General features: G+C 45.7%; 25 protein-coding genes. 16 read left to right on the plus strand and 9 right to left on the minus strand.

Annotation, left to right across the window (positions count from 1 at the left end):
- The first annotated feature begins 164 nt into the window (after positions 1-164).
- The 8 genes from NG821_RS07830 to NG821_RS07865 all read left to right on the plus strand — a co-directional run bounded on the left by NG821_RS07830 (position 165) and on the right by NG821_RS07865 (position 15,937).
- Positions 165-1,511, plus strand: a complete 1,347-nt coding sequence (locus tag NG821_RS07830; protein WP_252761106.1) for a glycoside hydrolase family 3 C-terminal domain-containing protein — start codon at positions 165-167, stop codon at positions 1,509-1,511.
- Positions 1,512-1,581: 70 nt separating this feature from the next.
- On the plus strand, positions 1,582-3,876 hold the full coding sequence (locus NG821_RS07835; RefSeq protein ID WP_252761107.1) for a TonB-dependent receptor: 2,295 nt from the start codon (positions 1,582-1,584) through the stop codon (positions 3,874-3,876).
- Positions 3,877-4,172: 296 nt separating this feature from the next.
- Positions 4,173-5,186: a nucleoside hydrolase gene (locus NG821_RS07840; RefSeq protein WP_252761108.1), complete on the plus strand. Its 1,014-nt coding sequence runs from the start codon at positions 4,173-4,175 to the stop codon at positions 5,184-5,186.
- Between the two features lie 30 nt (positions 5,187-5,216).
- Positions 5,217-7,535: a glycoside hydrolase family 3 protein gene (locus NG821_RS07845; protein ID WP_252761109.1), complete on the plus strand. Its 2,319-nt coding sequence runs from the start codon at positions 5,217-5,219 to the stop codon at positions 7,533-7,535.
- A gap of 2 nt (positions 7,536-7,537) precedes the next feature.
- Complete coding sequence (locus tag NG821_RS07850; protein ID WP_252761110.1) at positions 7,538-11,101, plus strand: alpha-L-rhamnosidase; 3,564 nt, start codon at positions 7,538-7,540, stop codon at positions 11,099-11,101.
- 33 nt (positions 11,102-11,134) lie between these two features.
- Positions 11,135-12,355 carry an anaerobic sulfatase-maturation protein gene (locus NG821_RS07855; RefSeq protein ID WP_252761111.1) on the plus strand — a complete coding sequence of 407 codons (1,221 nt, stop codon included), beginning with the start codon at positions 11,135-11,137 and terminating at the stop codon, positions 12,353-12,355.
- A gap of 16 nt (positions 12,356-12,371) precedes the next feature.
- Entirely contained in the window at positions 12,372-13,979 is a 1,608-nt protein-coding gene (locus NG821_RS07860; RefSeq protein WP_252761112.1) for a carboxylesterase/lipase family protein, read from the plus strand.
- 380 nt (positions 13,980-14,359) lie between these two features.
- Entirely contained in the window at positions 14,360-15,937 is a 1,578-nt protein-coding gene (locus tag NG821_RS07865; protein WP_252761113.1) for a DUF6377 domain-containing protein, read from the plus strand.
- A 120-nt stretch (positions 15,938-16,057) separates the two neighbouring features.
- On the opposite strand, the gene NG821_RS07870 is transcribed toward NG821_RS07865, so the two are convergent.
- From NG821_RS07870 to NG821_RS07880, 3 genes are all read right to left on the minus strand, one after another.
- Complete coding sequence (locus NG821_RS07870; RefSeq protein ID WP_252761114.1) at positions 16,058-17,053, minus strand: YqiA/YcfP family alpha/beta fold hydrolase; 996 nt, start codon at positions 17,051-17,053, stop codon at positions 16,058-16,060.
- Between the two features lie 209 nt (positions 17,054-17,262).
- Positions 17,263-19,080: a sulfatase-like hydrolase/transferase gene (locus NG821_RS07875; protein WP_252761115.1), complete on the minus strand. Its 1,818-nt coding sequence runs from the start codon at positions 19,078-19,080 to the stop codon at positions 17,263-17,265.
- Between the two features lie 181 nt (positions 19,081-19,261).
- Positions 19,262-21,250: a helix-hairpin-helix domain-containing protein gene (locus tag NG821_RS07880; RefSeq protein ID WP_252761116.1), complete on the minus strand. Its 1,989-nt coding sequence runs from the start codon at positions 21,248-21,250 to the stop codon at positions 19,262-19,264.
- 139 nt (positions 21,251-21,389) lie between these two features.
- Here NG821_RS07880 and NG821_RS07885 point away from each other — a divergent pair, with 139 nt between their 5' ends.
- Positions 21,390-22,031, plus strand: a complete 642-nt coding sequence (locus NG821_RS07885; protein WP_394802072.1) for a DUF4294 domain-containing protein — start codon at positions 21,390-21,392, stop codon at positions 22,029-22,031.
- Position 22,032: 1 nt separating this feature from the next.
- Here the strand turns inward: NG821_RS07885 and NG821_RS07890 are convergent, their stop codons facing one another.
- The 6 genes from NG821_RS07890 to NG821_RS07915 all read right to left on the minus strand — a co-directional run bounded on the left by NG821_RS07890 (position 22,033) and on the right by NG821_RS07915 (position 28,453).
- On the minus strand, positions 22,033-23,100 hold the full coding sequence (locus NG821_RS07890; protein WP_252761117.1) for a M28 family peptidase: 1,068 nt from the start codon (positions 23,098-23,100) through the stop codon (positions 22,033-22,035).
- 18 nt (positions 23,101-23,118) lie between these two features.
- Positions 23,119-24,969, minus strand: a complete 1,851-nt coding sequence (locus tag NG821_RS07895; protein ID WP_252761118.1) for a membrane dipeptidase — start codon at positions 24,967-24,969, stop codon at positions 23,119-23,121.
- Between the two features lie 219 nt (positions 24,970-25,188).
- Entirely contained in the window at positions 25,189-25,665 is a 477-nt protein-coding gene (locus NG821_RS07900) for an Lrp/AsnC family transcriptional regulator (protein ID WP_252761119.1), read from the minus strand.
- Positions 25,666-25,871: 206 nt separating this feature from the next.
- The gene (locus NG821_RS07905) at positions 25,872-26,810 is read right to left on the minus strand and encodes an FKBP-type peptidyl-prolyl cis-trans isomerase (protein WP_252761120.1); all 939 of its coding nucleotides are present in this window, start codon (positions 26,808-26,810) and stop codon (positions 25,872-25,874) included.
- Positions 26,811-26,934: 124 nt separating this feature from the next.
- Positions 26,935-27,813 (minus strand): FKBP-type peptidyl-prolyl cis-trans isomerase, encoded by an 879-nt coding sequence (locus NG821_RS07910; RefSeq protein ID WP_252761121.1) that lies wholly within the window; start codon positions 27,811-27,813, stop codon positions 26,935-26,937.
- A gap of 55 nt (positions 27,814-27,868) precedes the next feature.
- Entirely contained in the window at positions 27,869-28,453 is a 585-nt protein-coding gene (locus NG821_RS07915; protein ID WP_252761122.1) for an FKBP-type peptidyl-prolyl cis-trans isomerase, read from the minus strand.
- A gap of 161 nt (positions 28,454-28,614) precedes the next feature.
- Between NG821_RS07915 and NG821_RS07920 the strand changes: the two genes are divergently transcribed.
- From NG821_RS07920 to NG821_RS07950, 7 genes are all read left to right on the plus strand, one after another.
- A complete protein-coding gene (locus tag NG821_RS07920; protein ID WP_252761123.1) occupies positions 28,615-29,331 on the plus strand; it encodes an SIR2 family NAD-dependent protein deacylase in 717 nt (238 codons plus the stop codon).
- A 22-nt stretch (positions 29,332-29,353) separates the two neighbouring features.
- The gene (locus tag NG821_RS07925; protein ID WP_252761124.1) at positions 29,354-31,018 is read left to right on the plus strand and encodes a nucleoside kinase; all 1,665 of its coding nucleotides are present in this window, start codon (positions 29,354-29,356) and stop codon (positions 31,016-31,018) included.
- Between the two features lie 722 nt (positions 31,019-31,740).
- On the plus strand, positions 31,741-34,998 hold the full coding sequence (locus NG821_RS07930) for a SusC/RagA family TonB-linked outer membrane protein (RefSeq protein ID WP_252761125.1): 3,258 nt from the start codon (positions 31,741-31,743) through the stop codon (positions 34,996-34,998).
- Positions 34,999-35,010: 12 nt separating this feature from the next.
- Positions 35,011-36,768 (plus strand): RagB/SusD family nutrient uptake outer membrane protein, encoded by a 1,758-nt coding sequence (locus tag NG821_RS07935; protein WP_252761126.1) that lies wholly within the window; start codon positions 35,011-35,013, stop codon positions 36,766-36,768.
- 11 nt (positions 36,769-36,779) lie between these two features.
- A complete protein-coding gene (locus NG821_RS07940; RefSeq protein ID WP_252761127.1) occupies positions 36,780-38,144 on the plus strand; it encodes a glycan-binding surface protein in 1,365 nt (454 codons plus the stop codon).
- Between the two features lie 37 nt (positions 38,145-38,181).
- Positions 38,182-40,164, plus strand: a complete 1,983-nt coding sequence (locus NG821_RS07945) for an IPT/TIG domain-containing protein (RefSeq protein WP_252761128.1) — start codon at positions 38,182-38,184, stop codon at positions 40,162-40,164.
- Positions 40,165-40,183: 19 nt separating this feature from the next.
- The gene (locus tag NG821_RS07950) at positions 40,184-41,899 is read left to right on the plus strand and encodes a glycosyl hydrolase (RefSeq protein WP_252761129.1); all 1,716 of its coding nucleotides are present in this window, start codon (positions 40,184-40,186) and stop codon (positions 41,897-41,899) included.
- Positions 41,900-42,224 lie beyond the last annotated feature (325 nt).

Genomic DNA, 42,224 nt, shown 5'->3' on the forward strand with positions numbered 1-42,224 from the left:
ATGAGTTTGAGCGTTTTGTCTGTTTATTTTATCAATACAAATATACAAAATTTCCCTGTAACAAGGGCACTCAAACTCACTTTTATTTGTTAAATAAATCAATTCTTTTTACTTCCGAAACTTGAGTTAAATATCTGAATGAGAACGTTAAGCGTATTCTTCAGATGATAGTCAAGACTCCCCGTTTCAAGGATTATAAATATACGAACAAACCTGACTTGAACGCTCATGCTCAGATTACACGTAATTCAGCAGCTGAAGGAACGGTATTGTTGGAAAACAAAGGTGCTTTACCATTTGCAAGTAATGTGAAGAATATTGCACTTTACGGAGTTGGCAGTTATGATCCGATTCCCGGTGGTACCGGCTCTGGAAATGTCAATAGTTCCTATACTGTTTCTATTGTGGAAGGTCTCCGCAACAACAACTATCAGGTAGATAACCGGATTCTGAATACCTATAACTCTTATGTTAAGCCGGCTAAAGCTGAAATAGCCAAACAGCCTCATGAATGGTGGCAGACGCTCCCATTGCCTAAAGAGATCGTGCCTGCTGACAGTGATCTGACTAGAGCTGCCAAAGATGATGACATCGCTGTCATTACGTTGGAACGGTTGTCAGGTGAAGGTTCTGACCGTTCGATCGCTGATTTTAATCTCTCGAAAGAAGAGTTGGAGTTGATTAATAAGGTAACAGATGCTTTTCATAAAGAAGGCAAGAAAGCTGTTGTCGTCCTTAATATCGGTGGTGTCATAGAGTCGGCTTCTTGGAAGAATATTCCGGATGCTATCTTGCTGCCGTGGCAATGTGGCCAGGAGATCGGTAATTCTGTTGCAGATATCTTGTCAGGGAAGTTGTTCCCTTCAGGCAAATTACCTATGACATGGCCTGTTTCTGTCGATGATGTTCCTTCTACCAAGAATTTCCCTGCTACAGGAATGGAAGTCAATAGTTTCGCCAAAGGACAGACAAAGTACCAGAAGATGAAGAATGTCGGCTACACCAATTATGAAGAAGGTATTTATGTCGGCTACCGTTACTTTGACAGTTTTAAGAAAAATGTCTCTTATCCTTTCGGTTACGGCCTGTCTTATACCAAATTTACTTACAGTAATCCGACTGTCGTAAATGACGGTAATCTTATTCAGGTCAGTGTTACGGTCACCAATGACGGTCCTTGTGCCGGCAAAGAAGTTGCTGAAGTTTATGTCACTGCTCCAAAAGGACACGAAGATAAACCTGCACAGGAATTGAAGGCTTTTGCTAAGACCCGTACTTTGCAACCTCATGAGAGCCAGACTTTGAAGATGACAGTAGCCAAGAGCGACCTCGCCTCTTTTGATGAGAAAGCCAGTGCTTGGGTTGTAGATCCCGGAACTTATGTCTTTAAAGTAGGGGCTTCAAGCCGAGATCTCAAAGGTACTGCTTCTATCAAAGTGAGTGGTATGAAAACTAAGGTACATGATGTCTTGAAACCTGTTGTCAAGTTGAATGTCTTGGCCCAGAAATAAATAACCTAAACAGTTCTCTATCATATCAATTAAGACTATCGTTCAATACAACCATTTAAACTAAAAACTTATGAAGATATCTAATTTGGTGTTCCTGACTCTATCAGGAATACTGCTACCTATGCCTTCCCTGGCTCTCAACAATAAGGAAGTGAGCAAGGATAGTGTCCAGAACACGAAGGAGGTAACAAACCGAAATATGTTGTTGAACGCCTCAAGTGCTGACCAACCACGTCAGATCAACGTCGGTCTGCCTGCCAGTTTGAGCGCTACAATTTTTGAAGACGGTCTGCCTGTCTCTTATTCAGCATGGCCGGATATGCCTTATTTCTCATGGTTCGGCGGGACGAGTTATGGAAAAGTTTCAGGCTTGAGTCTGAGTGAAGGCGCCTTACAGTATGGGGCTGTCGGTTATATAGTGGACAGCTATCATAAACAGTCAGGGGATCATTTCAACGGGACAGTGAATTACCAGTTGAACAACTATGGCCGCCAGGTCTTTGATGCGACTCTGACAGGTCCTATTGCCAAAGGCTGGGGCTATATGATCAGTTCTCACCAGATTTGGGATCCGGGCTATGCAAAACTCCAGGCCGCTGACCTTCAGACACGTATGCAGAATTATAAGGTCATGATCGACAAGCATTTTGCCAGTGGAAGAGGCTATGCAAGTTTGCTCTATCAATATTGCCGGTATATCAATACAGGCTCATCTTATGCTCCTTTCATTTATGTCGGTGACGGTAGCGTGAAGAAATACAATGGATTCGACTATGCTACTGATGCTTATTATGGCAATGAGGCTTCTTCTTTCTCTTATTTGGACGTCATGGACGGTAAGGTCAAGTCTAAAACTTGGAAAGATGCCGGAACGACTGATAACCATCAGGTGACGTTTCATCTGAACTATAATTTTAAGAACGGGACTAATCTGGATGTTTCCAGTAAAGCTAAATTCGGTGACGTGAGTATGGCCTTGAATGGCGTCTCGGGGATAGTCTCCAATGCAGGCGGCTATTATTATGCCAACGGCAGTGCCTTTACAGGTGACTATATTCAGAATCGCTGGATGATGTATGTCCCGGGTTTTGAACGTGACTGGTTGACTACCGCCATACTGAAAGGTACGAGCAAAAACAATCGTCATAGTTGGCGCGTAGGTGCGAATATCTGGTACAATCGTGGTGGAAATATGCAGATGAACACTGTTATGGCACATGAAGTGAAAGAAGATCCTGCAGAACTTTATGTCAAGAACAGTGATGGTACACTGACTAGTGGCGTCTCTTATAATCCCGGTAGTGGAGAGTACTACGACGGTCATGAAAATAAGTATGCGGTTTTCGCCAGTGATGACTGGACGATTTCCAAGAGATTGTGGATGAGTCTCGGTGCTCGTTTTGAATATCTTGGTTATAGCGGCAAGGCTGCCTTGGATGAAGGTGACTATGACAATACACGTACTCAAGGATGGTGGATCGGCGCTAATAAGAAAGGTGGAATAGACCGCTTCACAGGTGATTTCATCAACCCTTCAGTCGCTTATAATATCCACTATACGATTGCTCCGGGATTCGGACTTTTAGGTGAATACGTCTATGTTCGCCAACGTCCTAATCTTCAGGATTATGCCGGTGAATTCCTCCCGACAACTGCTCCTGTAAACATCAATATGGGCCGTGCCGGAATCTTCTGGAACAACAGTTGGATCCAGTTGGTTTCTCAGGTGTCCATGATTACTCAGACAAACTATAAGGCACGTACAACCTTCTATCATGTAATGCAGAACAATGCTACTGATGGAAGTGCCTATACTAAAGGTGAAGAGGTGAGCGTGACACAGCCTATTACTTATAATGTACGGACTGTAGGTTGGACGACTGACTTTGTGCTGTCACCGTTTAAAGGTTTTACTTTTCACGGATTGTTGACTTTACAAGACCCAGTGTATAAGAAATTCAGTATCTTTGCAACATTCCCCGATGGGGTGACTGATGGCGCAAATGTTTCAGGCAACACCGTGACGGCAATGTCTAAAGTTCTGGTAGAACTGGATCCTTCTTACAGCTGGGGCAAATGGAATGTCGGATTGAATTTCCGTTATTTCAGCAAGCAGTATATCAACAAGACAAATACACTGTATTTTAATGGCCATTGGGAGTCTTTCGGACATCTCAACTATATGTTGAACAAGACGGTATTCTTCTCTCTGAATGTTGTCAACTTCCTGAATGAGACAGGTGCAACGGGTAGTATAGGTGCAGCAGATCTGGTTACGGATATCTCCAAGTACAAGAACTATCTGATGTCAGGTTCTTACCTTCGCCCATTTGAAGTTTCACTCTCTACGACAATTAACTTTTAATTGGTTTTAATGATGTACAAGGGAAAGGCACCTCCTGCAAAAGGGCAGGTGCCTTTCTTCATTAGAAGAACGAAATACTATGAAGAAATATCATTTGATCTTACAGTTTCCTGATTTTATCCCTTTGATGACCAATAACTATTTAGGTCAGAAAGAAGAGCAGATTTAAGCAATGCTCACGAAGAGTTACGGGATATATATAGAAGAACCACGTTAAGGACTTCCATGGGATTTATCCGGTACTCAGTATCTTGACGACAGAGATTATACGTAACAATCTTAAAAATAATCAGACAATGAGAAAAATATTACTTGGTATCTTATTTTTATTGGGATTTGCAACCGGTTATGCTGCGAGTCCTCAGAAAACCTTTGTAATGCCACCCATGAAAGTCATTATTGATAATGATTTCTGTGGAGATCCTGACGGACTTTTCCAACTCACTCATCAATTGCTTTGCAAATCGTGTGATATACGTGCTATTGTGGGTGGACATATAGATCCTCAGACAGGGGCTAAGGCAAATGTCGATCAGGCAATGGAGTCTTGTGAAAAGGCTAATAAAGTTTTAGAACTTCTAGGTATGAAAGGAAAAGTAAAAGTTGTTCCCGGAGCTAAGTCGGGACTGACTTCTACAGACACGCCGATAGAATCAGAAGGTGCACGTGTCATCGTGGAAGAGGCTAGAAAATGTTCCCCTCAAAGACCTCTATATGTGTTATGTGGTGCAAGTCTGACGGATATAGCTAGTGCTCACCTGATGGATCCTTCAATAGATGACAAGGTTATTGTCGTCTGGATTGGTGGACAGGAATATCCGGGAATAGGCAGCTATCCTCCTCCAGGTTATTCTAAGGTTGAGTACAACCTTGGTCTTTCTATTCCAGCAGGACAAGTGATTTTCAATAAGAGTACGATGTGTATTTGGCAGGTCCCTCGTGATGCTTACCGACAGTGTCTCTATAGTTTTGATGAAGTGAAGGTCAAGATAGCTCCTTATGGTAAGATAGGCAAATACCTCTCGGATCAGTTGGACGAAACCGTGTCGATGTGTGCAAAGTTAGGTTTCTTAATGGATGAAAGTTATGTTCTCGGTGATAGTCCATTGGTATTATTGTCAGCGCTTCAAAGTGGTTATAACGCAGATCCGTCATCTTCTCAATACCAGTATGTGTCTTGTCCGACGATTAATGATGACGGTTCATACGGTTTCAATCATGAAGGGCGGAAAATCAGAGTCTACACATATATCGACAATCGTCTGATGTTCGGTGATCTGGAGGCTAAAATGCAATTGCTTGGTAAATAGAAGAATTTGAACCTTTAAAGATTTATTCTTATGAAGAATAAGAAAACGAATTTTATCCCCGTTATCGGGTTGTTGCTCCTTGTGTCATGGGCACCCGGTAAGCAAAAGAATATAGGAGTCAACAAAGGGCAGTATAATCTGGTCGAACAGTCAGGTGGTGCTACGCTTGGCTATTCTCCAAAGTCAGGTGTTCAATTGATAAAATCCGGTAAGTACTATTTCAAGGATTTGAACCGTAACGGTAAATTGGACAAGTATGAAGACTGGCGCCTTCCTTTTGAGGAGCGGGCCCGTGATCTTGCCTCCCGACTCTCTTATGACGAGATTGCAGGATTGATGCTGTATAGCGCTCATCAGCAGATCCCTGCTCCGGCACAAGGATACGGTGCTTCTACTTACAATGGAAAATCTTTTGCGGAAAGTGGAGCACAGGCATCTGATCTGAGTGATGTCCAGAAGCAGTTTCTGAAAAATGACCATCTGCGTGCCGTTCTCGTGACAAAAGTGAAAAGTCCTGAAACAGCCGCTATATGGAGCAACAACCTCCAGGCGTATGTGGAAGGTCTGGATCATGGTATTCCGGCTAACAATAGTTCGGATCCTCGTCATGAGACCACTGCCAACGCCGAATACAATTATGGTGCAGGAGGAGAAATCTCCCAGTGGCCTTCTTCTTTGGGGATGGCAGCCACCTTTGATCCCTCTCTCGTAAAAGAGTTTGGCAGAATCGGGGCGAAGGAATACCGTGCTTTGGGCATTACGACAGCACTGTCTCCTCAAGTGGATATAGCTTCTGAACCGAGATGGGCTCGCTTTTCAGGGACTTTCGGAGAAGGCTACAAACTGTCTATTGCTATGGCGAAAGCGTATATTGACGGCTTCCAGACTTCTGAAGGCAAGGATGAGATTGCTGACGGATGGGGTCGGGCAAGTGTTGTCGCCATGGTCAAACACTGGCCAGGTTGCGGTCCGGAGGAAGCCGGTCGCGACTCACACTATGCCTATGGTAAATATGCCGTTTATCCAGGGAACAACCTGAAGGGGATGCTGAAACCCTTTGTAGAAGGAGCCTTCCAACTAGATGGCCCTACCCGGTGCGCAGGAGCGATCATGCCTTCTTATCCGATTGCATTCAATCAGAATACTGGCGGGGTGGCAAGCAGTTACAGCAAGGTGCTCATTACAGATATGCTTCGTCATCAATACCATTTCGATGGCGTAGTATGTACAGACTGGATGATCACTGCTGACAATGCCGATGTCCCTGCTTTTGATGGAAAATGCTGGGGAGTGGAGCATCTGTCTGTTCCTGAACGGCATTATATGATTTTGAAAGCCGGCGTGGATCAGTTTGGTGGTAACAATGACAAGGGTCCTGTCCTGGAAGCCTTCCAGATGGGTATCAGGGAGTATGGCAAGGCCGTATGGGACAAGAGAATCCGCGAGTCTGCCCGCCGTCTGCTTCTGCCTATGTTCAGGACCGGACTGTTCGAAAATCCTTATCTTGATCCGGCAGAGACAAAAGCCGTTGTAGGCAATAAAGATTTCATGAAAGCAGGCTATGATGCGCAGGTCAAGTCTATCGTCATGCTGAAAAACCATAATCATGTTCTTCCTCTAAAGGGCAACAGATTAAAGGTCTATATCCCACAGCGGCATTTCCCGTCAGTAGTCGATTTCTTCGGGAACGTGATGAAAGATTACTGGGCTGATCCTGTAGAGAAGAGTCTCGTATCCAAATATTATGATATTGTCTCCAACCCGGAAGAAGCTGATTTTGCCATTGTGTTCATGCAGGAACCTGTCAGTGGCACTGGCTATGATGTCAAGGATCGGGACAAAGGCTCAAACGGTTATGTACCTATCAGCCTGCAGTATAATGACTATACGGCTGTATATGGCCGTGCGACCAGCATCTCAGGCGGTGATCCTCATGAGTCTTTCACGAACCGCAGTTATAAAGGCAAGACGGTGAAGACTGCCAATAAGGATGATCTGTTGTCTGTTCTGGAGACTAAGAGAAAGATGGGTAGCAAACCTGTCATTGTCGCCTTGGCTGCAACGAGACCCGTGATTGTATCGGAATTTGAAAAGTCAGCCGATGCCGTACTTGTCAGTTTCGGTACGAGCAATCAGCCTTTCCTCGATCTGATTAGCGGGCGGAATGAACCCTCCGGACTGTTGCCTTGCCAGTTTCCGGTCGACATGAAAACTGTGGAGGAACAGAAGGAAGACGTCCCTCGGGACATGATTCCTTATATTGATTCGGATGGTCATACTTACGATTATGCTTTCGGTATGAATTGGAGTGGGGTCATCAATGATAGTCGTGTACAAAAATATAAATGAAAATGGTCAGATTGAAAAGTCATATTTTGATTAAGGCATTATGCTTTGGAGTTATAATGCTCTATTGTGCAACTATGGCGATGGCCCATGCTTCATTTGATCTTAAAGCTTTGAGGGTAGAGTACACTGATATGCCCTTGGGCATTGACGTGGCACAACCTCGGTTCAGTTGGCAGATGGTCTCTCCTGAACGAGGTGCAGCCCAGTCGGCTTATAGGATTACCGTGAAGGATGAAAATGGTAAAGAGGTCTGGAACTCCGGAAAAGTCAATGATCCTTCTGCTCTGAATATTCTTTATCAAGGGCAGTCTCTTCAACCTTCGACGCGTTACCTTTGGACAGTGACTGTATGGAATAACAAGGGTGAGCAGAATTCCGATACTTCCTGGTTTGAAACGGGTCTGATGTGCAATTCTGACAAGAGTCCGGCATGGAGCGGTGCAAAATGGATCGGGGGAGATGATTCTGACGGACTGACTTTCTACAGTCAGTACCTGCCGGTATTTCGACTTCGTTTCGGAATTACCCTTGACAAGCGTACGCATAGTACGGCAGCAGGGTTTATCTATGGCGCTAACGATATCCGGTTGATGAACCGCAACAAGAATATCCTCAATGTGGAAAATTCCAGGAATGCCTCTTATGTTAAAGTGGCATTGAACACTCATGGACTGGCTATAGGTGACAGTGCTTCTGTTGAGGTCTATCGCGTTGGCTACACCGTAAAAGATCGTGCAGATGTACCGTTTGCCGTTTTCAAAATCCCTACAGATCTGGTCAATAAAACCAATCAATACAGCAAGCATCTCTTTGAAATTTCTTCCATGCATGGCACGACTTGCATTGATGTGGATGGAAAAGAAGTGGGAGAGGTCAACCTGAATCCTATGGGGAAGGGAGGGGACTATATTTCTTTTCCGGTCGTAGGAGATATCGGTTATAGTGTTGCGGAACGTCAGAAAGCGACATTCAGTGATATAGCCATCCTCAACTTCCGTCTGCCCCGCCATGCCTTGTCAACGGTGAGCGGTGCGGTGACTGTGAGTGGCAAGACACAGATATTTACTCCGCAAGAGACTGGAGCACCAATGCTCAGAACTGCCTTTCAACTTTGGAACAAACCTGTTGAGAGTGCCCGCATCTATGCCACCTCAAGAGGTATTTATGAATTGTATTTGAATGGAAAGAGAATAGGCAATGATTTCCTTGATCCGGGACTGACCCAGTATAACAAGACGCAGTTTTATCAGACCTTCGATGTGACTTCTCAGATCGAGAATGGTGCCAATGCTTTGGGCGCTGTGATGAATGAGGGCTGGTGGAGCGGTGCGATCTCGTTCTCAGGAGAAAACTGGAATTTCTTCGGAGATAAACAGTCACTTTTGGCTAAACTTGTCGTCACTTATCAGGATCATACACAACAGGTGATCGTGACGGATCCTTCGACATGGCAATTTTATAACAATGGTCCTGTCCGTATCGGCAGCCTCTTTCAGGGCGAAGTGTATGATGCTACAAGAGAAGCGGCAGTAAAGGATTGGAGTACAGTAGGATATAATGCGTCTGAGTGGTCCCGTGCCAAAGAAGTGCCTTTGGAGGGGACAATCAGCCACGAGCAGATCAAGAACTTCCTCAACTGGCCTTGTCCGGATGATTACTCTCATTTTACCCTGACGGCACAGTTGGGCAAACCTGTACGTTTGAACCGGATGTTGACAGCCAAGATCGTCAAGGAAGTTCGTCCAGGTGTCTATGTCTATGACATGGGACAGAATATGGCGGGTGTTCCCCATATTGACTTTGCGGGTCTGCAACCTGGAACGAAGGTGATGATGCGCTATGCGGAAATGACCTACCCTGACCTGCCGGAATACAAAGACCATGTCGGCATGGTCATGCTGGAGAATATGCGCGGGGCAATGGATCAGGATATCTACGTGGCTAAAGGCGGCAATGAGACCTTTGAACCTCGTTATACTTATCACGGCTATCGTTATGTCGAGATCACCGGTATCCCTTCAGCACTTCCTACAACTTGTGTCAAGGGACTCGTCTTGAGTACGGTCGACCAACTTTCATCTGAGTATGAGACGGATAACAAGGAACTCAACCGGTTCTTCCTCAATACACAATGGTCTTCCCTGGCAAATATCTTCTCTATCCCGACCGATTGTCCTCAGCGGAATGAGCGTATGGGATGGAGCGGTGACCTTTCTGTCTTCTCGCCTACGATGTCGTACATGTTCAATGGTGCAGAGTTTCTCCGTCGCCACCTCATCGCACTTCGGGATGTGCAGGAATCTGACGGGGCTTTTACGCCTATAGCTCCCATAGGCGGAGGTTTTGGCGGTCCGTTATGGCAGAGTGTAGGAATCACGATGCCTTGGCAGAGTTATCTGCAATATGACGATATCAATGCGCTCAAGGAGCATTATCCTTCGATGTGCCGGTATATCAATCTCGTCCTCAACAAGTATATCGATTCTGAAGCACATTATTATCGTGGTACGGGAGGTATGGCAGACTTGGGTGACTGGTTGGGATTCGAAGTCAACAAGAATGACAATTCTCTCATTTTCGACTGTTATCTGACTTACGAACTCCAGATCATGAGTCGTATCGCCAGAGTTCTGGGTCAACCGGAGGATGCTGAGCGATTTGAGAAAGAACGTCAGATACGCATCAATTTCATCAATGCCCATTACATCGATCCGGTTACGTGCAAGACTGTGGGCACGGGCTTCGGAGAGATCAAACAGTCACCTTTGGGTCCCTATGGTCCTAAGCGGAAGGGCGTGTTGATCGATACGCAGACTTCTTATGCCCTGCCTTTGGCTTTTGGTATCGTCGATGAGAAATATAAGCAGAAGTTTATTGAGAACTTCCTGAATACGATCTCCCGGCAGAGTGTGGGGGATGACGGGAAAACTTATCCACAGTATTCCCTGATGACCGGGTTTATCGGGACGGCATGGATCAGTATGGCTCTTTCTGAGGTTGGTCATACGGATGATGCTTACAAGATGCTTCTCAATACACATTTTCCTTCTTGGTTGTATCCTGTGGAACAGGGCGCCACCACTATATGGGAACGTCTCAACTCTTATACCAAGACGGATGGCTTTGGCGGGAACAACAGTATGAACTCCTTTAACCACTATGCTTTCGGATCTGTGACCAACTGGATCATACAGCGTTCTTTGGGGATTTCCCGCGATGAAAACGCACCCGGATTCAAGCATTTCATCCTTCGACCGGAAGTGGATCCTACCGGTTCACTGAATGAGGCTCATGGTTATTACGATTCGATGTACGGTCGTATCGAGAGCAGTTGGAAGAAGACCGGTGACCGTATTGCCTATCAGTTTGTGATACCTGCCAATACTTCTGCTACCCTTTACCTGCCTTTGACTAAGATAAATGGGGTTACGGTCAATGGTATGAAACTCAAAAAGGCTGAGGGCGTAACACTAAAATCTGCCCGGAAAGACAAGTTGGCTATGGAACTTGTTTCTGGAATGTATAAAATTGAATTAAAAACGTCTTTTCTCGAAAAAAATTATTAATATTGCCTATAGACAACCTTCAACACGAGTAAGATGACATCCACCGCTGTTCCTTTTGGAAAACCCATATATGTTATGTTGAAACCTGCCGGATCATTGTGTAATCTGGCATGCAAGTACTGCTATTATCTGGAGAAAGGAAATTTGTACAAGAAGTACAAGGATCGTGTGATTTCTGATGAACTCCTCGAAAAGTTCGTACAGGAGTATATCGAATCACAAACGCTTCCCCAAGTTCTTTTCACCTGGCATGGCGGTGAGACGCTGATGCGCCCTATCTCTTTTTATCAGAGGGCGCTGGCTTTGGAGAGAAAATATGCCGGGGGAAGACAGATCGATAACTGTATCCAGACGAACGGCACGCTATTGACAGACGAATGGTGTGAGTTTTTCAAGGCGAATCACTTCCTTGTCGGCGTATCCATAGACGGGCCTCAGGAGTTTCATGATGAATACCGAAAGGCGAGAAGCGGGAGGCCTTCTTTCAGGAAAGTCATGGAGGGCATACGACTGCTTGACAAGCATGAGGTGGAATGGAATGCTCTGGCTGTCATCAACGATTTCAATGCTGATTATCCTTTGGAGTTTTATCATTTCTTCAAGTCTATCCATTGCCAATATATCCAGTTTACGCCTATCGTGGAACGTCTAGTACACAGGCCGGACGGGTTGACACTGGCTCCAGGTATGCAAGGACAGGGACAGTTGGCGGATTTCTCGATCACTGCAGACCAATGGGGGAATTTCCTTTGCACTCTTTTCGACGAATGGGTCAAGGAGGATGTGGGAAAGTATTACATCCAACTCTTTGACGCAACGTTGGCCAATTGGGTAGGAGCGGCTCCTGGGATCTGCGATATGGCTCGGGAATGCGGACAGGCTGCGGTGATGGAATTCAATGGGGATGTGTATTCCTGTGACCATTTTGTTTATCCTGAATATAAATTGGGTAACTTGCGGGACAAGACTTTGACGGAAATGATGTACTCAAAGCGACAGCGCGATTTCGGGAAAATGAAATACGAGAGTTTGCCACGGCAATGCCGGGAATGTGAATTCTTGTTTGCCTGCCATGGCGAATGTCCTAAAAACAGATTTATAAAGGACAAGTATGGCGAATTTGGACTGAACTATCTTTGTAAAGGCTATTACCGTTTTTTCCAGCATGTCGCGCCCTATATGGATTTTATGAAGAAAGAACTGGAAGCCCACAGACCTCCAGCTAATATAATGAGTCAATTTAATAAACGATAAAAACAAAATCATGAAAATGCGATTTTTAATAACTTGCTTTACGGCTATTCTCTTCTCTGGAGAGATCTTAGCCCAGAATGCACCTCAGGTAACGACTCAGAACGGAGTTCTGGAAGGCGTTGACTCATCAGGTGTCAAAATTTTCAAAGGAGTTCCTTTTGCTGCCCCCCCTGTAGGAGCATTGAGATGGAAAGCACCACAACCGGTGAAAAACTGGCAAGGCGTGCGCAAGGCTACTGAATACGGACCTAATCCGATGCAGGAAAATGTCTTTGGAGATATGGATTTCGGAACACCTAAGATGAGTGAGGACTGCCTCTATCTGAATATCTGGACACCTGCCAAGACAATGAAAGAAAAACTGCCGGTAGTGATCTACTTCAACGGTGGCGGATTGATGGCCGGTAGCGGCAGTGAGCCTCGTTATGCCGGTCTTACGATGGCTAGGAGAGGCATCGTAGCTGTCACAGCTAATTATAGGGAAGGTATTTTCGGCTTCTTCGCCCATCCTCAACTCTCTAAAGAGACGGCTTATAAAGGATCAGGCAATTATGGTTTCCTGGATCAGGTGGCTGCTCTCAGATGGTTGAAAGAGAATATCGCTGCTTTCGGTGGTGATTCTGACCATATTACTGTTGCCGGCGAATCTGCCGGTTCTATGTCCGTGAGTATCCTCATGGCTTCTCCTTTGGCTAAGGGTCTGTTCCAACAGGCAATAGGTTCAAGTGGCTCTGTCATGGGATTCAAGAAACTCCCAACTTTGAAAGAGGCCGAACAAATGGGTGTGGAACAGGCTAAGAAGATGGGCTTTAAGAATATCAGTGATCTGCGTGCCTTGCCTGCTGAAAAACTCATGAAACTTGCTTCTGTTCACAGTGTGCCGGTCTATAATCTCGACGGTTATTTCATGTCTGAACAACCGGTTGACGTGTATGCTAAAGGCGCTCAGGCTCAAGTACCTCTGCTGGTCGGAGGCAACTCCCTGGAAATGCCTATAGCTTTCATCTTGGGCAAAAACCCTGCAACATTGGAAATGATAAAAGCTTTTGCCCGTCCTGTCTTTGGCAATCGGACTGATGAGGTTTTGAATCTTTATGGCCTCAAGAGTGATGCCGATGTACTGAAAGCACCGGGTGATCTCTTCAGCAATGATAATTTTATTGCCTATAGCACTTGGAAATGGAGTAATCTGCATCAGAAAACGACTTCACAACCAGTGTACCGTTATCTCTATTGCCATCCGCGGCCTGATATGGTCGTCAAGGATAAGGTGGCAGGACTTGCCGGTGGCGTGCAGGATGCAAAGGGACAGGCTCCACAACCTAAACTGAATGGCGCCGTACATTCTGCCGACATTGAATATGCTATGGGTAATCTACCGACAAATAGGGTCTATGACTGGCAACCGGAGGATTATGTCGTGTCTGATATCTTCAACAGTTATTATGTGAATTTTATCAAGACCGGAAATCCTAATGGACTCGGCCTGCCGGAATGGGTGCCTATCAACGGAAAGGCTGTCCCTGAGGTCTTGCAGATCGATGTGAATACTGTCGAAAAGACTGATCCGGAGATGGAAAACCGCTACCATGTCATTGACAGTATTATCTACGGCAATAAGTAAACGTTAAACCGAAATTATCAGAAACTTTTCTGGCCGGGTGTATCGGGTCTTACCTGATGGCACCCGGCCATTTTTCGTCTGTTGTACTCAGGTCGTTCCGGTATATCGGATTCACAAGCGAAAACTTCATGTTCTTTTGAACCATCGGGTAGAGCAGGCAGGTCTCTTGACTTAGAGGACATGGATGCTTAACATTTTTTATAACAAGTTTGAGATAGTGTTAATTGTAAAATGACTATTTTTGCCAAATGTTATACCTATTTGACAAGAAATTTCCTGCAAAATTAATCCTTTCAAAAGTATCATTCTGTCTGCAAGGACTGGTACCTTTGAGTCTCTTGTTTTTCCTTGTGTCTTGTCATCAGTCCCCCCAGCAAAAAATGTTGGAGAAAGACTTTGAGGAGCTGGACAATGTCGTAGCGAATCGCAATCAGTATATCAGTAATAAGGAACGGAATGTAGCTACTCTCAAGAGGGAAATGCTGTCTTATACGACGGTCTCTGACAAATATGTCTATTCCAAGAGACTCTACGATGAATATATGAAATTCAATCCTGATTCAGCTGCATACTATTCCCGGATGTCACAGAAATATGCTTTGGAAGGTGGCATGCATCAGGAATATCTGCAGGCTAAGATTGATGCTTTGCTGCTGACAATCCTCAGTGGTGACTATTATAAGGCAAAAATCAAAATCGACGAGATGGGTCCTATTGACCAACTCCCACTGCTTGTCCGGCCGAAAATGGCTATTGTGTACTTGGAATTCTATATGAGACTCCGTCAAATTTCCGCCAATGAAATAGACAGCAGGTTCGGGATGACTAAAAACGAATGTTGGAAGTCTTTCGGTAAATATCTGGATCCTCATGACTGGATGTATGATTATTATGAAAATTGCATTTTGCAATGTAATAACCGTCGTCGTCTTCTAGTAGATTTTTCCAAGACGCAGGAGCCTTCTGTACAGGCTGCGATGCTGGCTTTCTCTATAGCCACTACTTATCAGATGGAGCACAATGATGCGATGTATTGCCACTGGCTGATCCGTTCTTCCATCAATGATGTGGCGTCTGCTAACAGGGAGGTCCAGTCTTTGGTCACGCTGATCATGAGTCCGTTTGTCGATAAGAACAGTTCCAGAGCATTCAATTACCTAATGGCTTGTACGGACAATGCACATTATTATAAGGATTACGGCAGAAGTCTGGCAGTTCTGAATGCCCATCAGGCAATCACTAAAAGTGTGTTTACAAGTTTGAATGACAGAAATAAACTCTTGATCGGGATTATCGTGTTGCTCTCTCTGTCTGCTGTGATCATTACGGTCCAGTTGTATGTCATCATTTCCAGAAGGCGGAATCTGGTGCGGGCATTCCATAAGATGGAAGGGATGAACCACCAGTTGCAAACAGTCATCAACCGGAAAAATGTGGTTGAGCGGCAACTGAAACAGAACAATATCCGTTTGAAGGATGAAATAGATTACCGTAACAGTAATTTCCTCAATGTCTACAAACTTGTATCTGAGTATATTTCCGATGTCAAGAATTTCAGAAAGTCGATCTTTAATCTCGTGACGGCAGGGAAAATAGATAAGGTGAGAAAAGAACTGGCTTCAGACAATGCCGAAGATAAATATCTCCGTCAATTCTACATCCAGTTTGATAAGGCTTTCCTTTCTTCTCACCCTGATTTTCTGGAACGTTTCAACGCACTTTTAAAACCCGATTGCCAAGTTAAACTTACGGAGGAGGGAGGGTTGACACCGGAACTGCGGATCTATGCTCTCGTCAGCATCGGGATCACTGACAGTATCAGCATCGCCCAGTTTCTGCATTATTCCCCTCAAACTATTTATAATTACAGATTGAAGATGAGGCTTCGGGCTGTCGTCGAGAAAAAGGAATTCGCGGAATATGTCACCCATTTATATGAAAAGAAACCTCAGCCCTAGATCTTTCATAAGTTGATATGAGTTGATCGTATGAGAGTCCTTGGAGAAGGAACTCCCTATTCAGATCGAACTAGGGTTGAGCGTTCTATTTTTGACTAGTTAGTGTTCAGTTTGAAATATTCATTGCCCTCCGAGTCGGTCAAAATAGGTGATGATCTCATCCCAAGTCTTGAATTCGTCACTGCCATATTGCAGATTAGTGCCGAGAAAATTTTCGTCCGGTTTCGGATCAATGCAGTAATCTCCATATAATAAGGTCTTGCGGTTGGTGAACACGAGATGATCGTAGGCTGGTGCGTTCAGGTATTCTTCCACCCAAGCACGGACTTTCTCCGTTTCTTTTGAGTCGTAGTTAGGAGCGGGTGCCACGATATATACCTGATAGTGTTCCAGCAAGGTTTCGAAAGCCTTATGCATGCTTGAAGTAGGATGCCCGTATTTGTCATGTAGGGCATCATAGTGGATATAGACAATAGGTCTTTCCCGTCCCTCTTGCTTGTCATCGATCCAGCGGATAACCGGAATCAGATAATGCCATGCAATCTTATCGATCAGTCTGTGTTCGCCATGGAAGCGAATGGCATTCTTATAATGTTCCCGAAACAGATCGAAGGTATGGACGATGGGATCCTTGTCTCCGAAAAGCCCGTATACTCTGTCTTGTTCCTCGGGTGTGACAGCTTCAAAGCAATGGCTTGAGAACTCTGCATATTCCTTGATGAGTGATTTGGTTACCATGAATTCCTGAACACCGTCCTTACGCGGATTCATGAAAGTCTGTTTTCCGGTCAGGCTGGACATGGTGTCACCCATCTTGAGAGCTGGGTTGACCAAAATCCGGTCAAAGCCATACAGGCGTTCTCCATACATTCCTCCCATTGAAGACCCGATGATCAGATCAGGTTTTTCCTGAGCCGCGAGTTGCTTGAGGAAGGTAAAACCTTCTTCCGGATGCAGCGGAATATCCTCACAGACAAATTTGGCATTCGGCATCAGATGCTGAAGCAGTTTTACAGTACCGGTCTGCCCGGATGACATGAAACCATGGAGGTACATGATTTTCTTACCGGACATCAAATCCGGGAATTGCAGGACAAATGTATTTCCTTTTTCCATAATCTCTGAAATGAATTCACTTACAAAGGTAATAAAAGATTGGAGATTGAAGTAAACCGGACATGGAAAAGTGTATCCGTTGGGAATACCCGGCAATGGACAGGTTGGCTCCGGATTTTTAAGGTATAACAGAAGGACCTCTTCCTGCAAATGTCAATGGTGGGGAAGAGGCCCTTCTGTTGATAGGGTATGACGCTAGATATCGGAGGTCATCTCTTGTAGAAAGCGTTGAGATGTTGCATGGCTTTCTGAAATTGCCTGACATTAATCTGGTACTCTGGTATGGGATTGAGTTTGCTGTCTGTCACACTTAGTGATCCGTCTCCTTCGTGGTTCAGGATTGTGTCTCCCCGGATGATGAAAGCATATTGCAGGTCTCCTCCCGTTACTTCCCATGTCCGGGACTGGCGATCCCACAGATAGTGGCCGAAGCTATAGTCTGAGGGAGGGTTCTGTACACCCAGACAACTGTACATCAGGGTCGGGACAATATCATAGTGTGTGGTCCGGTAGTGGTATCGATGAGGTTTCATGCCCGGAATTTGCATGAGCAGCGGGGTATGGATCTGCCAACGTGAGAAATCGCCGTTGTGTCCCCAGAAGTTCTTATGGTTTTCATTGAATTCCTGGGCATGGTCTCCTGTGATGATGATGACAGTGTTCTTGTCCATCCCGTTTTTCTTCAGGGCAATGAAAATCTGGCGGATCTGTTGGTCGATCTGATTCACGCAGTCTCTATAAAGATTGAAGAATGGCGTGGGGTTCATGCGGTTGTTCAGTTTGGAATAGTCTGCGAAAGTCCAGGCCGGTTTGAATTTCCCTTGCTTGCAGGCCGGTAATGACATGGCATGCGCCAAGTCGTAGAAGACCATTGAGAAGAATGGCTTGCGGGAACGTTTGAGCGCAGGCAATTCCTTGATCATATCTTGGGTGATGCGGACATCACGATCGTATGGCGTTTTACCCGGTGTATTCCTTTGTAAATGGGGGACACGTTGGAAGACGATACGTGCAAATGGCGGGTTGTCAAGTGTGGCGCTGGCATGGATGCGGATGGTATAGTTTTCTTTCAACATCTGGTTGATGAATAGCGGACTGACATGCCCGCTTTCCATATTGCTCCAATAGATAGATGGTACGCTGAAGAAGAGGCCGAAGACGGCATAGCGTGTCCCGTTACTGCTGCTGAAATGGTTGTCGTACCATTGGTTTTCCGTAGCAAACTGATATACGGTGGGCATCGTCTCTGAAGTGAGTGTCCGTGTACTCCAGGAGTCGATGAGAATGAAGATGATATTGGGTTTCTTGGCCTTCTTGATTTTCAGGGGATGAAGTGGATAGTTGAGTTCATCTCCTCCTGCGTGTCCTCGTAAGAGTTGAGCTTCGAGTGGTTGTCGGAAACCTATCTTGATCAGGGTGCGATTGGCTTCCAGTGGGAAATAATAGGGGATGATGCGCGTGCTGGCGATGACGGATGTCTTTTGAACAAACGCGCCGTAGACGTGCATGATGTTCGCGAAGAGCAGACAACTGACGAGAATGCAGACTGTGATGATCTTTGACCGCCTAGAGAACTGGAGTTTACGTGCCGGAAACCACAGACCGATACAGATGGATATGGCAATGATAAGTCCGAAGGCTTCTTTGAGATAGAGCCATGGACTGAAATTGAAGATCTCCCCTGCTCCGGGACCGAATACCATATTGAGTATGATGCCATTCAGATGAAAGCGGTAGAGTTGGAAGACTTGGAGATTGATCAGACAGAGTACGGCTGCCATACTGATCGCTATAAGTATAAGGATCAGGGAAAGTTTCTTCGCCCCAAAGAAGTATTCTGGTATGAAAAACAGAAGGAACAGGACTCCGGTAACCAGAGCAGAGTGACTCAGGCAGGAGGTGGTGAAGTACAACCACCCCGGAAAATCCATGATCTGGCGTGTCGTATCGAAGAAAATATAACTGAACAGCAATACCGCCAAGAATAGGGTCGAGAGGATGTAGTAAGAAAAGGCTTTAGACTTCATTTTGATAATTCATATCTTAAAATGCCGCAAAGATAATAAAAATGAATGTCAATAGACAATAGGTGTGTGATATTTTTCCTCTAATAATTGATTTTATATAGATATCCCTTTGAAAAGACCTTTCTAAATGCAGTTTCATGTCGATATTCCACCAATATATGTGGCACTGTTCCGGGAGAATTCAGAATTTCCATCTGATTTGGAGTTCTAAATCCGTTATGGCGCTCTTAGGGATGAGTTGGTCACCGCTGGAGATATGATTCCGGTCGAAATAATCTGTTGTCCCGGCTTTGACCGTGACCTGAAGGTTCTTGATGATCGTTGTCTTTGCCATTATGGAATAGCGGATACCTTTGCCGTAGAAGGACGGGAAAGAGAGTTGATAGAGCAGTCCGGGTTCATAAATGAAGAGTCTGCTGTCGTAGTCGCCGGTGTGGAAATATCCGAAGTTGCCCGTTAGGAATGTATTCTTATAAGTATAACTCATCTCGAAGGAGTTCATGAACCCCGTGCTGTGTCCCCCGTATTTATAATCGGACAGATCCAATTGTAATTTGCTTGACAGGGGACCGTTGACATAGGTGACAGCCGCTCGTCCTCTCTGTTGCGTATACTGGTCAGTGGACGAAACCTTCAAACTGGTCTTGTTCTTGATTTTCAACCTGTATTGCGCGAAGATATGCCAATGATTCCTGGTCCATGCTGCCGAGAGAAACTGATCCCATGCATGAGCATTGGCAGGCATTAGGTAGTTGGGCCAGGCAAAATAGGCATAGTCGGTATATGCCATCAGAGTGAGTTGGCGGAAAGGTGACCAATTGACTCCGATATAAATGCCATTTTCGTTTTGGATACGACTGCCTTCACTGAAACTGTTGCTGAAGAGCGAATAATATTTATAGGAATAGAACCGATGGAGGGCGATGAGGGTGAGTTCTTCTGTGAGCAATACGGACAGGGAATGAATCGTGGCGAGGGCATGGCAATCTCCTGTTGCTGTCTCTCCTTGGAAGGTCAGGCGTCTGCTGATATAACCGTAATCCGCACTGATATTGTAGAAGGATTTTCCTTTGGGATAATAGTGACGGTAGATCGCTTCAGCAGGTTGTAGCGCTTTATCCAGTTGGTAATGGAAGGCTGTTAGTCCGGCATGAAATCCATTGTGGAACCAATTGAGATGACTGCCGTAAAGGATTTCGGAGGCGTCATGTTTCTTGTCCATTTCTTTGGGTGTCCGGTGATAACCTGTCTTGATGATGGTGGCAATGGTGTTGGTGTCTTTGTTCAGTGTGGCGTCGATCTTCCGATAGGAGACGAAAACTGATAGATCCCAATCTTTTGTGAGTGCTATGGTCGCAGCTGCGCCCTGCAGATAATTGGCGTCAGAGAGGGAAGAGTGAGTTCGTATCCTCCCGTTGCCCTGGCCCAGATGATAGAGCGTCGTGAGTTTACCCAGTCCAAAATTATTGTTCAAGGCCAGTCCCATACCGAAATTCAGTCGGTATCGTCCAAGTGTCAGGTTCTTCAACCGGTGGGCTTTCTGAATTTGGAAATAGAAGGAACAGTAGTCATAACCCCATTTGTTTCGCCCTGAGAAAAAAGGTTCCCCGGCGTCTTGTGAGGCTGCCAACCCCCATTTGATGTAATCACTATAGTGAAACTGGTATCTGATCCAGTGCTTGTAGGGACTTCCGAGATATTTCCCATGGTCTCCTTGACGTCGATAGAAGGGGATCTTGAGGGTTGCCGTCAAAACTTGCTTTCCGTATTTCCCGATCTCCTTTATTGTCGGGAATTTGTCTTCTTTGTCGTTTCCTGCATAGACGAAATAAGGCAAGAGGCGGATCTGCTCATAGTCCAGGGATTCGATCATTGCCAGTTCCCCGAGACTTTTCATACCGCCATATTGGTAGATATAGGCTTGGATATCTTCAATCTGACTTGTTGTCAGGAAAGGCAGGCGACTCAGTTCTTCCCGACTGGCGGTATTGATGTTTAACGGGTTTTCCGAGAGTTCAGTGAGTTCATCATAATCATCCTCGAAGGAGATGTTCTCAAAGTCTTCTGTCTGGTTGAGTTCGTTGAGGTAGTGTTCCCAGGGATAGTTTTCTTGAGCTGAGCATATACTGAGACAGGACGACAACAGCACGAAAAGAAGTGTTCTTTGCATGGCAGGTGTATTAGATTATTGTTTTTATAGTATGTGCAAAGATAGGTGGAATTAATAAAAAAAACAATAAAATAAACCGGAATTTATCAAATGATAGAAATTATCTGTATTTTTGCGGTTGAATATGAGAAGGAAATTGATGATTTTCATTTTTTTGTTGCTAGGACTGTTTCAGACAGCCGCTATGGCACAAAATGATCCTGATCGTCCGGGCCATATCAATCCTGAGGACATGAAGGTGGATATGAAAAATCCGACCTTTGAACCTCGTGTGCGTGTCGGGAAAGTGAAATTTATGGGTGACAGTATTCAGTATGTTGAGTTGAACCCTGTCTATATTTTTTCTCCGCCTAATTTTAGTTCGCCCCAAGAATGGGACGCCTATAACCGTTTGGTATACAATGTGAAAAAGGTTCTTCCTATAGCAGAGGAAGTGAATACGATCGTCATAGAAACTTACGAGTATCTCCAGACCCTTCCTAATAAGAAGGCGAGAGATGCCCATATGAAATATGTGGAGAAGAGCATCCGCCATGAATATGAACCGCGGATGAAAAAATTGACTTATGCGCAAGGTAAATTGCTGATCAAACTGATTTACCGCGAGACGAATTCGTCCGCTTACAGTTTGATAAAAGCTTTCTTGGGTCCTATAAGAGCCGGTTTTTGGCAAGCCTTTGCCTGGGTCTTCGGGGCTAGTCTGGAAAAAAGTTATGATCCTAATGGTGTTGACCGCCTTACAGAGCGTGTTGTCCTGCAAGTGCAAAGCGGCCAACTCTGATTCAATGTGTCTTTTCTGTAAATAGTACTTGTATCAAAGTTTGTCCTACGGCTTTGAGTGTCGCTTTGTCGATGTGTGACATATTATCAGAAACGGTATGCCAGGTAGGACCGAAACCGCTCTGGGTACAATTCGGATAATACGGTATAATGTCGATGGTGGGGATATGGGCTGTCTGGTTCAAAGGCAGATGATCGTCTGTGATGGCTTCTCCGTCTTGTTTCGGGAAGAAACTCCGATAGCCTGCCTGTCCTGCTGCCTTCCACACCTTCTTGACAATGGCAGGTGCATATTGCAGGGACATCTGTTCCCGATAGAAATGGGCTCCTTCTCCTCCGACCATATCCAGAAGAATGCCGTAGCGTGCTTCATAGCCTTGGGGCAGATGAGAACTGAAATATTGTGCGCCCAAAGCCCAACTTGAACCGTCATCTGATTTGTTGCTCCATTGTGGGGTACCCCAGTCTTCTGCATCCAGACAGATGAAATCTATTCCTAATCCCTGTTGCTTTAAAGACGGTGACTTGGAGTTGCCTTTCACTTGCTCTTGCTCTTGAAGTACCCGTGCCAACTCTATCATCACTGCTACACCGCTAGCGCCATCATTGGCTGCCAGGATAGGAGTGTGATGCTTCGTGCTGTCCGGATCATTGTCTGCCCATGGCCGACTGTCCCAGTGTGCGCAGATCAGAATACGCGTCGTGGCCTCGGGGTTATAACTGGCAATGATGTTCGTACTGTTCAGTTTCGTGCCGTCATAACCTGTGACTACTGCTGATTGCTGCTGGACCTTGCACCCGTATTGCTTGAACTTGGAGACAATCCATTTCCGGCACTCTTCATGAGCGGCGGAATTCATCGTCCTCGGGCCGAAAGCACACTGTGCAGCTGTAAAAGCATAAGCAGAATCAGCATTGAACGAGGGTCCTACAGGACTGACTTTCTCTGTTGTTTCTTCCGTACTCGTAATGGTTTCGTTCTCACGATGCTTATGGATACCGTACAATCCGGCAATTCCTGCCAGGACAATAACAGTGACACCGGTTATGATTCTCATCTTTCTGGTCATTTTCCTAACTTTATGAACTTACCGGCGAACAGCCTGGACTTGATCCATCACTCTTAGCCAGTTGCCGCCCCAAATCATCTCAATCTCTTTTTCGCTGAACTTCCGCCGGAGGAGTTGGATCGTAAAATGGATGAGTTCGCTGGCATCGGCGAGACCTCTTACCGTTCCATCCCCATCGAAGTCGGTCCCAAGTCCTACGTGTTCTACGCCCATCACCTTGATGGCATGATCCAGATGGGCCATTGCATCCATGATGGTGGCTTCTCCGTCTTTCTTTAGGAACCCGTGATAGAGGGTGATGTGGGCCACTCCGCCTTTCTTGGCAAGAGCCTTCATCTGGTCATCCGTGATGTTGCGCGGGACGTCGCAGAGGGCCTTGCAACAGGTATGGGAGCAGACGATAGGGGTCTTACTGATGTCCAATGCATCATAGAAACTCTTTTCGCTGCCGTGGCTCAGGTCGACCATGATGCCTTGGCGGTTCATCTCCTCGATGACCTGTGCCCCGAAGGAACTCACGCCGTCATGGGTGTTGCAACCGCGGGCACTGTCACAGATATCATTGTCTCCGTTGTGGCACAGGGTGATATAGACTGCCCCACGTTGCGCGAAATGCTTCACGTTGGAGAGGTCATGACTCAGTGCCAGTCCGTTCTCGATCCCGAGCATGATGCTCTTCCTGCCTTTCCGCTTGTCTTCATAGAGGTCTTGAGGCGTCCGGGCAATGCTGAGATACAAACTTCTGCTGTTGACGATTTCTTCGATCTTGTCATAGATCAGGTCGGTATATTCTGCAGGGGTAATCGTCCGCGGCTTGACTTCTATACCGTTCCTTGTCTTGACGGTTTCCTCTTTCAAACTCGGATAGCGTTCGATTAACTGGGGATTGTGGCGGGCGATCCCTTCCAGATCTATTTTGGAAGAAAACGACTCTCCTAATTGTGGTTGGGGCAGATAAGCGACCATTGTCACTGCATTCGTCCGTCCTTCCGTCATCTTGTGCAGGTCGTATAGGATTCTCGGGTCACGATGATCGAATTGGATGCCTTGTGGAAAGAACATCGGTGTGTCACAATGCGTATCCAGTGTGAGGATCCGCTTGTGGATTTCTTTTGCCTGATGGAATTCAGCTGCTTTGTCGACCAGCCATTGGAAAATCTTCAGTCCTTCGTCCCCCAACCATTCCGGATGCCATTGTACTCCTAAAATGGACTTGAACTCACTGCTCTCGATACCTTCTATGACCCCATCAGCAGATTTCGCGGCAATTTGGAAATGCTTTCCGGCATCTCCTACGGCCTGATGATGGAATGAGTTGACGAACAACCGGCTTTTACCGTAAATCTTTTTCAATTCTGAATTGGGCAGAAGCGTGACACTGTGTGTCGGCTCCGTGCGGTCTGCGTCCTGATCGTGCTTGATCTTGATGGAAGGGTTGATGTCCTGGATGACTTTCCCCCCAAGTGCGGTGGCGAGTGTCTGTATTCCCCGGCATATTCCGAGCATTGGGATCTGGCGCCGGAACGACAGTCGGGTGATCAGGAGTTCGGCTAGATCCCTCGTCGCATTGATATGATGCAACTGTGGTACAGGTTCTTCTCCTGACCACAAAGGATTGATGTCGCCTCCTCCAGTCAGGATGAGACCGTCAAGATGCTCGAGTGTATTGACGAGAGTAGGTCTGTCTGCAACAGGTGGGATAAGGACAGGAACACCTCCGGCCTTGATGACTTGCTTGTAATAGACATTCCGGATAGTCGCATCGATGCCCTCATAGTTCGTTGTAAGACCTATAAGCGGCCGAAATGCGGACTCAGGGAAATTCCTGTCATATTCTTCCAGATGCGTATTGATATTGAAATTTTCCATAAGATCTTAAAATTCTTTTCGATCCAAACGATCGACGCGCCAGTTAAACATAGTCTTTGCTCTCCGGATTCACAACCGATATTGCTTTCGGAGATTCGTGCAGTCTGCCGTTTCTCCTCCACATCTTTACAGTTTGTCGCATACCTCTGTATGCACAGTATTAGTGTGTCCGTATCAAGGTCAGTGAACCGGGCAACAAGTTATCTGAAAAGGACCGTTTTATTTTTCCTCGTCATCTTCGATCTTGACAGGTATCTCGCGCTTGATACTCTGCTCGAGAGAAATCAGTGTTTCCGTAGATACCACGCCTGGAATGCTCTGGAGCTTGTTGTTCAACAAATCCATCAGTTGTTCATTGTCCCTGGCATAGAGTTTTACCAGCATCGTGTAAGGACCGGTGGTGAAATGGCATTCTACGATCTCCGGAATGTTGAGCAATCGGTCAACGACTTTCCTGTACATACTGGCGCGCTCAAGGTTGAGACCGATGTAAGTACAAGTAGAATACCCCAGACTCTTCGGATTCACATCGAACCCACTGCCGGTGATGACACCGTTCTCCATCAGGTGCTGTACACGTTGGTGGATAGCTGCGCGGGAGACGCCACATTCAGTGGCGACGTCTTTGAAAGGGATACGTGCATTGGTCGAGAGAATCCTGAGTATTTTCTTGTCAAGTTTGTCTATTTTATACATTTCTCATTTTTTTAATTGGGATTTCCCCTGATTATGTTCTATTTGAAAGCAAATGTAGATAAAATAATCCATACAAACAACAAAATGCACAAGAATATTTAAAATTCCGTGCATTTTGCTCATTTCTTAAGTAAAAGAAGGTTTATACTTCTTAATAAAAGTAGCAAGAGGCCTTTAACTTTTATTTTTTACTCCGTATCGTTTTGTTATTTCTCGTCAGTAGTTCCTTGTGAAGTTACTGATTTCGTGTTTCCCGGTGTAGCGGGGGTTACATTCTTGTCAGCCTGTGGGGTGACAATACCTTTGAGTTCGAGATCGAAGATCAAGGTAGAATAAGGTGGAATCTGTCCTGCACGACGGCTTCCGTAAGCCAGTTCCTGCGGTACATAGATTTCCCATTTGCTGCCTGTAGGCATCTTTGTCAGGGCCTCTGTCCATCCTTTGATCAGACCGTCAGCGCGAAACTTGTCAGTTTTATTGCCGTGGTTCGTGGTGGAATCGAATACCTTTCCGTCGATCGTCCGGCCTTCGTAGACAACTTCCACTTCGTCACTGGGTTTGGGAATAGGACCGTTGCCGGGTACGAGAACCTTGTACTGAAGACCGTCAGGCAGAACGGTGACTCCCGGTTTCTTGGCATTTTCTGCCAACCAGTGTTCGCCTGCTCCTGAAAGAATGTCAGTGGTATAAGCTTTTGCTTTCTTCGTGTCAAAGACAGAAGTGTTCTTGGCAAGCGCATCAGTAAAACCGTTGTTGAAGAAAGTCTCATTTAAATCGGAGGTCACGCTTTTATAGTTTTCCTTCGTTCCCGGGAGAATGCGGTCATTCACCATCTGTGCGATCTGCATACCTGTGATATAGGCTTTTCCTTTAGGCGTACCGGCGGTTTTCATTGCTTCCTGATAGCCGGCAATGAAGTCGGCCATATAGGCGGTGTCGACTTTATAACTCTGTTGGATGAAAGGGATCAGTCCGTCAGTAGCTTCTATTCCGGCTGCGTAACTGAGGGAATCAGTCTTGTTGGCCGGGATAGTGACTGCAGGAGTTCCCTTCTTCTTGTTCTTGTTCTTCTTGGGACCGTTTCCGGCGAATGCGAAAGAGGCATTCAGCAGGAGGATAAAAGAAAATAATACGATTCGTTTCATGATGTGATAGATTTAGAACTTCATAAAAAAGACATCCCTTGTACGTCTACTTTCGGCTTTAAGCCGTGTAGAGTTCACACGAGGGATGTCTAGGATATGATCCGTTATAAAAATATGCCGGGGATTACTTTCCGTTTACTGAAAGCAGTTGAATCTTGAAGATCAGCGTAGAGTAAGGTTTGATAGGACCCTGCTCACGATCACCATAACCTAACTGTGCAGGAACGTAGATCTCCCATGTAGAACCTTTAGGCATGTGTACCAAAGCTTCTGTCCATCCGCGGATGACCTGGTTGGCACGCAACTCGATAGGCTGGCCACGCTTGAAAGAAGAATCGAATACTTTGCCATTGATCAGTCTGCCTTCATAGTTGACCTTTACAGTAGAGGTGTCTGAAGGAATAGGACCGTTGCCTTCTGTGATCACTTTGTATTGTAAACCTGAAGGAAGGGTCTTTACGCCTGCTTTATGCTTGTTGCCAGCCAGCCATTTCTCGTTGGCGGCCTTGTAAGGCCCATAAGTCTTTATCATGCTCTTCTGCTTGATCTGCATCATCTTGACTTGGGCAATCTCATTAGCCTGTTGGATCGTCATGATACCTTTCTTGCCGGTTGTACCGGAGATAAAGCCTGCCATGAAATTCTTGAGGGAGATGGATTTTGTCGAATCGTCACCGAATACTTCGTGGTTGATACCCTTCAGCATTTGGTTGGAAATCTGCTGACCGATCTGAATACCGGCATAGTAAGCAGCTTTCTTCTTGTTGTCTCCGGCATTTGCACCGTCATTGAGACCCTTGATGAAGTCTGCCATGTACGCTGTGTCAATACCCATACGTTGAACCAAGAATTCTTTCAGTCCCTGAGTCTGGGAGAGTCCTAAAGCGTAGGACATGGTATCAATGTCCGTCTTGAGATCGGCCTTAGGCGTTGACTTGCCACAACTTGTGAACATTGCGGCAGCGCTGAGCACTACGAGCGCTCCGATAAAAAGTTTTTTCATTGTTGTTTATTGATTTCTTGTTTTATAGTCTTTTCATTGGTATGCTGCTCTCCCTTTATTTGACGGCAATAAGTTCTACATCGAAGATCAGAGTTGCATATGGGGGAATCGTCTCGCCTGCGCCACGCTCTCCATAGCCCAGGTTATAGGGGATGAAGAACCGGTATTTGGCGCCTTCCTGCATCAGTTGCAGACCTTCCGTCCACCCTGATATGACCTGATTGAGTCCGAAAGTAGCTGCTTGGCCACGGTCATAGGAACTGTCAAACTTTGTTCCGTCGATCAGCGTCCCTTCATAGTGACATTCTACCTGGTCTGTCGCAGTAGGTTTCTTGCCGTTGCCTTTGCGGAGAACCTGATATTGAAGACCTGAAGGCAGAGTGACAACACCTTCTTTTTTACTGTTTTCCTTGAGGAATTTTTCTCCCTCACTCTTGGCACCTGCAGCTAATTCACCGTTCTTCTTCTCGAAGAAGGCATTGATGAGTTGCTGTGCGTCAGCGTCATTCATGGCAAGTTGATTACCGGATATGCAGTCTTTGACACTTTGGGTAAAGTCATCAATACTGAAATTAGGAATGCTTAGTTGTGCAAGTTGACGACCGATGCCAATTCCCAAAGCGTAGCTTAATTGATCCATAGGGTTTACTTAATATTATATAAATTGTTTATTAATCACACAAAGGTACGACTTTTCTTGTGGATTACCACGTAATTTGCAAAAAAAATACTAAATTTGTGGTATGTTAAAAGATTAAGGCTGAGTCGCTAACAGCGGTAAAGGAAATAATAGATAGGACAATGAAAAAGAATCTCGTTTTTTTGACGGGTGCCGGTATGTCTGTTGAGAGCGGATTTTCGACATTCCGTGGCAATAATGGACTTTGGGACAACTATCCCGTGGAGCAGGTCTGTTCTCACGAAGGGTGGTTGAAAGACCCGACTCTGGTGACGAATTTCTATAACGGTTTGAGGAAAAAACTCTGGAAGGGTGAACCGAATGAGGGACACCGGTTGATCAAAGCTCTGGAAAAGGATTATCAGGTGACGGTCGTCACTCAGAATGTCGACAACCTGCACGAGAAGGCAGGTTCCTCGAAGATCATCCATCTGCATGGGGAATTGACGAAGGCCGGCTCCTCTGACAATATGTATGATCCGGCATGTATTGAGGAGTTGACGCCGGACCATTCGGATGTCCTGCCTGGCACGAAAGCCAAGGACGGGAGTCTGCTGCGCCCGTTTATCGTCTTCTTCGGCGAGGGCGTGCCGATGATAGAACCGGCAGCACAGGTTGTCATGAAAGCGGATATTTTCGTCGTTGTGGGCACTTCCCTCAATGTCTATCCTGCTGCAGGACTGTTGCAGTATGCCGGACCACAGGTGCCGGTATACCTGATAGACCCTAACCCGCCGTTGTCTTCAGGCCGAAAAGTGAAGGTGATAGCCAAAGGGGCCGTGGAAGGCATGAAAGAACTTTATCATATCCTGACGCGGGACGCTCAGGAAAGTAAATGAGGAGGGTAATCGAGGATTCAGTATGAAACAACAGGTTGTACAGATACGTTGTAAAAATAATAATCAGACTAAAAATGTCCCTATAGGAAGTACGCTTTCAGAGGTCTTCCGGGATTTCAATCTTCACATGGACTATGGTCCAATCAGTTGTAAAGTGAACAATAAGGTAGAAGGCTTGCACTTCCGTGTCTATCACAACAAGGATGTGGAATTTCTCGATATGCATACTTCTTCCGGCTCCCGGAACTATACGCGTACCTTGTTCTTCGTATGCAGTAAAGCGGTGCATGACTTGTATCCCAATTCTAAGGTGATCATCGATATTCCGGTATCGAACGGTTACTACGTGGACCTGCAGATCGGACATTCTGTGGGACTCGAGGATGTGAAGAAGATCAGGGAAAGGATGCAGCAGATCATCGATGCAAAGATCCCGATCAAGCGCTTCGAAGTGCACACGGAGGATGCTGTCAAAATGTTCCGGGACAAGGGGGACTTGGAAAAGGTCAAACTCCTCAGCAGTTCGGGTAGTCTCTATACAACTTATTATCAGATAGACGACTATGTGGATTATTACTATGGTTCGCTGCTGACCAATACGAGATATCTTTATCTGTTCGGCCTCGAGAAATTCTACAGTGGGATGTTGCTGCGTATTCCCAGTCTGGATAATCCCGCTGTCCTCCTGGATATGACCCGGCAGGACAAGATGTTTGAAATCTTCCAGGAGCATCACCGCTGGCAGGATATCATGGGTGTACGGACAGTTGGTGATTTCAATGAGGCAGTGGAGAAGGGGAGAACAACCGTCCTGATCAACGTCTCCGAGGCTTTGCAAGAAAAGAAGATCGCGCAGATTGCTGATGAGATAGCCAACAGGAAAGAGACCCGCCTGGTCCTCATCGCCGGTCCTTCTTCTTCAGGTAAGACCACAACCTGTAAGCGGCTTTCTATCCAATTGATGGCAAATGGGATAAGACCGCTCCAGATCTCCCTTGACGATTATTTCGTCGACCGTCATCATACGCCGAAAGATAAGGACGGGAATCTGGATTATGAAAGTATCTATGCCTTGAATCTGGATCTCCTCAACCGGCAATTGATGGCTCTCTTTAGAGGGGAAGAGATCGAATTGCCAAAATACAATTTCCAAACGGGGATGAGTGAATCCAGCGGTGTCAAGATGAAAATGAACGATCACAACATCTTGGTTGTGGAAGGTATTCATGCCCTGAACCCGGAATTGACGGCTCAAATTCCTGAAAGTTATAAATACCGTGTCTATGCTTCTGCCCTGACGACCATCCTTCTGGATGATCACAACTATATCCCCACAACTGACAACCGTCTTCTGCGCCGAATCATCCGGGATTACAAGTATCGTGGCGTGAATGCGCAGCAGACTATCCAGCGCTGGCCGTCAGTACGTGCCGGAGAAAACAAATGGATATTCCCTTATCAGGAAAATGCAGACGGGATGATCAATACGGCTCTGCTGTTCGAGATTGCCGTCATCAAGACCCAGGCGGAGCCATTGCTTCAGCAAGTTCCGGAGAATTGTGAGGAATACTCGGAAGCCTATCGTCTTTTGAAATTTCTGAAGTATTTTAAACCGATTTCTTATCGGGATATCCCTCCGACAAGTTTGTTGCGTGAATTCCTTGGAGGCAGTTCATTCAAGTATTAACTGGCATACTTTTCTTTAGAGGACGATTGATAGAACTGGTACAGAATGACTTCTTGTCCAATAACTTCAATCTTTGCGATGGTATTCGAATAAGGCAGACCAATATCCTGCATAATGGTCCACCATTATGCTGCATTTTGGTGTACCATTATGCAGCATATTGCTTTCTTTGTAAAGTACTCTCATCCTTTTCTCTTTTTTGATTCAGATCTGATTCGGACGTAAGGGCTGTTTTGCCCTTTCGGGAAATGAATTTACAAGACATAACTGAACCGGTTATGCCTTTTTTGATTTTGCGGTTTTGTAACCAATACTTTATTTGCATCGTTTAGCCTTCTAAACTTGTTGAATCTCTCATTCTCAGTAATAAAACCTATCGTTCTGAAGAAACATGGGTGGATAGGTCATCAAATCCGGTAGTATTGTTAATACTCTAACGAAAAAATAGTTGGTCAGTGTCGGTTTCTCTTATGGGAATACTGAAAGTAGTTGGTTAAGGATCTGAATTCTTCATATTCCGGTAAAAATTTGGATTTCTCGCATAGAAATGCAAAATAATATTAGAAGTTGATAAATGAGTATTATAATAATCATTTGGTTTTGTTTATATTTGCACACAGACAATGAGATAGGTTAATACCAATAAATAGACGATTACCTTTTTCGATCTAATTGACTAATAGTAATTTGAAAATCTAAATTTATAAAATAATCTAAAATGTATGAAACAAAACCACGGTAAGACCACGTTACTGGCGGGGCTGTGTTCTTTGGCTCTTTTTAGCTTTAGTCCGTCAACCTACGCCGTAGAGGGAGATTCGTTCTCTTCAATCGTGCAACAAAGTAAAAAGAAGATTACTGGCACCGTATCCGATGAGCAAGGGCCCGTCATTGGCGCGACAGTGCGGATAAAGGGAAGTTCTACAGGAACGATCACTGATATTGACGGCCATTACAGTCTTGTAGTTCCTGAGGGATCGACTTTGGAAATCTCCTATGTCGGGTATGTGACCAGGGAGGTCAAAGTCAACGGCCAGTCTACTGTCAATGTGACTTTAAAGGAAGATCACCAGAGTTTGAATGAGGTTGTCGTTGTCGGTTACGGCAGCATGAAGAAGAGTGATATCTCCGGTGCATCTTCTACCTTGAAAGACGATGCCATCAAAAACAGTGTAATATCGTCTGTCGATCAGGCCCTCCAAGGTAGGGTAGCAGGCATTACTGCGATGCAGACTTCCGGTGCGCCCGGGTCGTCGACGTCTGTCAGGATCAGGGGTACGGCTACTTTGAATTCCAATGCTGAACCTCTGTATGTTATTGATGGAGTCATCTACCAAAGCAATGGTTCTACGGGATCAAGTCTCGGACTTGGTGATGCACTTGGCAATGGTCAGGTGTCTACGGTTTCTCCTATGTCTACTCTAAACCCGAATGATATTGAATCGATGGAAATCCTGAAGGATGCTTCTGCAACAGCTATCTACGGAGCTCAGGGTGCAAATGGAGTGGTCCTGATCACCACGAAGAGAGGTAAGGCCGGAACGGCTAAGTTTTCCTATGACGGAAGTGCTGCATGGAGCCGACAGGCAAGGCGTCTGGACATTATGAATCTTCGGGAGTATGCCGGGTTCTATAATGATTTCGTCAAGACTGGTCAAGCAGATCCTAATGATTATTATTCTGATCCTTCTTTACTGGGCCGGGGGACGAACTGGCAGGATGCAATCTTCCAGACGGCATTCCAGCAACAACACCAACTCTCTGCAGAAGGAGGGACAGACAAAGTGCGGTATTTCGTCTCCGGTGGATATATGAGCCAGGAAGGGACAATCATCGGGAGTAAGTTTGACCGCCTTTCACTACGTACCAATTTGGATGCCCAACTGAAGAGTTGGCTCAAGATGGGACTGAATGTCAGTTTCGCAAATACACACGACAAACTCCTTCAGGCTGATGGTGATGAGGGCGTCGTCAACTATTCCCTGACTACCCTGCCGGATATACCTATTTATAATATTGACGGCGGCTATTCTTCTGTCGTCAGGGAAGGGTATACGAATCCGAACCCTATAGCCCTTGCATTGATGGATGATATCCGACTGCATCGCCAGAAACTCAATGGGAGTTTGTTCTTCGATGTGACTCCGATCCGTAATCTGACGTATCATACTGAGTTCGGCTGGGATCTGGACTGGAGTCAGGGTGATACGTATATGCCTACAGTAGATTTAGGGACTTGGAAAAGGTCTAAGAACGAGAGTCGGATTCAGAAAAATACAGGTACCTATTGGACGCTGAAGAACTATATAACTTATTCTAATGTTATAGGTGACCATTCTTTCAGTGCGATGGTCGGACAAGAGGCTTGGAAGAGTCACTGGGATTATATTTCCACCTATAATACAGGTCTGCCTTCTGATGCAGTCCATAACCCTTCACTTGGCACAGGTACTCCGCAAATCAGCAATGGTTGGGGAACGACGACGATGGCCTCTTTCTTCGGGCGACTGACCTATAACTATGCTGACCGGTATATGGCTACGGCGACACTGCGCTTTGACGGAAGTTCCAATTTCGGTCCGAACAAGAGATGGGCTTCATTCCCTTCCTTTGCCCTTGGCTGGCGCTTCACAAATGAAAAATGGATCTCTAAATTGACTAAGAACTGGATGAATAACGGCAAACTCCGTATCGGTTGGGGATCTACCGGCAATGCGGGAGACAAAGCTTATCGCTGGGGGACGACGATTACCCGTATGTCCTCTTATTTGGGAATGGGCTATCGGCCTTCCAATATCCCTAATCCTGACGTTCAATGGGAATCGCAAAAGCAATGGAACGTGGGACTTGACTTGGGATTCTTCAATGATCGTATCGGTGTCACAGCCGACTGGTACCGTAAGGAGTCCAAAGACTTGTTGATGCTTTCTCAATTGCCTTCTTTTATGGGTACTTCAGGAAACGTATCCTCTGCTTTGACTGCGCCTTATGGCAATTATGGAGACCTGCTCAACACTGGTCTCGAACTTACCGTGAATACGCACCCGATAGTCGGAAAGTTCCAATGGGATTCCAATTTCGAGATTTCATGGAACAAGAGTACGCTCAAATCCCTTCAGGGAGCGACAAGTGCGAATCTGGTGGGGTACGGTCAATGGAACGATGTCGTAAGCGTCACTCGTGTAGGTGGACAACTCTTTGATTTCTATGGCTATGTCACTGATGGCGTCTATCAGAATCTAAAAGATCTTCAGACCTCTGCAAAACCTGAAAAATATCCCGCAGACGGTAAGTTTAATCGAAGCAATACCGTCTATGTGGGTGACATTAAATACAAGGATCTCAATGGTGACGGTGTGATTGATACCAAAGACCAGACGGATTTAGGGCACGCCCTTCCAAAATTCACTTGGGGCTGGACGAATACCTTCCGTTATCGGAATTTCGATCTCACTGTTTTCATTAATGGCTCTGTAGGAGCCAAGGCTCTGAACTATATGAAGATGAAACTGACGCAGATGAATACCGTCTGGTCAAATCAGTTGACGGATGTCCTGAACCGTGCTATCCTTGAACCTGTAGATCCGTCTATAGTCTATACGGACGGCAGCCATTGGTATGATCATGTGGAGAACGTGAAGGTCTCCAATCCTTCCGCTTCGATTCCCCGTGCCACACTCTCTGATCCGAATGACAATGCCCGTATCAGTGACCGGTATATTGAAAGCGCTACGTATCTGCGCATGAAGAATATCGCCTTGGGCTATACTTTCCCGAAGAAATGGATTGCACATGCGGGATTGACAAATCTGAGGGTATATTGCAATATCCAGAATCTGTTCACGATTACACCTTATGACGGGTATGACCCGGAAATCGGCAGAAGTACAAATGATGCCAACGGATTCTCTTATAATGTGGATAATGGAAGGTATCCTTCTCCGATCACTTTTTCATTTGGGCTTAACCTAACATTCTAATTCATGTATATTATGAAATTAAGGGATATTAAATTGATCATACCGGCCTTCATGGCGGTGATGAGTTTTACCGCTTGTAACAGTTTTCTAGATCAGCCGGCAACAGATAATTATAATGCAGATAACTTCTACCAGAATGATGACCAGTGTATAGAAGGGGTCAATTATCTGTATAATTCTCCCTGGTATGATTTCCAGCGAGGATTTATCAAAGTTGGAGAGGTGCTCTCCGGTAACTATATGTGGCCGAACAGTCCTTATTTGACCTTTACAGTGAATAGCACTGATGAGGATCTGGTGAATATGAGTTATTCTTTGTGGGCTGTCATCGGGCATGCCAATACGGTATATGACAATCTGAAAAAAGCCAGTGGTCCTTCTGAAGCCATAAAAAACCAATGTATGGGAGAAGCCCTCACATGGAAGGCGATGGCTTATTTCTATCTGGTCCGTACTTTTGGGGATGTGCCTATTGTCCATGACAACTCGACTTCTATCGGAAACCAGGAATACAGTACGATGCGTAAGGTCCAGAAAAGTGATGTCTATGATTATATCATCATGACACTCGAACAGGCAATGACTGATCTTAAAGGGGTCAAAACTCCGGGTAATGGGCGGATAGACTATTATTCTGCCGAGGGACTTCTCGCCAAGGTCTATCTAACGAAGAGCGGGGTCAGTGCAGGCGGGAAAGGACAGCGTAATACAGACGACTTGGCGAAAGCTGCTTCTTATGCAAAGGATGTCATTGACAATTCCGGAAGGAACCTTCTCGACAACTATTCGGATAATTTCCGCCTTGCCAATAATAATAATCAGGAGAGTCTGATCGCCTGGAAATGGATAGTCAGCAACCAGTGGACTTCTCAAAATACTTTGCAGAGTGATCTTGCTATGGTAGGATTTGATGAATATGGAGACTGTTGGGGTGGCTATGGCGGTCCGTCAGTAGATTTGCAGGATGCTTTCGGCGTCAGTGCTTTGCAAAGCCCTGAATTGCGGTCAGACCTTGATGCCCGTCGTAAAGCTACAATGATGATGGCAGGCGACTTCTATGATTATTTCTGGACGGACAAAACAGATAAGAACGGCAAGAAAGGCTTCAATTACCTGCAGTTTATCTATGATAAGGATTATGGCGCAGGAGGTCCTAATGGCCAGTATCAGAGTCCGACAGGGGCCAATGACGTGAAACAACTTTATGGGGATGATGCCGATCATATTGCGGGAGTTGGCACTTCTGCTGCAAATATGGCAAGTTCGCTTTCGACTCATATCCTTCGACTGAGTGATATCTATCTGATCTATACAGAGGCTGTCATTGGCAATAACGGATCAACGACTGATGCCAGTGCCATAGATGCCTTTTATAAAGTGCGTCATCGCTCTGTCCCCAGTTATAAGCGTCCTGCTTCCGTCTCTTGGACAGATGTATGGAAAGAGCGTCGCCTGGAGTTTGCTATGGAGGGTGATCACTGGTATGATTTTGTACGTCGGAGTTATTTTGATATGGACGGAGCTATTCAAGAACTGAAATCACAGAGACGGAATCAGTATTATAATCTTGGCGATGTCTATCAACGCTATTATGAGAGTGGAATTTGGAGTGTAGATACCACCTTGACACGTTACAACACAGATACACCTGTTCCGAATGTGACGGCATCCAGTTTTACCCTTCCTTTCCCTCAAAATGACGTGGTCATCGACCCGAGTCTGAATGATTCTCCTATTCATGTGGATGTACGTAAAACTTATTCCTATTAATCATCAAGCAAATGAAAACAAGATATATCTATAGATTCATATACGTGTTCCTGGTTTTGTCAGGAATCGTACTTGCCTCTTGTGAAGATCAGCCTGATAAGTTCGAGTTGTCCGGCGGCACGCCAGAGGTGAGTTATATTCGTGTCGCAGCCGATACTGCCACATATAAGAACGGTGGCACGACAATCGATTATTCTGACCTGAATGCGACACAGGCATCCATGCAGTCAGTTCTCTGTCTCGTGGGCAATAACTTGAGGAGCATTAAAGAGATGTATTTCAATGATCAGAAGGCTGTCCTTAATACCAGTTATATTACCGACCATACTCTTTTTGTTTCTGTTCCAAACGAAATCCCGGGTAAAGTGACTGACAAGATTTATATGGTCAATAAGAGCGGAGACACGACAACGTACGATTTTCATGTCATCGTTCCTGCTCCTGTTGTCAGTACGATGTCATACGAGTATGCGTCTGCCGGCACAGATGTGACCTTGACAGGGGATTATTTCGTGGACGACTCCGGTACGCCTTTGACTATCTCTGTGGGGAACAATAAGACTCCGGTCACCCAGATCAAGAGCATTACCAAGACCTCAATTGTCTTTACAATGCCTGAGGGAGCTGATGAAGGACCTGTTTCTGTAACTTCTGTCTATGGGACTACAAGGTCTTCTTTCCATTATAAGGAATCTCGTGGAATACTCTTTGACTTTGATGGCTTGACAGGCTTGGGTAATCATGGTTGGCACGATCGTCCGATCCTGACAGACCAGACCAGTTCTACGGGGAATTACATGCAGTTAGGTAGCGGCTCGGCAACAATGACGGCGACCGGTGATTGGAATGATGCTGATTTCGCTTTCCAATACTGGCCCGGAAGTTTCAATACTCCTGTAGACTATCCTGCCGATGGTAAGAAATTAACCTCTTTGGTTGATTTCTCTGACTGGAAGAATCTGGCCCTCCAGTTCGAAATGTATGTCCCTTCATCCAATCCTTGGTCAGCCGGCGCTTTACAGTTTGTCTTTGCAGGCATTGATCGTGTCACTTATGGAAATCCCGGAATAGATATAGACGGGAATACTGTAGCCGGCGCCAATAATGCATTTATGCAGGATGATGTTTTGCCTCGTGCACTTTATCGTCCATGGACAACTAATGGCTCTTACGATACAGGGGACAAATGGGTCACTGTGACGCTGCCTTTGTCGAGTGACTTTATTTACGGCTACAGTGGGGCTAGAGCGTCAGGCTCTTTGAGTCCTAAGGACTTTGCAAGTTTGACAATCTTCCTTGTAGGAGGAGGTATCAATGGTACAGACTGCAAGCCGATCATCAAGTTGGACAATATCCGTGTCATTCCTCTGAAATAATGATAGGAAAAGAAAAGAATCTAAAAATCTGAATTTTATGAAAACCTATAAAATAAAGACCTTGTTGGTCGTTGTGGGTCTCGTCTTTGCAGGATTGTCATTTGTCTCCTGTAATCATGATGATCTTGACACAGACCAATATACCGGGACCAAGATGAATGTCTATGGTCCTAATCCTGTAGCTCGAGGCGGTCAACTCCGTTTCTTAGGCTCAAATATGAATGAGGTTACGACAATCACGATTCCCGGTGCCGGTGATGTGACTGACCTCAAGCATGTCAGTGATAAGGAAGTTGACGTGACGGTTCCTCAGAATGCTGAGGTGGGATATGTGACCTTGACTTTCAAGGATGGTACTAAACAGGTGACCAAGACCCAACTGACTTATTCTGAACCGATCAGCATCACAAGTATCACTCCGGGTACAGTTGATCCCGGTGATGTCATAACTATCAAGGGCGAATATCTCAATCTGATCCATGCTGTCATCTTCTCTAATAATGTCAGCATCGGTGACAGTGCATTTATCACGCATTCCAGAAACGAGATTCAGGTTGCTGTTCCAGTGACGGCACAATCAGGTCCGGTTATCCTGAGTGATGAGAAAGGGGATTTGCCTCAATGGATCTACAGTAAGCAGGATCTTGTCGTAAACCTGCCGACTATAACAGGGATAGCTCCTGCAACTGTTCTCCCCGGAGCAGAACTGACGATTAACGGTACTCATCTTGATTGGATAGAAACTGTTGTTCTCGGGGGTGTCTCAACGACTGATTTCACAGTAGCCAAGGATGCTAAGAGTCTTGTAGTTACTGTTCCTGTGAACGCTCCTTCCGGCGAGGTCACTTTGATAAGCAAATCGGGTGTAAGTATTGCTGCTGGTAAAGTAGAGACATTGAATCCTTCGGATCTCAAGGCCACTCCTGAACCTGTCAAGAATGGTGCCGTACTGACGATAACTGGTAAGAATCTCAGTACAGTCACCAGTGCAATCTTCCCTCATTCTGATGCCGTCTCTCCTGCTGCAGTTACAGCCAATTCTGTCAGTTTTACCGTTCCTTCCACTGCTCAGAACGGCGATATCACATTGGTATCGTCCAATGGCTCTAAAGTGACGGTACCTTATCAACTCGTTGCACCGGTAGTGACTTCCTTCGTGCCTGCTTCTGCTCCTCAGGGAACGACTTTGACGGTCAATGGAACTGACCTTGATCTGGTAGATCAGGTAACCTTTACAGGAATGGCTGTCCCGACGACGATTGTCCCCAAGTCGGCAACGTCTTTCCAGGTGCTGGTTCCTTCTGGGGCTCTCAGTGGAAAACTCACACTTAATTTGAAGAACGGTTCTACTTTGGAGACCACTTCCGTGACAATTACCGCACCTCTTGTACCGACTGTAACGGGTGCCGGTGCGACGGCAAATCCTGGAGGTATGTTGACTCTGACCGGAGCACATTTGGATGAGGCTGGGAAATTCTTCCTCGGTGATTATGGATTGGAGACGATAAAAGCTGAGGCTGGATCTGTACAGGTAAAACTCCCTGATAATATTCCTTATGGAACTTATCCGGTTAAATTTATCAATAAGGAGGGTAATTTGGAGACAACTCAGGTGCAGGTATTGGTGACTAGTCCTGAATATACTCTGATGAATACCCCGACGACCATATCTGGATGGGGCGATCCCAGAATTTATATGGATCGTACGACTCCTACTGATATTTCCAAACTGACAATTGTTCCGGGTGTATCGAAACTGATCCTGTATTATGACGCTCCAGCATGGTTTGATCTGCAGTTTAATGATGCTTCTTGGACTCCTTATGGAGAAGTGAAGGCGGATGCCAGTTCTACATTGACCAATGGTGCTGCGCCTATAGGGAATGGCCAAAAGGTCGAGGTCACTGTCACTCAGGCTATGCTGAATGCATGGAATGTGCAGGATGGCTGGTCCGGCTATTTTACGATCATCCAGGGAGACGGTGGTGTAACTGTCAACAAGATCACCCTTTTACCTTAATGAATAAGTTTTATTGATTATGAAAATAAAATATTTGTTGTTTGCCGTTACTGCTGTTCTGGCTCTTGCCGGATGCAGCAACGATGTAGACATTTCTGTTGCCGATGTGGCTGCGCCGGTCCTTAAGACAGTTACTCCTGATCAGAAATCGGTTGAGCGTCCCGGCGTTAAGGATATCACTTTGACTTTCGATAAGAATATCTTCTTCTATTCCGGTGATGCAAGTCAGATAACCCTGAATGGACAGGCAGTCAATTCTGCGGAAGTCATCGGGTCTGATTCCGTTCTTCATATCCAGGCCCAGTTTCCTTCGGGGACAGATTCGTATGATTTGGAAATTCCTGCGGGTCTGATTACAGGTCCGAATAAAATGCCGGTGCCTGCTGTCTCTGTTAAATGGACGGCTGTCTCTGTTGCTATTTCGGATGCTCCTGCAAATGCTGCCGTCAACGCAGAGGCCAAGGCACTGTATGACCGACTCAGTAAGTCTTATGGTCATCAGATCTATTCTGGGATGATGGCGGATGTGGCGTGGAATCACACACCTGCCGATCATGTGGGGGCTGTAACTGGAAAATATCCTGCGATAGCGGGCTATGATTTCATCCATTTGGCACATTCCGGGGAGAACTGGATCAACTATGATGATATCACACCAGTCAAGGAATATGCTGATGCCGGCGGACTGATTACAATATCGTGGCACTGGAATGTCCCGAATACGCCTTTAGCTGCAAAAACTGTGGCGATGACAAGTGACTGGGGAGCTTCTCTCCAGATTACCTCTGGGGGAAATTCTGAAGATTCTCGGGCTTTATTGGCTTTGTCTGGTGCTGCGGCAGGAGACAGACTAGTAGTTGAATTTAAGGATGCCAAGAAGGGGGCACAAGGCTCCATCAAAAATTCTAATTGGTCAGGCGTCAAGGATGCAGGCGGTTATTCTTATGATTATTTCAATATTGACCAGTCTGACGGAAAGTTCGGCAATGAAGACAATGACGTCAACTCTTTTGAACTGACCCTTGACGCGACCTCCGCTGCTGATATACAGAAAGGTGTGGTCATCTCGGGGCACGATTATACCCTTACCCGCGTTTTCCTAGTAAAGAATGGTAAAGATGATTATTCTTATAGTCCTGAGGGAACAAGTTTTTCTTGTGACAGTATCTTGAAAACCGGAACTTTGGAGAATCAGATCATGAATCAGGATTTGGCTCAGGTAGCTTCACATCTGAAGGACTTACAGCAAGCAGGAATACCCGTTCTCTGGCGTCCGCTTCATGAAGCTGCAGGAAATATCCCTAATGGCGGAAGTGCTTGGTTCTGGTGGGGAACTGCAGGTGCGGAACAGTTTAAGGCCCTCTGGCAATATGTCTTCAACTATATGAAGAATGCTGGTGTCAACAATTTGCTTTGGGTCTGGACAGGGGATGAAAACTGGGCTGACTGGTATCCCGGAGACCAATATGTCGATTTCGTAGGCGCAGATATTTATAATCAGAAAGATGCTTCGGCTATATCCACAAAATTCAATAATCTGCAATATACTTATCTGCACAAGATGATGACTATGAGTGAATGTGGCGCTATTGCTAACATTTCCGATATTTGGAATGCAGGCGGCTGTTGGTCGTGGTTCATGCCTTGGTATGGTGATTACAGTACTGGTGTTCCTCAGGCTTCGGACGACTGGTGGACGGATGCTATGAAATTTGACCATACGGTTGCCAGATGACCGATAGCTATTAGATTCCAGGATGGGGTGCATTTGCCCTCTCCCTGCAATTATGAAAATAAGGTATTTCCTGCTGTCAAAATTCAGAGTGGGAAATACCTTTTCTCTTTTTCTTTTATTCTTTCCGACTCCGGATTTCGGCCTTTAAAATCATAACTGGTCCGATTGATAGATAGTTATTCCGTTATGACCTGAATCGGCTCTTTCCAATTAGAAGTGCAAAAACACCTTGGTGCAAAAATCATGAAAAACACCGCGGCGGTTTGCCTCGCGGCTGGGGGTGCGAAGCCCCCAAAGAGCGTCAGGTGATGACTTAAGCAATGCA

The organism is Segatella cerevisiae, assembly GCF_024054555.1.
Taxonomy (GTDB): domain Bacteria; phylum Bacteroidota; class Bacteroidia; order Bacteroidales; family Bacteroidaceae; genus Prevotella; species Prevotella cerevisiae.

What these genes read in the sequence shown, in the direction of transcription:
- NG821_RS07865 (WP_252761113.1), top strand. Translation starts at nt 14,360, where the DNA reads ATGTTGGAGAAAGACTTTGAGGAGCTGGACAATGTCGTAGCGAATCGC.
- NG821_RS07945 (WP_252761128.1), top strand. Translation starts at nt 38,182, where the DNA reads ATGAAAACCTATAAAATAAAGACCTTGTTGGTCGTTGTGGGTCTCGTC.
- NG821_RS07855 (WP_252761111.1), top strand. Translation starts at nt 11,135, where the DNA reads ATGACATCCACCGCTGTTCCTTTTGGAAAACCCATATATGTTATGTTG.
- NG821_RS07860 (WP_252761112.1), top strand. Translation starts at nt 12,372, where the DNA reads ATGCGATTTTTAATAACTTGCTTTACGGCTATTCTCTTCTCTGGAGAG.
- NG821_RS07870 (WP_252761114.1), bottom strand. Translation starts at nt 17,053, where the DNA reads ATGGAAAAAGGAAATACATTTGTCCTGCAATTCCCGGATTTGATGTCC.
- NG821_RS07875 (WP_252761115.1), bottom strand. Translation starts at nt 19,080, where the DNA reads ATGAAGTCTAAAGCCTTTTCTTACTACATCCTCTCGACCCTATTCTTG.
- NG821_RS07950 (WP_252761129.1), top strand. Translation starts at nt 40,184, where the DNA reads ATGAAAATAAAATATTTGTTGTTTGCCGTTACTGCTGTTCTGGCTCTT.
- NG821_RS07920 (WP_252761123.1), top strand. Translation starts at nt 28,615, where the DNA reads ATGAAAAAGAATCTCGTTTTTTTGACGGGTGCCGGTATGTCTGTTGAG.
- NG821_RS07895 (WP_252761118.1), bottom strand. Translation starts at nt 24,969, where the DNA reads ATGGAAAATTTCAATATCAATACGCATCTGGAAGAATATGACAGGAAT.
- NG821_RS07890 (WP_252761117.1), bottom strand. Translation starts at nt 23,100, where the DNA reads ATGACCAGAAAGATGAGAATCATAACCGGTGTCACTGTTATTGTCCTG.
- NG821_RS07840 (WP_252761108.1), top strand. Translation starts at nt 4,173, where the DNA reads ATGAGAAAAATATTACTTGGTATCTTATTTTTATTGGGATTTGCAACC.
- NG821_RS07885 (WP_394802072.1), top strand. Translation starts at nt 21,390, where the DNA reads ATGATTTTCATTTTTTTGTTGCTAGGACTGTTTCAGACAGCCGCTATG.
- NG821_RS07835 (WP_252761107.1), top strand. Translation starts at nt 1,582, where the DNA reads ATGAAGATATCTAATTTGGTGTTCCTGACTCTATCAGGAATACTGCTA.
- NG821_RS07935 (WP_252761126.1), top strand. Translation starts at nt 35,011, where the DNA reads ATGAAATTAAGGGATATTAAATTGATCATACCGGCCTTCATGGCGGTG.
- NG821_RS07845 (WP_252761109.1), top strand. Translation starts at nt 5,217, where the DNA reads ATGAAGAATAAGAAAACGAATTTTATCCCCGTTATCGGGTTGTTGCTC.
- NG821_RS07930 (WP_252761125.1), top strand. Translation starts at nt 31,741, where the DNA reads ATGAAACAAAACCACGGTAAGACCACGTTACTGGCGGGGCTGTGTTCT.
- NG821_RS07905 (WP_252761120.1), bottom strand. Translation starts at nt 26,810, where the DNA reads ATGAAACGAATCGTATTATTTTCTTTTATCCTCCTGCTGAATGCCTCT.
- NG821_RS07910 (WP_252761121.1), bottom strand. Translation starts at nt 27,813, where the DNA reads ATGAAAAAACTTTTTATCGGAGCGCTCGTAGTGCTCAGCGCTGCCGCA.
- NG821_RS07880 (WP_252761116.1), bottom strand. Translation starts at nt 21,250, where the DNA reads ATGCAAAGAACACTTCTTTTCGTGCTGTTGTCGTCCTGTCTCAGTATA.
- NG821_RS07900 (WP_252761119.1), bottom strand. Translation starts at nt 25,665, where the DNA reads ATGTATAAAATAGACAAACTTGACAAGAAAATACTCAGGATTCTCTCG.
- NG821_RS07915 (WP_252761122.1), bottom strand. Translation starts at nt 28,453, where the DNA reads ATGGATCAATTAAGCTACGCTTTGGGAATTGGCATCGGTCGTCAACTT.
- NG821_RS07830 (WP_252761106.1), top strand. Translation starts at nt 165, where the DNA reads ATGATAGTCAAGACTCCCCGTTTCAAGGATTATAAATATACGAACAAA.
- NG821_RS07925 (WP_252761124.1), top strand. Translation starts at nt 29,354, where the DNA reads ATGAAACAACAGGTTGTACAGATACGTTGTAAAAATAATAATCAGACT.
- NG821_RS07940 (WP_252761127.1), top strand. Translation starts at nt 36,780, where the DNA reads ATGAAAACAAGATATATCTATAGATTCATATACGTGTTCCTGGTTTTG.
- NG821_RS07850 (WP_252761110.1), top strand. Translation starts at nt 7,538, where the DNA reads ATGGTCAGATTGAAAAGTCATATTTTGATTAAGGCATTATGCTTTGGA.